The organism is Pseudomonas sp. PVC-3-1 (assembly GCF_057444315.1).
On the sequence record NZ_CM172023.1, the window covers coordinates 5,708,276 to 5,763,676 of the forward strand.

53 protein-coding genes, 1 tRNA gene and 1 riboswitch (2 of these 55 only partly in view) are annotated in these 55,401 nt (G+C 65.2%); of the genes, 26 read left to right on the forward strand and 28 right to left on the reverse strand.

Going from position 1 to position 55,401, the window contains the following annotated elements:
* From AC2T4A_RS26245 to AC2T4A_RS26255, 3 genes are all read left to right on the forward strand, one after another.
* On the forward strand, positions 1-222 hold the 3' end of the coding sequence (locus AC2T4A_RS26245) for a DeoR/GlpR family transcriptional regulator (RefSeq protein ID WP_416747929.1). The gene continues 534 nt to the left of window position 1, outside the view; the window shows 222 of its 756 coding nt (coding positions 535-756); the start codon falls outside the window, past its left edge; the stop codon is at positions 220-222.
* 144 nt (positions 223-366) lie between these two features.
* Entirely contained in the window at positions 367-1,908 is a 1,542-nt protein-coding gene (gene glpD / locus AC2T4A_RS26250; protein WP_478377064.1) for a glycerol-3-phosphate dehydrogenase, read from the forward strand.
* A gap of 105 nt (positions 1,909-2,013) precedes the next feature.
* Positions 2,014-2,340 carry a GlpM family protein gene (locus tag AC2T4A_RS26255; protein WP_171039360.1) on the forward strand — a complete coding sequence of 109 codons (327 nt, stop codon included), beginning with the start codon at positions 2,014-2,016 and terminating at the stop codon, positions 2,338-2,340.
* Between the two features lies 1 nt (position 2,341).
* Here AC2T4A_RS26255 and AC2T4A_RS26260 read toward each other — a convergent pair whose 3' ends face one another.
* From AC2T4A_RS26260 to AC2T4A_RS26280, 5 genes are all read right to left on the reverse strand, one after another.
* Entirely contained in the window at positions 2,342-3,427 is a 1,086-nt protein-coding gene (locus AC2T4A_RS26260; RefSeq protein ID WP_416747925.1) for a helix-turn-helix domain-containing protein, read from the reverse strand.
* 159 nt (positions 3,428-3,586) lie between these two features.
* Positions 3,587-4,546: a PDR/VanB family oxidoreductase gene (locus AC2T4A_RS26265; RefSeq protein ID WP_486742154.1), complete on the reverse strand. Its 960-nt coding sequence runs from the start codon at positions 4,544-4,546 to the stop codon at positions 3,587-3,589.
* A gap of 147 nt (positions 4,547-4,693) precedes the next feature.
* Entirely contained in the window at positions 4,694-5,815 is a 1,122-nt protein-coding gene (locus AC2T4A_RS26270) for an aromatic ring-hydroxylating oxygenase subunit alpha (protein ID WP_416747921.1), read from the reverse strand.
* A 139-nt stretch (positions 5,816-5,954) separates the two neighbouring features.
* Complete coding sequence (locus AC2T4A_RS26275; protein WP_416747919.1) at positions 5,955-7,589, reverse strand: BCCT family transporter; 1,635 nt, start codon at positions 7,587-7,589, stop codon at positions 5,955-5,957.
* 242 nt (positions 7,590-7,831) lie between these two features.
* Positions 7,832-8,917 carry a tartrate dehydrogenase gene (locus AC2T4A_RS26280; protein WP_486742155.1) on the reverse strand — a complete coding sequence of 362 codons (1,086 nt, stop codon included), beginning with the start codon at positions 8,915-8,917 and terminating at the stop codon, positions 7,832-7,834.
* A 101-nt stretch (positions 8,918-9,018) separates the two neighbouring features.
* Between AC2T4A_RS26280 and AC2T4A_RS26285 the strand changes: the two genes are divergently transcribed.
* Positions 9,019-9,951, forward strand: a complete 933-nt coding sequence (locus AC2T4A_RS26285) for a LysR substrate-binding domain-containing protein (protein ID WP_486742156.1) — start codon at positions 9,019-9,021, stop codon at positions 9,949-9,951.
* An 85-nt stretch (positions 9,952-10,036) separates the two neighbouring features.
* On the opposite strand, the gene AC2T4A_RS26290 is transcribed toward AC2T4A_RS26285, so the two are convergent.
* Complete coding sequence (locus tag AC2T4A_RS26290) at positions 10,037-11,047, reverse strand: alpha/beta fold hydrolase (protein ID WP_416747913.1); 1,011 nt, start codon at positions 11,045-11,047, stop codon at positions 10,037-10,039.
* A gap of 213 nt (positions 11,048-11,260) precedes the next feature.
* Here AC2T4A_RS26290 and AC2T4A_RS26295 point away from each other — a divergent pair, with 213 nt between their 5' ends.
* Both AC2T4A_RS26295 and metR read left to right on the forward strand, forming a co-directional pair.
* Positions 11,261-11,704: a CopD family copper resistance protein gene (locus tag AC2T4A_RS26295; protein WP_486742157.1), complete on the forward strand. Its 444-nt coding sequence runs from the start codon at positions 11,261-11,263 to the stop codon at positions 11,702-11,704.
* A gap of 101 nt (positions 11,705-11,805) precedes the next feature.
* Positions 11,806-12,726, forward strand: coding sequence for a transcriptional regulator MetR (gene metR, locus AC2T4A_RS26300; RefSeq protein WP_486742158.1), 921 nt, complete (start codon positions 11,806-11,808; stop codon positions 12,724-12,726).
* 547 nt (positions 12,727-13,273) lie between these two features.
* On the opposite strand, the gene AC2T4A_RS26305 is transcribed toward metR, so the two are convergent.
* From AC2T4A_RS26305 to AC2T4A_RS26315, 3 genes are all read right to left on the reverse strand, one after another.
* Positions 13,274-13,918: a glutathione S-transferase family protein gene (locus AC2T4A_RS26305; protein WP_416747907.1), complete on the reverse strand. Its 645-nt coding sequence runs from the start codon at positions 13,916-13,918 to the stop codon at positions 13,274-13,276.
* A 57-nt stretch (positions 13,919-13,975) separates the two neighbouring features.
* Entirely contained in the window at positions 13,976-15,298 is a 1,323-nt protein-coding gene (locus tag AC2T4A_RS26310; protein ID WP_416747905.1) for an APC family permease, read from the reverse strand.
* A 162-nt stretch (positions 15,299-15,460) separates the two neighbouring features.
* Positions 15,461-16,282, reverse strand: a complete 822-nt coding sequence (locus AC2T4A_RS26315; RefSeq protein ID WP_416747903.1) for a carbon-nitrogen hydrolase family protein — start codon at positions 16,280-16,282, stop codon at positions 15,461-15,463.
* Between the two features lie 150 nt (positions 16,283-16,432).
* Between AC2T4A_RS26315 and AC2T4A_RS26320 the strand changes: the two genes are divergently transcribed.
* From AC2T4A_RS26320 to AC2T4A_RS26335, 4 genes are all read left to right on the forward strand, one after another.
* A complete protein-coding gene (locus tag AC2T4A_RS26320; RefSeq protein WP_416747901.1) occupies positions 16,433-17,212 on the forward strand; it encodes a helix-turn-helix transcriptional regulator in 780 nt (259 codons plus the stop codon).
* A 164-nt stretch (positions 17,213-17,376) separates the two neighbouring features.
* Positions 17,377-18,756 (forward strand): L-serine ammonia-lyase, encoded by a 1,380-nt coding sequence (locus tag AC2T4A_RS26325; protein WP_416747899.1) that lies wholly within the window; start codon positions 17,377-17,379, stop codon positions 18,754-18,756.
* 330 nt (positions 18,757-19,086) lie between these two features.
* Complete coding sequence (locus AC2T4A_RS26330; protein ID WP_416747897.1) at positions 19,087-20,697, forward strand: FMN-binding glutamate synthase family protein; 1,611 nt, start codon at positions 19,087-19,089, stop codon at positions 20,695-20,697.
* Positions 20,698-20,894: 197 nt separating this feature from the next.
* The gene (locus AC2T4A_RS26335; RefSeq protein WP_416748088.1) at positions 20,895-21,947 is read left to right on the forward strand and encodes an acyltransferase family protein; all 1,053 of its coding nucleotides are present in this window, start codon (positions 20,895-20,897) and stop codon (positions 21,945-21,947) included.
* Here the strand turns inward: AC2T4A_RS26335 and AC2T4A_RS26340 are convergent.
* Entirely contained in the window at positions 21,868-22,302 is a 435-nt protein-coding gene (locus AC2T4A_RS26340) for a hypothetical protein (RefSeq protein ID WP_416747895.1), read from the reverse strand. The two genes, AC2T4A_RS26335 and AC2T4A_RS26340, sit on opposite strands and share 80 nt — an antisense overlap.
* A 159-nt stretch (positions 22,303-22,461) precedes the next feature.
* Between AC2T4A_RS26340 and AC2T4A_RS26345 the strand changes: the two genes are divergently transcribed.
* Entirely contained in the window at positions 22,462-23,298 is an 837-nt protein-coding gene (locus AC2T4A_RS26345) for an AraC family transcriptional regulator (RefSeq protein ID WP_416747893.1), read from the forward strand.
* Between the two features lie 52 nt (positions 23,299-23,350).
* Entirely contained in the window at positions 23,351-23,959 is a 609-nt protein-coding gene (locus AC2T4A_RS26350; protein WP_416747891.1) for a LysE family translocator, read from the forward strand.
* Positions 23,960-23,963: 4 nt separating this feature from the next.
* On the opposite strand, the gene AC2T4A_RS26355 is transcribed toward AC2T4A_RS26350, so the two are convergent.
* Entirely contained in the window at positions 23,964-24,872 is a 909-nt protein-coding gene (locus tag AC2T4A_RS26355) for a LysR family transcriptional regulator (RefSeq protein ID WP_416748086.1), read from the reverse strand.
* Between the two features lie 118 nt (positions 24,873-24,990).
* Here AC2T4A_RS26355 and AC2T4A_RS26360 point away from each other — a divergent pair, with 118 nt between their 5' ends.
* Together AC2T4A_RS26360 and AC2T4A_RS26365 are read left to right on the forward strand one after the other, a co-directional pair.
* A complete protein-coding gene (locus AC2T4A_RS26360; RefSeq protein WP_486742159.1) occupies positions 24,991-26,748 on the forward strand; it encodes an amidohydrolase in 1,758 nt (585 codons plus the stop codon).
* 150 nt (positions 26,749-26,898) lie between these two features.
* Positions 26,899-27,642 carry a TorF family putative porin gene (locus AC2T4A_RS26365; protein WP_416747887.1) on the forward strand — a complete coding sequence of 248 codons (744 nt, stop codon included), beginning with the start codon at positions 26,899-26,901 and terminating at the stop codon, positions 27,640-27,642.
* 7 nt (positions 27,643-27,649) lie between these two features.
* Here AC2T4A_RS26365 and AC2T4A_RS26370 read toward each other — a convergent pair whose 3' ends face one another.
* The 12 genes from AC2T4A_RS26370 to AC2T4A_RS26425 form a co-directional block, all read right to left on the reverse strand.
* Positions 27,650-28,042, reverse strand: coding sequence for a DoxX-like family protein (locus AC2T4A_RS26370; RefSeq protein WP_486742160.1), 393 nt, complete (start codon positions 28,040-28,042; stop codon positions 27,650-27,652).
* Positions 28,035-28,463 (reverse strand): thiol-disulfide oxidoreductase DCC family protein, encoded by a 429-nt coding sequence (locus AC2T4A_RS26375; protein WP_416747883.1) that lies wholly within the window; start codon positions 28,461-28,463, stop codon positions 28,035-28,037. Before AC2T4A_RS26375 ends, AC2T4A_RS26370 begins: the two co-directional genes overlap by 8 nt.
* 69 nt (positions 28,464-28,532) lie before the next feature.
* Positions 28,533-28,988 (reverse strand): DUF3237 domain-containing protein, encoded by a 456-nt coding sequence (locus AC2T4A_RS26380; protein WP_017517433.1) that lies wholly within the window; start codon positions 28,986-28,988, stop codon positions 28,533-28,535.
* Between the two features lie 66 nt (positions 28,989-29,054).
* Positions 29,055-29,867: a class I SAM-dependent methyltransferase gene (locus tag AC2T4A_RS26385; RefSeq protein ID WP_486742161.1), complete on the reverse strand. Its 813-nt coding sequence runs from the start codon at positions 29,865-29,867 to the stop codon at positions 29,055-29,057.
* Between the two features lies 1 nt (position 29,868).
* Positions 29,869-30,240 carry a nuclear transport factor 2 family protein gene (locus AC2T4A_RS26390; protein WP_416747879.1) on the reverse strand — a complete coding sequence of 124 codons (372 nt, stop codon included), beginning with the start codon at positions 30,238-30,240 and terminating at the stop codon, positions 29,869-29,871.
* A gap of 95 nt (positions 30,241-30,335) precedes the next feature.
* Positions 30,336-31,160 (reverse strand): aldo/keto reductase, encoded by an 825-nt coding sequence (locus tag AC2T4A_RS26395; RefSeq protein WP_486742162.1) that lies wholly within the window; start codon positions 31,158-31,160, stop codon positions 30,336-30,338.
* Between the two features lie 102 nt (positions 31,161-31,262).
* On the reverse strand, positions 31,263-32,357 hold the full coding sequence (gene ddlA, locus AC2T4A_RS26400) for a D-alanine--D-alanine ligase (RefSeq protein WP_478377077.1): 1,095 nt from the start codon (positions 32,355-32,357) through the stop codon (positions 31,263-31,265).
* A 92-nt stretch (positions 32,358-32,449) separates the two neighbouring features.
* Positions 32,450-33,328 (reverse strand): ABC transporter substrate-binding protein, encoded by an 879-nt coding sequence (locus tag AC2T4A_RS26405; protein WP_486743734.1) that lies wholly within the window; start codon positions 33,326-33,328, stop codon positions 32,450-32,452.
* A 122-nt stretch (positions 33,329-33,450) separates the two neighbouring features.
* Entirely contained in the window at positions 33,451-34,155 is a 705-nt protein-coding gene (locus AC2T4A_RS26410; RefSeq protein WP_486742163.1) for a (2Fe-2S) ferredoxin domain-containing protein, read from the reverse strand.
* Positions 34,155-36,110 (reverse strand): TonB-dependent receptor plug domain-containing protein, encoded by a 1,956-nt coding sequence (locus AC2T4A_RS26415; protein ID WP_416747871.1) that lies wholly within the window; start codon positions 36,108-36,110, stop codon positions 34,155-34,157. The genes AC2T4A_RS26410 and AC2T4A_RS26415 overlap by 1 nt, the downstream gene beginning before the upstream one ends.
* 94 nt (positions 36,111-36,204) lie before the next feature.
* Positions 36,205-36,411: riboswitch (cobalamin riboswitch) on the reverse strand.
* 61 nt (positions 36,412-36,472) lie between these two features.
* Positions 36,473-36,901 carry a VOC family protein gene (locus AC2T4A_RS26420; RefSeq protein ID WP_416747869.1) on the reverse strand — a complete coding sequence of 143 codons (429 nt, stop codon included), beginning with the start codon at positions 36,899-36,901 and terminating at the stop codon, positions 36,473-36,475.
* 60 nt (positions 36,902-36,961) lie between these two features.
* Complete coding sequence (locus tag AC2T4A_RS26425; protein ID WP_486742164.1) at positions 36,962-37,690, reverse strand: class I SAM-dependent methyltransferase; 729 nt, start codon at positions 37,688-37,690, stop codon at positions 36,962-36,964.
* A gap of 165 nt (positions 37,691-37,855) precedes the next feature.
* Between AC2T4A_RS26425 and AC2T4A_RS26430 the strand changes: the two genes are divergently transcribed.
* Together AC2T4A_RS26430 and AC2T4A_RS26435 are read left to right on the forward strand one after the other, a co-directional pair.
* Positions 37,856-38,224: a cupin domain-containing protein gene (locus AC2T4A_RS26430; RefSeq protein ID WP_478377081.1), complete on the forward strand. Its 369-nt coding sequence runs from the start codon at positions 37,856-37,858 to the stop codon at positions 38,222-38,224.
* A 191-nt stretch (positions 38,225-38,415) separates the two neighbouring features.
* Positions 38,416-38,721: a DUF3303 domain-containing protein gene (locus tag AC2T4A_RS26435; RefSeq protein WP_416747863.1), complete on the forward strand. Its 306-nt coding sequence runs from the start codon at positions 38,416-38,418 to the stop codon at positions 38,719-38,721.
* On the opposite strand, the gene AC2T4A_RS26440 is transcribed toward AC2T4A_RS26435, so the two are convergent.
* Positions 38,711-39,709, reverse strand: coding sequence for a GlxA family transcriptional regulator (locus AC2T4A_RS26440; RefSeq protein ID WP_416747861.1), 999 nt, complete (start codon positions 39,707-39,709; stop codon positions 38,711-38,713). The two genes, AC2T4A_RS26435 and AC2T4A_RS26440, sit on opposite strands and share 11 nt — an antisense overlap.
* A gap of 102 nt (positions 39,710-39,811) precedes the next feature.
* On the opposite strand from AC2T4A_RS26440, the gene AC2T4A_RS26445 reads away from it, so the two are divergent.
* From AC2T4A_RS26445 to AC2T4A_RS26455, 3 genes are all read left to right on the forward strand, one after another.
* Positions 39,812-40,360: a cysteine hydrolase family protein gene (locus AC2T4A_RS26445; protein ID WP_486742165.1), complete on the forward strand. Its 549-nt coding sequence runs from the start codon at positions 39,812-39,814 to the stop codon at positions 40,358-40,360.
* Between the two features lie 185 nt (positions 40,361-40,545).
* The gene (locus AC2T4A_RS26450; RefSeq protein ID WP_478377084.1) at positions 40,546-41,142 is read left to right on the forward strand and encodes a LemA family protein; all 597 of its coding nucleotides are present in this window, start codon (positions 40,546-40,548) and stop codon (positions 41,140-41,142) included.
* 21 nt (positions 41,143-41,163) lie between these two features.
* Positions 41,164-43,074, forward strand: a complete 1,911-nt coding sequence (locus tag AC2T4A_RS26455; RefSeq protein WP_486742166.1) for a M48 family metallopeptidase — start codon at positions 41,164-41,166, stop codon at positions 43,072-43,074.
* A gap of 147 nt (positions 43,075-43,221) precedes the next feature.
* Here AC2T4A_RS26455 and AC2T4A_RS26460 read toward each other — a convergent pair whose 3' ends face one another.
* Positions 43,222-44,073, reverse strand: coding sequence for a LysR family transcriptional regulator (locus tag AC2T4A_RS26460; RefSeq protein ID WP_486742167.1), 852 nt, complete (start codon positions 44,071-44,073; stop codon positions 43,222-43,224).
* A gap of 255 nt (positions 44,074-44,328) precedes the next feature.
* Here AC2T4A_RS26460 and wecB point away from each other — a divergent pair, with 255 nt between their 5' ends.
* The 5 genes from wecB (at position 44,329) to AC2T4A_RS26485 (ending at position 52,875) form a co-directional block, all read left to right on the forward strand.
* The gene (gene wecB, locus AC2T4A_RS26465; protein ID WP_416747851.1) at positions 44,329-45,483 is read left to right on the forward strand and encodes a non-hydrolyzing UDP-N-acetylglucosamine 2-epimerase; all 1,155 of its coding nucleotides are present in this window, start codon (positions 44,329-44,331) and stop codon (positions 45,481-45,483) included.
* On the forward strand, positions 45,480-47,654 hold the full coding sequence (nfrB, locus tag AC2T4A_RS26470; protein WP_486742168.1) for a cyclic di-3',5'-guanylate-activated glycosyltransferase NfrB: 2,175 nt from the start codon (positions 45,480-45,482) through the stop codon (positions 47,652-47,654). Before wecB ends, nfrB begins: the two co-directional genes overlap by 4 nt.
* Complete coding sequence (locus tag AC2T4A_RS26475; protein WP_486742169.1) at positions 47,651-50,836, forward strand: NfrA family protein; 3,186 nt, start codon at positions 47,651-47,653, stop codon at positions 50,834-50,836. Before nfrB ends, AC2T4A_RS26475 begins: the two co-directional genes overlap by 4 nt.
* On the forward strand, positions 50,836-51,711 hold the full coding sequence (locus tag AC2T4A_RS26480) for a DUF4434 family protein (protein WP_486742170.1): 876 nt from the start codon (positions 50,836-50,838) through the stop codon (positions 51,709-51,711). The genes AC2T4A_RS26475 and AC2T4A_RS26480 overlap by 1 nt, the downstream gene beginning before the upstream one ends.
* Before the next feature lie 96 nt (positions 51,712-51,807).
* Entirely contained in the window at positions 51,808-52,875 is a 1,068-nt protein-coding gene (locus tag AC2T4A_RS26485; protein ID WP_416747843.1) for a GGDEF domain-containing protein, read from the forward strand.
* A 40-nt stretch (positions 52,876-52,915) separates the two neighbouring features.
* Here the strand turns inward: AC2T4A_RS26485 and AC2T4A_RS26490 are convergent.
* A tRNA-Arg gene (locus AC2T4A_RS26490) sits at positions 52,916-52,992 on the reverse strand.
* 92 nt (positions 52,993-53,084) lie between these two features.
* Here AC2T4A_RS26490 and AC2T4A_RS26495 point away from each other — a divergent pair.
* The gene (locus AC2T4A_RS26495) at positions 53,085-53,561 is read left to right on the forward strand and encodes a GNAT family N-acetyltransferase (protein WP_416747841.1); all 477 of its coding nucleotides are present in this window, start codon (positions 53,085-53,087) and stop codon (positions 53,559-53,561) included.
* Positions 53,562-53,563: 2 nt separating this feature from the next.
* Here AC2T4A_RS26495 and phnN read toward each other — a convergent pair whose 3' ends face one another.
* Complete coding sequence (gene phnN, locus AC2T4A_RS26500; protein WP_416747839.1) at positions 53,564-54,127, reverse strand: phosphonate metabolism protein/1,5-bisphosphokinase (PRPP-forming) PhnN; 564 nt, start codon at positions 54,125-54,127, stop codon at positions 53,564-53,566.
* Positions 54,128-54,613: 486 nt separating this feature from the next.
* Here phnN and amrZ point away from each other — a divergent pair, with 486 nt between their 5' ends.
* Positions 54,614-54,946, forward strand: coding sequence for a transcriptional regulator AmrZ (gene amrZ / locus AC2T4A_RS26505; RefSeq protein ID WP_017517196.1), 333 nt, complete (start codon positions 54,614-54,616; stop codon positions 54,944-54,946).
* Positions 54,947-55,070: 124 nt separating this feature from the next.
* On the opposite strand, the gene mgtE is transcribed toward amrZ, so the two are convergent.
* Positions 55,071-55,401, reverse strand: the 3' end of a protein-coding gene (gene mgtE, locus AC2T4A_RS26510; RefSeq protein WP_416747836.1) for a magnesium transporter. Its footprint extends 1,112 nt past the window's final position; only the last 331 of its 1,443 coding nucleotides appear in the window; its start codon lies off the right edge, out of view; the stop codon is at positions 55,071-55,073.

Below are 55,401 nucleotides of genomic sequence, written 5' to 3' on the forward strand. Positions count from 1 at the left end.
AGCCTGCTGGACTTCGACTACCAGGAAGTGCGCGTCTCCCGCGCCATCATCGACAACGCGCGGCAGGTGTTCCTTGCCGCCGACTCCAGCAAGTTCGGGCGCAACGCCATGGTGCGCCTGGGGCCGATCTCCCTGGTCAGCCGGGTGTTCACCGACAGCCCGCCGCCCGCCGCCGTGGCGCGCCTGCTGCACCAGCACAAGGTCCAGCTCGACCTGGTCTGAGCCCCTCACCCATTCATTTTCGAACATTCAGACGAATGCCTGCGCGAGTTCGCGCCGAAGGCTGGTCACATTCCGTTCATTGAACTAGGATATTTTCGAAAACGAACATCAAAAGATTCACTTTCAATCCCCAAGGCGGTCTCCATGCACCCAACCAGCAAGCGCCACGCGCCCCTGGCCGAAGTCTATGACCTGGCCGTCGTCGGTGGCGGCATCAATGGTGCTGGGATCGCGGCGGATGCCGCCGGGCGCGGGCTGTCGGTGTTCCTTTGCGAACAGCACGACCTCGCCAGCCACACCTCCTCCGCCAGCAGCAAACTGATCCACGGCGGCCTGCGCTACCTCGAGCATTACGAATTCCGCCTGGTCCGCGAAGCCCTCGCCGAACGCGAGGTGCTGCTGGCCAAGGCCCCGCACATCGTCCATCCACTGCGCTTCGTGCTGCCGCACCGCCCGCACCTGCGCCCGGCCTGGATGATCCGCGCCGGCCTGTTCCTCTACGATCACCTGGGCAAACGCGAAAAACTGCCGGCCTCCCGTGGCCTGCGCTTCGGTATCGACAGCCCGCTGAAGACCGAGATCACCCGTGGTTTCGAGTATTCCGACTGCTCCGTGGACGACGCACGCCTGGTAGTGCTCAACGCCATGGCCGCCCGCGAGAACGGCGCCCATATTCACCCGCGCACCCGTTGCGTCAGCGCCCGGCGCAGCAAGGGCCTGTGGCACCTGCACCTGGAACGCCACGACGGCAGCCTCTACTCGATCCGCGCCCGCGCGCTGGTGAACGCCGCCGGTCCCTGGGTCGACCGTTTCCTGCGTGAGGAGCTGCGGCAGAAACCGCCCTACGGCATCCGCCTGATCCAGGGCAGCCACCTGATCGTGCCGCGCCTGTACGACGGCGAGCACGCTTACATTCTGCAGAACGAGGATCGGCGCATCGTCTTCGCCATTCCGTACCTGCGTCAGTTCACCCTGATCGGCACCACCGACCGCGAATATAAGGGCGATCCGGCGCAGATCAGCATCAGCGAAGAAGAGACTGACTACCTGCTCAATGTGGTCAACGCCCACTTCAAGCGTCAGTTGAGCCGCCAGGACATCCTGCGCAGCTTCTCCGGGGTGCGCCCGCTGTGCGACGACGAGTCCGACGACCCATCCGCCGTCACCCGCGACTACACCCTGGCGCTGGACAACACCCCTGGCGAGGCGCCGCTGCTTTCGGTGTTCGGCGGCAAGTTGACGACCTACCGCAAGCTCGCCGAAGCCGCACTGGATCAACTGGCGCGGCACTTTGCCGGCGTGATGAAAGCGAGCTGGACCGCCAATGCCCCGCTGCCCGGCGGCGAAGCCATGACCACTGTGGAAGACCTGGCCATCCAGCTCATGGAACGCCTGCGCCAGCTCGACCCCGCCCTCGCCCGGCGCTGGGCCAGCACCTACGGCAGCCGCATCTGGAAACTGCTGGACGGCGCACACAACCTCAGCGAACTGGGCGAACACCTGGGCGCCGGCCTCTATGCGCGGGAAGTGGAATACCTGGTGCGCGAGGAATGGGCGCGCGACGCCGACGACATTCTCTGGCGCCGCACCAAGCTCGGCCTGTTCCTCAATGCCCGGCAGCGGGAGCGCCTGGAGCAGTTCCTGCGCAGCGAAAGCCCGCTGGAACCGAGTACACAGGTCGCCTGAACGTCGAATTGGAGTGGGCAGCCAGTCTCGCGGATAATCCACCGAGTAATCCCCCCGACGCCAACGCCCCGGTGGCGTCGCCAGCTAGAGAACGACGTGGACCTGATCCTCAAGGCAACCATCGGCGCCGGCGTGGTGCTGATCCTCGCCGCGCTGTCGAAGACGCGCAATTACTACATCGCCGGCCTGGTGCCGCTGTTCCCCACCTTCGCCCTGATCGCCCACTACATCGTCGGCAAGAGCCGTTCGCTGGACGACTTGAAGACCACCATCCTGTTCGGTATGTGGTCGATCATTCCCTACTTCGTCTACCTCGCCGCGCTCTACCTGATGGTGGACCGCATGCGCCTGGAACTGTCGCTGGCGATGGCCGCGCTGGCCTGGCTGGTGGCAGCTTCGCTGCTGGTATTCGTCTGGGTGCGCCTGCACTGAGTCAGCCGCGCGCCGCCAGCTGAACCTCCAGCTCGGCAATGCGCGCCTGCAGGCGCTCGCGCTCGGCGCGTTCGGCGCGGATGTCCTCGAAGACGCTGATCAGGTGATCAGGCAGGCCGTCCTGGCGATGGCGCTGCAGCGAGGTGCGCACCCGCACCCAGACGTACTCGCCGTCGCGGCGGCGCAGGCGCTTCTCCACCACGTAGCGGTCAAAGTGCCCGGCCAGCAGTTGACGCAGCAGTTCGAGGTTGGTCGCCAGGTCGTCGGGATGGGTGATCGCCTGGAAGGTCATGGCGTAGAGCTCTTCGGCGCGGTATCCCAGCAGTTCGCAGAGGCTGCCGTTGACGCGCTGCCAGCTGCCGTCCAGGCCGATGTAGGCCAGCGCGCCCCAGGTCAGCTCGAAGATGGCGCGGAAGCGCTCCTCGCTGTTGCGCAGTTGCTCCTCCGTGGCCATGCGCTCGGTGTTGTCCATGCTGATGCCCACCATTTTCAGCGGTCGGCCAACGGCATCGTTGACCACCGTGGCGCGCGAGGCGATCCAGCGCAGGCTGCCGTCGGGCTGGACGATGCGGAAGTCGCACTCGCAGCCTTTGCCCTCGGCCGCGGCGCGGTCGTACATCGCCTGCACCGCTGTCACGTCCTCGGCCGGCAGGTGACTCCAGAACTCGTGATTCGAGCTGACGTGCCAGCCGTAGACTGCCTCGACGTTGGGTGAGTAGGTCACCTCGTCGCTGATCAGGTTCCATTCCCAGGTGACGATCCGCGCGCCCTCCTGGGCCAGTTTCATGCGCGTCTCGCTCTCCATGATCTCGGCGGTGTAGCGCCGGCGCAGGTCGGTCATCGGCAGCTCGACGGGTTCGGCGTCCTGCACGCTGCGCAGGGCTTCCTCACCGTAACGCAGCCACAGCCAGTTGACCTTGAGGAAGTCCGCCAGCTTGCGCAGATTGTCGTAGTCGATCTCGCCGCCCTTGGTCCACTTGTGCACCGCCGTGCGCGAGATCCCCAGCGCCGTGCCCACTGTCTGCAGCGTCAGCTTGTGGAGTTCGAGCAGTTCCTTGAGACGGAAGGCGAAGCTGTTTTCCATCATCGGTGGCGCGGTCCCTGGAGGTGATCAAGGGCCGCAGTATACACAGCTGTAAACCGATGGATGACAGCACTAGACCTGTAGGAGCGAGCTTGCTCGCGAACAAACCCGACTACGCAGTGGGTTCGCGAGCAAGCTCGCTCCTACATCAAGGCCAGGAAGTTACAGGTCGATCACCAGCCGCTCCCCGCGGGCGCGGGAGACGCAGAGCATCAGGGTTTGCTGCGACGCTTTTTCCTCGTCGGAGAGGTACTGGTCGAAATGCTCGACCTCACCTTCAAGGATGCGCGTCTCGCAGGTGCCGCAGACACCTTCGCGGCACAGGCAATCCACCTGGGCGGCCTTCACGTTCTCGATGGCCTGGATGATGGTCATGCCCTCCTCTACACGCAGTTCGCGACCGGAACGGCCCAGTACCAGGGTGAAGGCGCCGCCGCTGGCGGGAGCGGCGGCGAACTGTTCGAAGTGCACACGGGCGTCGGCAATGCCGGCTTTCTTCGCGCCCTCGATCACCGCATCGATGAGCGGTTTCGGCCCGCAGACATACACGTGATCATTCGCCGCCAGCGACCCGAGCAACACGGAGAGATCGAGCCGGCGCTCTTCGCTGTCCACGTAGAAACGCACATTGGCGGCATGCGGGCTGCCCGCCAGCTCGCTCCGGAACGCACCGTGCTCCGGGCTGCGGAAGGCATAGTGCAGTTCGTACGGAACGGTGCCACCTTCCAGCTCATGCAACTGGGAAAGAAACGGCGTGATGCCGATGCCGCCAGCGATCAGTACGTGGCGCCCGGCCGTGGGGTCGAGCTCGAACAGGTTGTTCGGGGTGGAGATGGTCAGCTCGCTGCCGACTTCCACCTGCTGGTGCATGAAGGCCGAACCGCCCTTGGACTGTTCTTCCAGGCGCACGCCGATCTGGTAGTGGTCAAGGTCGCGCGGATCGCTCATCAGCGAGTAGGCATTGCTCAGGCCGCCGGCCATCTTCACGATCACATGGCTGCCGCCGGTGAAGGCCGGCATTGGCTGGCCATCGGTGCGCGCCAGGGTGAAGCGCTTGATCTGCGGGGTCGCCTGCTCCACGGCAGTCACGCGCACGCTGAACATCTCGTAGGAATTGGCCATGGTTCACCTCAACTGCAATCTCGCGGGCGCTTTCGCCACCCGCCTCCGCCGCCCCCTCAGGCGCGGCAGCTCTGTTCTTATGGGTTGCCGCCCCGCGACAGCGCGGGGCGGGCTTTACGCAAGGTCCGGCCCGCGGGCCGGGAAGCCTCAGTCCAGGTGCGACACTGCGATCAGGTTGTGGAAGTGGGCAATGCCGTGCTCGCTGATGCCGGTGCGCTGCTTGTCCACCATGATCCGGCCCTGGCCGCGGTAGCCGCGGGATTTGAGACCCTTCTGCACGCTCTCCACCAGGCGCAGGTCTTCGGGGCGGAACACGTCGCGGTACCAGTCGATGAGCTTCTGCTGCTCTTCGGTGATGTCCTTGTTGAGGAAGTAGATGTCGTAGTGCTGCAGGGTGGTCTCGGCGTCGACCGGGAACTCGTAGATCACGGTCATGAAGTTGGCGCCCGGCGGCACGTTGAACATGGTGCAGGGCCAGGCCCAGAAGCCGGCGAAGGACGGGTCGGTCACCGACTCGTCGACCTTGAAGGACTGCTCCGAGGACTTGGCGATGCCGTACTGCAGCGTCCAGTTGCCGTGCAGGGTGTGGCCGTACTGGCCGACGTCCACCGAGTCGGCGAAGCTGGGGTGCGCCGGGCCGCAGTGGTAGCACTCCATGTAGTTGTCGACGATGGATTTCCAGTTGGCCGGGGTCCTGCTGACGAAACGCGCGGCCAGGTGCAGGTCATCGATCACCGCGCAGGCGTCGCGCATGCGTGCCTGCAGGCCGGGCAACTGGTCTTCGACGCTGCCGGAGTTCGGGTCCATGTTGACGAAGATGAAGCCGGCGTACTCCTCGACCTTGAGCTGCACCAGGCTGAAGTCGCCCTTGTCGAAGGCTTCGACCTGGTCGCAGTTACGCACGTGGGTCAGCTCGCCATCGAGCTTGAAGGTCCAGGCGTGGTACGGACAGGCGATGACGTTCTTGGCAATGCCGCCGGTGCCCTCCAGCAATTGGTGGCCGCGGTGTGGGCAGACGTTGTAGAAGGCGCGCAGCACGTCGTCGCGGCCACGGACAACGATGATGCTCTCGCCGATCACCTCGCGGACGATGTAGGCATTCTTCTCGGCCACTTCACTGCGGTGACCCAGGCAGATCCAGCTGTGGGCGAAGATCTTTTCCTTCTCGTGCTGGAACACGGCGTCACTGGTGTAGAAGTTCGCCGGAATGGTGAAGGCGCGCTCATGGTCACGGCAGAAGTCGGCGGGCAGGCGTTCGAAGTCGGTCATCAGATATCTCCAGGCTTTCATCGACTCGCGCAACGCGCGGTCTTTACTTGTTAGTTAACTGCAACCCGATGGTTAACAGCGCAGGCAAAAAAAAGCCTGCCGGTGGCACCGCCCTCGGGCTGGCGGCGCCACGCAGGATTCATTGGGCGAGCGCCACCTTGTCGGCGACGGACTCGTCCTGCGGAGCCGGTGCCAGCGGAGGCTGTCCCTCCAGCGCCATGGCGGCGGCTTCCTCTTCGATGCGATAGGCCGGCATCGAGCCGTAGTCGTGGAGCATCCACTTGAAGAAGCCATAGACCTTCACCAGCAGGATCAAGGTGAAGGGAATCGCGGTCAGCACCACGGCGGTCTTCATGGTCGACAGCGAGGCCTTGGCAAACAGCATGGCCAGCGGCACCAGGGTCAGGGTGATGGCCCAGAACAGCCGGTGTGTCGGAGTCGGATCGTCGCCTTCCTGCAGGTTGCGAGTGCTGGTGGCAGCCACGGCATAGGCAGCGGCGTCCATGTGCGAGGCGCAGAATACAGCCATGATGAACAGGTACACGGCGAGGAACAGCTTGCCCCACGGCAGCCCCAGCAGCAGCGCTTCCACGGCGCTTTCGCCGCCCTGCTCGCTGAGGATCTTCGGCACGTCGATGGCGCCAGTGATGAACTGGTGCATGCTGTAGCTCTCCAGCGCACCGAAGAAGAACCAGCAACCGAAGCTGCCGCCCAGCAGCAGGGCGAACACCACTTCACGGATCTGCCGGCCGCGGGAAACACGGGTCACGAACATCGCCACGCCGGGCGCGTAGGACACCCACCAGAGCCAGTAGAACACCGTCCAGTTGCGGGTGAAGGCGCCATCGCCGGCCGGGTCGGTGAACAGACTCATGTGCACGTAGTTCTGGATCATCAGGCCCAAACCATTGGCGGTGTTGTTGATGGTGAACTGGGTCGGGCCGACCAGCAGCACCACCGCGGCGAACACCAGCGCGCCGTAGCAGACGATCTTGCTCAGCTTCTGCAGGCCGCCGTCGATGCCGATGTAGGAGCTCAGGGAGAACAGTACGGCGATCACGCCGATCACCATGACCTGAACGAAGAAGGTGTCCGGTGTCCCCACCAACCCGGACAGGCCGCGGGTCAGGGTCGAGGCGGTAAGCGCGAGGGACACGGTGAGCGCGCCCATCATGGTCAGCAGGAAGATCAGGTCGACCACACGCCCCACCGGGCCGGTGGCCTTGAAGCCGGTGACGGCCTCGACGATGGAGGCCAGGTTCAGGCCGCTCTTCTTGCGCACATGGAAGTGGTAGGCCATGGCCAGCGAGGCCAGCGCGTAGATCGACCAGGCGCTGATGCCCCAATGGAAGAAGGAGTAACCGACGCTGTACTCCAGCGCTTCACGGGACTGCGGCGCGATGTTCAGGCCTGGCGTCTGGTAGTAGTACGCCCACTCCATCACGCCCCAGTAGAGCGTGGAAGACCCCATGCCGGCGCAGATGAACATGAACACCCAGGTAGCCGTTGAGTATTCCGGCTTGCCGCTGCCGAAGCGGATGTGGCCGTACTTGCTGCAGGCGATGTAGAGCACAGCCAGGGAGCTGCCGAAGATCAGCAGCTGCACGGCTGTGCCGAAGGTACGGGTGGCAATTTCGAACAGTTGGTTCGCGGCTTGCTCGGCCTGGGTCGGAAACGCAGCCAGCCCGATCACGGTCAGCAGCACTGCGACCAGGCTCATGGAAATCAGGAAAACATCGACCTTCTTCTTGTTGCGGGACATCAAGGGGGACATCAGGCGTCTCCTGGGACGTTTTTTGTTGTTGTTTCGCATCCGACGCAGGCAGCGGATGAAGGATCAGCGAGCCGTTTGACTCTCTTTTAATTAACCATCAGTTAACAACTATCCATTGGTTAACAGTCTGCGATGAATCGACGCAGGGCGCAAGAGCTCTCCATCGCCTCGTGCTCTCCCCCTTGATGCCCGCAGCCATACAGCCACGGGCATTTCATGCGTGATCGCCACAGAGTCAGGATTTATCTGCTAACGATCTCGGCAATTGCCGTCCCCACCGCCTGGGTCGACAACTGCCCCCCCATGTCACGAGTGACCGCCCCCTGGGCGATGACCTGCTCGATGGCCGCCAGAATCTCGTCATGGGCGGCGCGGTAGCGCGCATCACCCTGACCAACGAAGTCGAGCATCAGAGCGCCGGACCAGATCATGGCGATAGGGTTGGCGATGTTCTGACCGAAGATGTCCGGCGCCGAGCCATGCACCGGTTCGAACAGCGAAGGGAATTTGCGTTCGGGGTTGAGGTTGGCCGAGGGGGCGATACCGATGGTGCCCGCGCAGGCCGGGCCGAGGTCGGAGAGGATGTCGCCAAACAGGTTGGAGGCCACCACCACATCGAAGCGTTCCGGCTGGAGAACGAAGCGGGCGCAGAGGATATCGATGTGCTGCTTGTCCCAGGTGATATCCGGATAGCTGGCGGCCATGGCGGCGGTGCGCTCGTCCCAGTACGGCATGCTCACCGCCATGCCGTTGGACTTGGTGGCAGAAGTCAGGCGCTTGCGCTCCCGGGTCTGCGCCAGGTCGAACGCGTACTTCAGAATGCGATCGACGCCGCGGCGGGTGAACACCGATTCCTGCAGGACGAACTCGTTCTCGGTACCCTCGAACATGCGGCCGCCCAGGGACGAATACTCGCCCTCGGTGTTCTCGCGAATCACCACGAAATCGATGTCGCCGGGCTTCTTCCCGGCCAACGGGCAGGGCACGCCGGGGAACAGGCGCACCGGGCGAATGTTCACGTACTGGTCGAAGTCGCGGCGGAACTTGAGCAGCGAACCCCAGAGGGAAATGTGGTCCGGCACCTTGTCCGGCCAACCGACCGCGCCAAAGAACAGCGCATCGAAGCCCTTGAGTTGCTCGAACCAGTCGTCCGGCATCATCTTGCCGTGCTCCAGGTAATAGTCGCAGCTGGCCCATTCGAAATGCTCGAACTCCAGCGCCAGGCCATGTTTGCGCGCGGCCGCCTGGACGACGCGCAAACCTTCGGGGAGGACTTCCTGGCCGATACCGTCTCCGGCAATGGCGGCGATTCTGTAGGTCTTGCTCATGGGGCACCTCGCAGGTCAGAAGAAAGAAGCAGCGCGGGCCATGCTATAAGTCGACGAAACAAACATAATCAGATCGACCGTTGATTCTTGAAACACGAAATGTGAACAATCTGCCGAACTTGGAAGACCTGCGGGTCTTCATCCATGTCACCCGCCGCTCCAGCTTCGCCGCCGCGGCCAGCGAGCTGGGCATGTCCGCCGCCTTCGTCAGCAAGCGCATCCGCCTGCTGGAAGAGGACCTCGGCGTGCGCCTGCTGCACCGCACCACCCGCCGGGTCTCGGTCAGCGAGGATGGCGAGCGGGTCTACCAGTGGGCGCTGCGCATCCTCGACTCGGTGCAGCGCATGGGCGATGACGTGTCAGCATTGCACCGAGAGCCCAGCGGCCAGCTGCGCATCGCCAGCAGCCTGGGACTGGGCCGCCGCTTCGTCGCCCCCGCCCTGTCGGAGCTCGCCACGCGCCACCCGCAACTGGATATCCGGCTGGATGTGCAGGACAGGCTGGTGGACCTGATCGGCGAAGGATTCGACCTGGACGTCAGGGTCGGCAACGAGATCGATCCGAACCTCATCGCCCGCCCCCTGGCGCGCAATCGCCGCGTACTCTGCGCCGCTCCCGCCTATCTGGAACGTCGCGGCACACCGCGCGCACTGGCGGAACTGGCAGGACACGATTGCCTGGTGATCAAGGAGCGCGACCACCCCTTCGGCATCTGGCACCTGCAAGGGCCGGACGGCGAGGAAAGCGTGAAGGTGACCGGGCCACTGTCATCCAACCATGGCGAAGTGGTTCATCAGTGGTGCATCGACGGGCGCGGCATCCTGCTGCGCTCCTGGTGGGATGTGCATGACAGCCTGGAGGACGGGCGCCTGGTGCAAGTGCTGCCGGAGTACCAGCAGCAGGCGGACATCTGGGCGGTGTACGCCGCGCCCCTGGCCAGCTCGGCCAAGGTGCGGGTGGCGGTGGAGTTCCTGCGACAGTATTTCGCTGAACGCTACAGCCTGCCGGAAGGCTTAATCTCACAGGGAGCGTAGGAGCGGACTCTGTCCGCGATCGATTTCGGACAGCTCCGAACTGGCGGGTTGCACATCGCGGACAGAGTCCGCTCCTACAAAAACATCAGAGCTGAGCGACGTGCCCACCACCCTGATGCTCACGCAGATAAGGCAGCACCGCCCCCAGCAGTGGCTCCTTGAAATCCTCCTGGAAGCGATGCGCCATCCCCGGAATCAGCTTGAGCACCGAACCACGGATATGCGCGGCCACGTGCACGCCGTGCATCACCGGCAGCAGCGGGTCCGCGGTGCCGTGGACGACCAGCGTTGGCACATTCAGGCGATTGAGCAACTCCACGCGGCTCGGTTCGGCGAGGATCGCCAGCATCTGCCGCTGTACGCCTTCGGGGTTGAAGGCGCGGTCGTAGGAGCGCGCCGCCTGTTCCAGCAATTGCTGGCGGTCGTCACGCACTTCCGGGCTGCCGAGGGCGGCCAACAGGTCAGCCTGCTGCTCGATGGCCTGCTCACGGCTGGCCGCTTCACGCCGCGCGAGCAGTCGCAGCAAGGATTCACTGGGCGCCGGCAGGCCTTCGGCGCCGGAACTGGTCATGACCAGGGTGAGGCTGATGACGCGATCCGGAGCGAGATCGGCCACGTGCTGGGCGATCATCCCCCCCATGCTTGCACCCAGCACATGGGCGCGCTCCACATGCAGGGCGTCCAGCAGATGCAGCGCGTCGCCGGCCATGTCGGTCAGGCTGTAGGGCGCGCTGACGGGCAGACCGAGCCGATAGCGAATCACTTCGTAGGTCAGGTTGCCGCTGGGTGCAGGTACGCGCCAGGAAGACAGGCCGACATCGCGGTTGTCGTAGCGGATCACCCGAAAACCCTGTTGGCAGAGCGCTTCGACTACTTCATCCGGCCAGTGGATGAGTTGACCGCCCAGGCCCATGACCAGTAGCAGCGTCGGGTCCTGGGGACGGCCGATGCTCTGGTAGGCCAGACGCACGTCGCCCAGATCGACCATTTCGGTCGGCACCCGCGCATCGCAACGATCCGCGGCAACGGCCCGATCGGCAATAGAGATGGAGGACAGGCCGCAGAACAGAGCGGCTGCCAGTAGAAAAGCACGCATGAGTGAAAATCCGGAACGCAAAACCCCAGTGGATAGCGATTCTGATGAATTTCCGACGTTCGCTCTGCCACAGCTCCGTGACAGTTTGATGAAAGGCGCCGAGCGGTCGCCAACGGCACTTCCCCACGCTTCCGGGGTTTCCCATGACAGGGATCAAGGGAGGCTGGCCCTGACAGTCGCGAAGATAGGAACCCCTCGCGCGGAAGTTTCGTCATGGCCTATCCCGCCCTGCTGGTGCTGCACCTGTTCGCTGCGATCATGTTCGTCGGCACGGTGTTCTTCGAGGTGCTTATCCTGGAGAGCGTGCACCAGCATGTGCCGGCGCGGGCGATGAGGATGGTGGAGGGCGCGCTGGGGCGTCGCCTGCGCCGGGTCATGCCTTGGGTGATCCTGACGCTCTTCGGCAGCGGCCTGGGCATGCTGCACCTGCGTTATGCGCCGCTGCTGGTCGATCCGCTGGCAACGTCCTTCGCCACTTTGCTCAGCCTCAAACTGTTGCTGGCCGCCAGCGTCCTAGGCCATTTCATCTTCGCCATGTACTCGTTTCGGGCAGGACGCATGAGCGGCCAGCGCTCGCGGCGTATTCACTACAGCGTGTTTGCCCATGTGGTACTGATCGTCCTGTTGGCCAAAGGCATGTTCTACCTGAGTTGGTGAGAGCCGGACTGGTGAAGCGCCAGCCGCCGACTTATCATGAGAGCAGCTCAATTGATCCGCCGTTTAATCAAGATTCCCTCATATTGAGGCGAGGCCGCGCCATGCTTGAACTCCGTCACCTGAAAACCCTGCATGCCCTGCGCGAAGCCGACAGCCTGGTGGAAGCCGCCGAACGCCTGCATCTCACGCAGTCCGCCCTGTCCCACCAGTTCAAGGAACTGGAGGAGCGCCTCGGCCTGTCCCTGTTCATCCGCAAGACCAAACCGGTGCGCTTCACCAGCGCCGGGCTGCGCCTGCTGCAACTGGCCGACGCCGTGCTGCCGCAACTGCGCGGCGCCGAACGCGACCTCGCGCGCCTGGCCGGCGGAACCGCCGGCCGCCTGCACATGGCCATCGAATGCCACAGCTGCTTCCAATGGCTGATGCCGACCATCGACCAGTTCCGCGACGCTTGGCCGGAAGTGGAACTGGACCTCGCTTCCGGTTTCTCCTTCGCCCCGCTGCCGGCCCTGGCCCGCGGCGACCTGGACCTGGTGGTGACTTCCGACCCGGTGGAAATCGCCGGCATTACCTACGTGCCGCTGTTCACCTACGAGGCACTGCTGGCGGTGGATAACCACCACGCGCTGGCCGGCAAGTCCTACATCGTCCCGGAAGAGTTGGCCAACCTGACACTGATCACCTACCCCATCGAACGTGATCGACTGGACATCTTCACCCGCTTCCTCGAGCCGGCCGACGTGGAGCCTGCGCAAGTACGCACCTCGGAACTGACGGTGATGATGATGCAGTTGGTGGCTTCCGGCCGCGGCGTCTGCAGCCTGCCCAACTGGGCGCTGCACGAATACAGCTCGCGGGGCTACGTGACTGCCAAGCGCCTGGGCGAGAAAGGCCTGTACTGCACCCTGTTCGCCGCTATCCGCGCGGACATGCTGGACGCGCCGTTCATGCGGGATTTCCTGCTGACAGCGAAGGACACCTCCTTTGCCACCTTGGAAGGTGTCAGCGCGGCCAAGAGCTGACAGTCGGTGCCTACGTTTCAGATAAATCACAGAATCTGACGTAAGCCTCACTGGCACCCGATGAACAAAGGCCGCAAGAGAAACACCCGTCCATAAAAAAGGCCCGCCATTGCTGGCGGGCCAAACGATAACGATTGACTAGTCGATCAATCATTAGGAGCACCCTGTAGGAACAGGGTGCGGGAAGCATGATCGGTAAGTTGACGGATTTATCCAAGCCCGCTCATCCGCGTAGGAATCGCCCTATGCACTTCTGAGACATCCGCCACATCCCGGTTTTGTTTTCCGACGCAAAGGGGAAGGGATAAAAAAGGCCCTTCCAGGTGGAAGGGCCTTGGGGGACATAACGCTCGTAGCGGCTTGTAGTAGTTATGGTTGCCGACGCCGCGCGATGGGGTGCGCTGCGTTGAATGGATCATTGACCAGCTCGGCCACATGGGAAATATGCCCACGCCGAAAAAGGAATTTTCCCAAGCATCTTGAGACTGTTTCCTCAAATTCTTCGCTTGGTCTCTCCTTTCGCAAACCTTCCGATACATCCCTCTGTTCAGGGCGCCTTCGCTTCAGCGGCCTTCAGATGCTCCTCCGCCCACTGCACGTCCCGCGCCCATACCCGCTGGAAGGACGGGCGAGAGGTGACCAGTTCCACGTAGCGTTCGAACACCGGCAGCTTGGGCACCACGCCGAAACCAATGGTCCAGCGCAGGGCCGCGCCCCACAGCACGTCGGCGGCGGTCATGCGGTTGCCCAGCAGGTAAGGCCCGGTTTCCAGCTGCTCGGCGAGGGCGCGCATCACACTGTCGTAATCGCCGTAGGGGCTCATGGCCGCTGGCGCGGGCTCGCGTTTCAGGGCGCGGTCGACGATGGCCGGCTCAAAGCTGGAGCCATAGAACACCAGCCAGCGCAGATAGGGGCCACGCAGCGGGTCGTCGAGAGCGGGAGCAAGGTTCGCTCGGGGGAAGAGGTCGGCAAGATAAATGAAGATGGCGCCCTGCTCGGTGACCAGCGATTCGCCGAGGCGGATCGCCGGGACCTTGCCCAGCGGGTTGAGCGCCAGATAGCCCGGCTTGCGCTGCTCGCCGGCCTTCATGTTGATCAGTTCGAGGTCGTACTCGGCGCCCAGTTCTTCCAGCAGCACCAGGGTGCCGCTGGAGCGAGTCTGGGGCGAATGGTAGAGAGTGAGGCGGGGCATGGCGGGATCTCCTCGGGCATCACGGCTCGGAGTCCCCAGCATAGCCCCGCGCGGGGCTCACGCCTCCTCGAAATGCATCTCCGGTGGTTGCTGGCGGAAGCCGCCGGTGATCACCGCCAGGTAGATCACGCCGAGCACCAGCCAGGTGGCGCCGAGCCAGATCGCCAGGTGGTCGAGGCTGACCATCAACCACAGGTCGGCAAGCAGGCCGATCAGCGGGAACAGCAGGAACAGCACCAGCTCGCGCAGGCCGCGACGCTCGGCGTTGAGGTAGTAGTGGAAGATCACCGAGAGGTTCACCAGGCTGAACGCCAGGAAGGCGCCGAAGTTGATGAACGAGGTGGAAGTGGTGACGTCCATGTGCAGCGCCAGCAGGGCCACCACGCCGCACAGGACGATGCTGTTCACCGGGGTTTCGAAACGTTTGCTGATGCGCCCGAAGAACGGGCGCGGCAGCACGCCGTCGCGGCCCATGGCGAACAGCAGGCGCGACGCGCTGGCCTGGGCCGACAGCCCGGAGGTGAACTGGCCGACGATCAGACCGATCAGGAAGAAGCTGACGAACAGGTCGCCACCGATGTTGCGGGCGATTTCATACGCGGCGGAATCGGCGTTCTGGAACTCCACCGACGGGTGTGCGAGCTGTACGAAGTAGCTGGCAGCGATGAAGATGCCGCCACCAATCAGGGTGATCAGCAGGATGGCGCGCGGAATGGTCTTGCGTGGCTCGTGGGTTTCTTCCGTCAGGGTACTGACCGCGTCGAAGCCCAGGAAGGAGTAACAGGCGATGGCCGCTCCGCCCATGATCAGCGGCAGCTGAGTGCCTTCCTTGAGGAAGGGTTCCAGGGTCCACAGCGGACGGCTGCCATCACCCATGACGTAGTGAATGGCCAGGCCGACGAAGGCGATCAGGACGAGGAACTGCACCAGCATCAGCACGCCGTTGATGTTCTTCGCCAGGCGCAGGCCGACCACGTTGATCGCGGTGGTCACGCCGATGAACGCCAGCACCCAGAGCGCCTGGGGCACCGCCGGAAACGCGGAGTGCAGGTAGGCCGCGCCGATCAGCCAGATGGCCATGGGCAGGAACAGGTAGTCCAGCAGCACGGCCCAGCCGGCGAGGAAGCCCAGTTTCGGGCTGATCGACTTGCGCACGTAGGTGTAGGCCGAGCCCGCCACCGGGAAGGCGGCAGCCATGCGCCCGTAGCTGAGCGCAGTGAACAGCATGGCCACGGAGGCGACGAGGTAGGCCGAGGGCACTACGCCGCGGGTGACGTCGGCGAGGATGCCGAAGGTACCGAGGACGATGATCGGGGTCATGTAGGCGATGCCGAACAGCACCACCGAACCCAGCGACAGGGTTCGTTTGAGTCGAGCCATTACTGCTTACTCCGCGTTGTGTTTGTTATGGCAGTACTAAGTTGCTGGCCTGCGCTCACCCGCAGGCCTCGCGGGCGCTCAGGTCGCCCGTCGAATGTGGAATAACGCTGTATCGGCGCAGCCCTGCGCCCCGGCATCCTTGCAGCGGTGCCGGAAGGGAACTCAGGCGGGAATGATCAGCTCGCGCAGGCCATCGTCGTGCTCGCGCATCTCGCCCGGCAGCACAAAGCGGCGCTCGGCCAGGTAGCTGTAGTCGCGACGCGATTGCGCCAGGCGCTCGAAATCCAGCTCGACGATCTGCCGGCACTCTTCGCGGCCGGCTTCGACGATCAGTTGGCCGTAGGGGTCGACCACCGCACTGCCGCCAGCGAACACCAGGCCGTCGTCACCTTCGCCGACGCGGTTGACCATCACGGCGTAGGCCTGGTTTTCCATGGCGCGGCCCATGATTGCGGTGCGGTGGGTCGGGCCGTACGGGTCCATGTTGCCGTTGGTCACGATGATCAGCTCGGCACCCAGTTGGCCCAGGGCTCGGGCAGACTCGGGGAACTCGATGTCAAAGCAGATCACAATGCCCACGCGGATGCCGTTCCACAGGCAAGTGGCGTAACGGTCGCCCGGGGTGAAGATGCCGCGGTCCGACGCCCACAGGTGCGTCTTGCGGTACTTCATGGCGATGCCTTCGGGGGTGATCAGCAGCGTGGTGTTGTAGAAGCGACCGTCCTCGGCGGCTTCGGCGAAGCCCACGGCGACGCTGATGTTCTTCTCCCGCACGGCGCGCTGTACTGCCTGGACGCTGGGGCCGTCCACCGGTTCGGCGATGGCGGCGATATTCTGCTCGGTGGGGAAGCCGGTCAGCTGGGTCTCGGGGAACACCACCAGTTGGGTGTCGTCGGCGCAGGCGTGGATGGCCTCCAGGGTGCGGGCCAGGTTCCAGGCCACGTCGCCATCACGGCCGGCGAGTTGGACGAGTTCTACTTTCATGGGGCTTCCTCGGATTCTTGTATTCCAGTGACCGCGCAACGCAAAAGGGTCAAAATGCGCACCGCGCCGGCTCAAGGCATCCACCGAGTATGCCGGGCGTGCCATCACCGGGTAATTACGCCCGCGTGGTAACCCATCGGGGGTAGAGTCATGAGCCTTTCCCTTCAGGATATCGCCTGGCATCGTTCGGTCGGGCAGCTGATCGAGGCACTGGACAAGCCAACTTTCTGGACCTCGCTGGTGCGTCTGCTGGGCCAGTATGTGCCCTTCGACAGCTGGGTCGTGCTGCTTTTCAGCGATGGCCGGCCACAAGTGTTCGCCGAATGTCCCGGCGAGGACGGTGGCCCGGATTCGCTGTTCCAGGACTACCTCAAGGGCCTCTACCTGCTTGACCCGTTCTACATCGCCAGCCGCGAGGCGCCCGGCAGCGGGCTGTTCCGGCTCGATGACGTGGCGCCGGAGATGTTCGAGCAGACCGACTACTACCAGCGCTACTTCAGCCTCAACGTGGTGGCCGATGAGGTGCAGATCAACGTGCAGCTCGACGGCGAGCGGACCCTTTGCTGCTCAGTGGGCAGCAAGGGCCGCTTCACCCCGGAGCAGATCGCCCTGCTCGCGCTGGTGCAACCCTGGGTTGCCGGACTGATGCGCCAACGCATGGCCTTCGAGCGCGAAGTGCAGGAAGCGCCCCCGCCGCCGCGCTGGCAGAACCGCCTGGAGTCCACCGCGCAGCAGATGGAAACCCCGCTCACCGCCCGCGAGCTGGAAGTCGGCCGGTTGATGCTCAGCGGCTGCTCCAGCAAGGAAATCGCCCGCAAACTGGCGATCTCCGCAGAGACGGTGAAGGTCCACCGCAAGCACATGTACGCCAAGCTTGGGATCAAGTCGCAGTCGGAGCTGTTCTCGCTGTTCCTGCAGGCGCAGGGCTAGAGCCGCTTTTGTAGGAGCGAGCTTGCTCGCGAACCGTGCAGCACTGGAGCCGCCGGCGAACTCGTTCGCGAGCAAGCTCGCTCCTACAGTGAATGTCCAGCCGCCGAGCGGTCGGTGAGCATTCGAGGCTTCATGGGTCCATGCTGAAGGTAGGAGGAATCCCCATGAGCCTCAGCGTCTTCGACATGTTCAAGCCCGGTGTCGGGCCATCCAGTTCCCATACGGTGGGGCCCATGCGCGCCACCCGCGAGTTCGTCGACCGCTTGCGCGACGCCGATCTGCTGCCGCACACCGCCGCCGTGGAAGTGCACCTCTACGGCTCCCTCAGCGCCACCGGCAAGGGCCACGCCACCGACCGCGCCTGCCTGATCGGCCTGCTCGGCATCGACCCGGCCGAAGCCGATCCCGCCACCCTCGCCCCGCAGGTGGACGACATCCTGCTGCGCCATCGCCTGCGCCTGGGTGGCGTGCAGGAGATCGACTTCGACCCGGCGCGCCAGTTGGTCTTTCACGATGACAGCCTGCCCGCCCATCCCAATGGCCTGCACCTGCGCGCGCTGGATGAACAGGGCGAGTTGCTGGCCGAGCGCGTCTGCTACTCGGTCGGCGGCGGCTTCGTAGTGGACCAGGCGGACTTCAACACCGACCGCGCCCTGCCCGACAGCCCCATGCCCTACCCCTTCCACAGTGCCGAGGAATTGCTGCGCCTGTGCCACGAGCACGGCTTCAAGCGCATCAGCGATCTGATGTGGGCGAACGAGCTGGCGGTGCGCAGCGAGGCGGAAATCCACGCCGGCCTGGCGCATATCTGGGAGGAAATGCAGGCCTGCGTGAACCGCGGCCTGGAAACCGAAGGCACACTGCCAGGTGGCCTCAAGGTGCGCCGTCGTGCGCCCATGCTCTATCGCCGGCTGAACGAGGCGGACAGCGGCAACCTGATCGCCACCACCCTCGGGGCCATGGACTGGGTGGACCTCTGGGCACTGGCAGTCAATGAGGAAAACGCCGCCGGCGGACGCGTGGTGACCGCACCCACCAACGGCGCGGCCGGCATAGTCCCGGCGGTGCTGCACTACTACGCGCGCTATGACAGCAACGCCAACGCGCAAAGCATCGAGCGCTACCTGCTGACCGCCGCCGCCATCGGCATCCTGTGCAAGCTCAACGCCTCCATCTCCGGTGCCGAAGTCGGTTGCCAGGGCGAAGTGGGTTCGGCCTGCGCCATGGCCGCCGGTGGACTGGCGGAAGTCCTGGGAGGCAGCCTCGAGCAGGTGGAAAACGCCGCCGAGATCGGCCTGGAGCACAACCTCGGGCTGACCTGCGACCCGGTCGCCGGACTGGTGCAGGTGCCTTGCATCGAGCGCAACGCCATGGCCTCGCTCAAGGCCATCAACGCCGCCCAACTCGCCCTGCGCGGTGATGGCCAGCACCTGGTCAGCCTCGACAAGGCCATCGACACCCTGCGCGATACCGGGCGCGACATGATGGACAAGTACAAGGAGACGGCGAAGGGCGGGTTGGCGGTGAATGTGATTGCCTGTTAGCCCGAGTGAATGGTGGTTCGCGAGCAAGCTCGCTCCTACGAAGAGCGCACCGGCTTCAGTCCTGTAGGAGCGAGCTTGCTCGCGAACAGCCCGGACACATGACTCCTTGCACCGCCCGAAACAAGCTTTCTCAGCCCCCGAGAAAATCGTTAGCTAGCTTTCTTTTTCCATCGCTTCGGGCTACCGTCGATGCCCGCCAGAACTAGAACGACTTCCGAAAGTCCGCCGCATTGACCTTTGCCCAGGCACGTTCGCGTGATGCCTGCCATGCTCTGTGGCGGCCCTTTCGGCCAACCTGACCGTGATCAAAGCCTGACGACTGGAGATTCCATGAACCTGTCGCTCCTAAGCCGCTATGCCTTTTTTGCCGCTTGCGTCCTGTTCACCGTGCTCAGCCTGCCCTTCCTCGGGCATGACTGGGTGTGGCCCTTCACCCTCACCACCCTTGCCCTGAGCGTGCTCGGGGTCTTCGACCTGCTGCAGGAGCGCCATGCGGTACGGCGCAATTACCCGGTCCTGGGCAACATCCGCTACCTGGTGGAAGCCATCCGCCCGGAGATCCGCCAGTACCTGCTCGAAGGCGACCAGGAGGCCCTGCCCTTCTCCCGCGCCCAGCGCGCCCTGGTGTACTCGCGGGCAAAGAACGAGACCGCCGACAAGCCCTTCGGCACCCTGATCGACGTCTATCAGTCGGGCTTCGAGTTCATCGCCCACTCCATCCGCCCCGCGCCGGTGGCGGACCCGTGCACCTTCCGCGTCACCGTCGGCGGCCCGGAGTGCAAGCAGCCCTACTCCATCTCGGTGTTCAACATCTCGGCGATGAGCTTCGGCTCGCTCAGCGCCAACGCCATCCGCGCGCTGAACAAGGGCGCCAAGCTCGGCGGCTTCATCCATGACACCGGCGAAGGCAGCATCAGCCCCTACCACCGCGAATACGGCGGCGACCTGACCTGGGAACTGGGCAGCGGCTACTTCGGCTGCCGCAACGACGACGGTAGCTTCAGCCCCGAGCGCTTCGCCAAGCAGGCAGTCGACCCGCAGGTGAAGATGATCGAGATCAAGCTCAGCCAGGGCGCCAAGCCCGGCCATGGCGGCATCCTGCCCAAGCACAAGGTGACCCCGGAAATCGCCGCCACCCGTGGCGTGCCCATGGGCCAGGATTGCATCTCGCCCTCCTCCCACAGCGCCTTCGACTCGCCCCACGGACTGCTCGACTTCATTGTCCAGTTGCGCGCGCTTTCCGGTGGCAAGCCAGTGGGCTTCAAGCTGTGCATCGGCCATCCGTGGGAGTTCATGAGCATTGCCAAGGCCATGCACGAAACCGGCATCCTCCCCGACTTCATCGTCGTCGACGGCAAGGAAGGCGGCACCGGTGCGGCACCGCTGGAGTTCACCGACCACATGGGCCTGCCGATGCGCGAGGGCCTGCTGTTCGTGCACAACACCCTGGTCGGCCTGAACCTGCGCGACAAGATCCGCATCGGCGCCAGCGGCAAGATCGTCAGCGCCTTCGACATCGCCAGCGTGCTGGCCATGGGCGCCGACTGGGCCAACTCGGCGCGCGGCTTCATGTTCGCCATCGGCTGCATCCAGTCGCAGTCCTGCCACACCAACAAATGCCCCACCGGCGTCGCCACCCAGGACCCGCTGCGCCAGCGCGCCCTGGTGGTGCCGGACAAGGCCGAGCGCGTCTACCACTTCCACCGCAACACGCTCAAGGGCCTGGCGGAGATGATCGCCGCCGCCGGCATCCAGCACCCGTCGCAGCTGGAAGCCAAGCACCTGGTACGTCGTGTCTCCGCCACGGAGATCCGCCTGTTCTCGCACCTGCACTACTTCCTCAAACCCGGCGAACTGCTCTCGGGCAACATCGAAGGCGAGTTCTACGAGCGCATCTGGCGCATGGCGCGCAGCGACAGCTTCGAGGCCGCAGCGGGCTGATTCCACGCGATACATCCTTGGTGACTGTCCCTGCCGGCCAACCGGCCAGGGGCAGTTCCACCTCCCGTGACGTATTCGTCGGCGCTGAATGAGGCGTCGTCATCGCGCCCACTGTACGGCGGTATAGGGGAGCCTGTTCTTCGACGGTAAAGCGTCGTAATTTAGCTGCAAAAATTACAGGGATGCTGGGGGCTTGGGTGGGGGCGTATCGTCTGTTGTTGGCCGTTCTGGTGGCCGTTTCCCATTTGGGAAAAACCTTTGCCGGCTTGAACCCGGGCGTGGTCGCGGTGATTTCGTTCCTTCTGATCAGCGGCTTCGTAATGACCTCGCTGATCGAGCGTAACTACGCCTCCTTGGATAAAGTCGGCCTGTTCTACCTGGACCGGGCGATGCGGCTATATCCCCAGTTCATTCTCTACTTCGCAAGTGCTTGCCTGGCCATCCACTTCCTCCTTCCCGACACACCCCAGGCAGCCGAGCTGACGCTCGGAAACATGGCCGCAAGCATCGCCATGGTGCCGCTGGGTTTCTACATGTTCGGAGCTGCAAGCCCAGACATCCTGCCGCCGGCATGGTCACTGGGATTGGAGGCGTGTTTTTACCTGGCCATCCCTTTCCTGATCATTTACAGGCTACGCGGTGTTGCGTTTTCGCTATCGGTCGGCGTCTTCCTCGTCGCGTGCCTGGGTTACGTCAACACGGACAATTACGGATACCGGCTTCTGCCCGGCGTACTGTTCATATTCCTCTGCGGCAGCTACCTGTACAAAGCACGGGCCAAGGGTCTGATCATTGCAGCTTGCACCGCCGTCGCGGCAGCGCTGATGTTCGCGGCGATCATGACTGGAATTATCGAGCGTCGGCCATTCAATGCCGAAGTGAGCGCCGGCATCGCACTGGGCATCCCGGCCGTCTATCTGCTGACGAAATTCCCATTCCATTCGATCGACGAGTTCCTCGGAAACATCAGTTACGGCGTATTCCTCAACCACTTCGTGGTCATTTACATCCTGCGGGCGTTCTGGCCAATCAGCTATTCGGACTACATCGTTCCAGCGGTGCTGGTGTTTTCCTTCCTGCTCAGTGGCGTGTCGTACTACTACGTCGAACGCCCCGCGCTGACGCTCCGCCATGCACTGCGCAGGGGCACAACTCGCAAGCAGCAGCCCCTCAGTTCTCCAGCCGCCCCCACACCTGCGCCAGCCCTAGCAGATGCATCAGCGCAAACCCCAGGCAAATTGCCGAGCTGACGTAGATGAAGCGCTGGCTGCGCCCGGTGCCCTTGAGAATGAGCGGGCCGGCCACGCCGCGCAGCAGGTAGATCAGCGAGATCGCCGCCAGCGCCGGGCGCAGCAATGGCAGCGGCCTCAACACTCCGGCTGCGGAGAGCGCATAGGCGGACCAGATGAACAGCACGAAGGCGATGCCGAAGGTGATCAGGGCCGGATAAAGCCGCCCGGCTTCGGCGGCCCGGGCGAGCCTTTCGCCAGCGCCGAACAGCCGGTACCAGCGCGGCCCGACCAGCACCACGCCGACATGCAGCGCCCCTGCGATGGCGCTGAGCGCCGCGGCGATGATCAATGCCAGGTTGTAGTCCTGCCCCATGAACGGCTCCCTCCTGGAGTGTGGCGATGTGCGCAAGAAGCAATCATATCGTCAGCGTCGACGAAGCATGCGAGTCGACCATCGGCTGCACGAATCTTCCAGACAGCCACTCCACGCGCGGTATGCTGGCCGACCGGGCAAGCGGTGCGGAGGCGGCCCATGCACAAAGACAACTGGATCGACCTGCTACAGGATGCCGACACCGGCATCCAGAGCCTGCGCGCGCACTTCAAGGGCCACGCCTACGACCCGCACTGGCACGACAGCTACCTGATCGGCTACACCGAGTCCGGTGTGCAGCAGTTCCGCAGCCGCAACCAGCGCTACGTCAGCACCACCGGCAAGGTGTTCTTCCTCGAGCCCGGCGACATCCACGACGGCGATGCCCCCACCGAGGGCGGCTTCACCTACCGCACCCTCTATCTCGACGCCCCCTGGCTGGAGCGGGAGATCGCCACGCTGTTCGAAGAGGCGCCGGGCAACTGCCAGCTGGCCGTGCCTGAGTTGCTGATCGACGACCCGCAACTGGCGCGGCGCATCGACAATGCCTTCCAGGCGGTGCACGGCAACGACCTGAAGATCGTCCGGCAGAGCGCCCTCGATGACCTGCTCGACGGCATGACCTGCCACCTGCACTGGCGCAAGCGCGGCGCCACGCAAGCGCACCTGCCGCTGGTGGCGCAGCGTGCGCGGGATTATCTGCACGCCAACCTGACCACCGATATCGGCCTCGATGACGTGGCGCGCGCCAGCGGCTGCGACCGTTTCCGCCTGACCCGCGCGTTCAAGCAGGCCTTCGGCCTGCCGCCCTACGCTTACCTGATCCAGCTGCGCCTGGCCCGTGCGCGGCAGTTGCTTGGCCGCGGCCTGGCGCCCGCCGACATCGCCGCCGACCTCGGCTTCGCCGACCAGAGCCATCTCGGCCGCTGGTTCCGACGCGCCTATGGCGTCACCCCCGCTTACTACCGCAAGCGCTGCTCAAAGCTTCCAGACTGAACCCGCCGTGCTGGCGAAGATGAACTCCCACGGATTCACCGGAGTTCCCGCCATGCACTTCTCGCAGCTCGGCCAATGGCTGCCCTTCATCCTCTTCGCCTTCGTCGCTTCGATCACACCAGGGCCGACCAACCTGCTGATCTTCAGCAACAGCGCGCGCTTCGGCTGGGGCGCCGCATTGCCGATCATGTTCGGCGGTTGCGCGGCCGCCGCCGCACTGGTGCTGGCGGTGGGCAGCGGCCTGGGCGAAGTGCTGGCCAGCCGGCCGCACGTGCAGCAGGCGATGAGCGTCGTCGGCGTGCTCTGGCTGAGCTGGCTGGCGTGGCAGATTTTCCGCAGCCCGCCAGCGGACCTGGAACGCGACGGCGATGCCGCGCGCCTGGGAGCGGTCGGCGCCGCTGCGCTGCAACTGGTCAACCCGAAGACCTGGATGATGGCGCTGGCGGTGATCAGCGTTTACGCCGGCCACGGTGTCGATCGGCTGGACCGCGTGCAGTTGCTGTCGCTGCTGTTCTTCCTCGTGTCGATTCCCTGCACGGCCGTCTGGGCCGGCCTGGGCATCGGCAGCCAGCGCCTGCTTTCGCCCACGCAGATGCAGCGGCTCAACCAGCTGATGGCAGCCCTGTTGCTGGTGTCGGCCTGGGCCGGGGCGCTGCTCTAGGAACTCAAAGGATGCCGTCGCGTCGCAAGTATTCGCGCAGGTGCTCGATGAACGCGTGGATCTTGCGCGTCGCCCGCCGGTTGCTCGGGTAGACCGCCAGGATCTGCGCACCGAAGGTATCGGGCTCAAAGAAGTAGTCGTCCAGGACCGTCACCAGCCGCCCGCTGCGCAAGTGCTCCAGCACGCTCCAGCGCGGGCAAGGCAGCAGGCCGTGACCGGCGAGGCAGGCGGTCAGCAGCACCGCCTGGTTATCGCTGTTCAGGCGGCCGGTGCGCGGAGTGGAAAAGCGCTCGCCCTCCACATCGAACCACCAGCGGTCATCCAGCGCCGGATGGCGATAGACTAGGCAGTCGTGCTCTGGAATCTCGCTGGGGTGACGGGGCGTACCGCGCCGCTCCAGATAGGCCGGGCTGGCGCACATGGCCAGGCGACTCTCGGCCAGCGGCTGGGCGATCAGCCCCGGCAGGTCACTGTTGCCCATGCGCAGGGCGAGGTCGTAGCGGCCGTCGAGCAGGTCGACGTAGCTGTCGGAGAGGTCCACCTGCAGGCGCACGTCCGGATGCAGGTCGAGGAACTCCGCGCAGGCCTGGTCGAGAAACACCGGGCCGACGATCAGCGGCCCGGTTATGCGCAGCACGCCACGCAGGCTGTGCTGCAACTGGGCGATCTCCTCGGTGGTTTCACGCATCCGCGCCAGCACCTCGCGGGCGCCGTCCAGATAGAGCTGGCCGGCTTCGGTCAGCGACATGCTGCGCGTGGTGCGCTCGAACAGGCGCGCGCCGACTTCGATCTCCAACTGGCCGACCGCCTTGGTCACCGCCGAGGGTGTCTTGCCCAGTTGCTCGGCGGCGCGGCTGAAACTGCCGGTCTCGGCGCTGGCCACGAACATTGCCAGGCTGCTGAATCTGTCCATCGTCATTCGTGCCAATCCTTCACAAGTGTTATGCCCATTGGCGACTTCCGCGCGACTCCGTCCGCCAGTAGCCTGCGCCGCAGACCAACAATAATCCAACGAAAAGCAAGGGGAAGTCATGCACGGCATGCTCAAGGGCGCGCTGGCGCTCGCCATCGCACTCGGCACTTTTGAAGCACAGGCACAGAACGCAGACCTGATCCTGTACAACGCCAAGGTCTTCACCGCCGAGCCTGGCCAACCGCTGCAGCAGGCCGTGGCGGTCGCTGGCGGCAAGGTGCTGCAGGTGGGCTCCAACGAAGACATCCGCAAGCTCGCCGGCACCGGCAGCAAGCAGGTCGACCTGGGCGGCAAGGTACTGATGCCCGGTTTCATCGACAGCCACTCCCACTCGATCTTCGGCGGCCTCGAGCTGATCTCCGCGAGCCTGCTGGACGAACAGATGGACCTGGACGCCTTCGAGAAGCGCCTCAAGCAGGATCGCGACAGCGGCAAGGCCAAGGTGCACGACACCATTGTCATGAACGGCATGAACTCCACCTACTGGTCCCAGGCCGATGGCCTGGCCAAGCGCTTCAACCAGGGCGAGTGGAAGGACACGCCGGTGGTGCTGATCGGCAGTGACCACCATACCGCCTGGGCCAACGCCGCCATGCTCAAGCGCGCCGGGCTGGATGCGAAACGCCTGCGCGGCCTGAGCCCGCTGGAGCAGCAGAACGTCGCCCACGACAAGGACTTCAACCCCACCGGCTTCCTGGTCGACTCCGGTTTCGACCTGGTGGCCGCCGCCATGCCGGTTCCCGACACCGCCACCATGGATCGCGCTGGCGTGGCTGCCGTGAAGTACAACAACAGCCTCGGCATCACCGCCTGGATGGACCCGGCCGCCAACGGCACGCCTGGCGAGGCGCTGTTCGCCATCAAGCCCACCGAGAAGACCGTCGGCGTGCTGCCGGTCTACCGCGACCTGGCGCGTGACGGCCAGCTCACCGCCCACGTCGCCGCGCTGCAAGTGGTCAACCCGAAAAGCACGCCGGCCGACCTGGACGTGATCGAGAAGGTCCGCCAGCAGTTCCAGGGCATCCCCAACCTGACGATGCCGGGGATCAAGGTCTTCGCCGATGGCGTGATTGAGTTCCCCGCGCAGTCCGCCGCGCTGCTCGAGGACTACAAGAACAGCCACAAGCCGGGTGAATTGCTGATCGATCCGAAGCACTTCGGCGAGCTGGTCAGCGCCGCCGATGCCCGCGGCTGGCTGGTGCACGTGCATGCCATCGGTGACCGCGCGGTGCGCGAATCGCTCAATGGCTTCGCCCAGGCGCGCAAGGACCGGCAGAGCGCCGTGACCCACTCGATCACCCACCTGCAACTGGTCAACCCCAAGGACTTCCCGCGCTTCAAGCAGTTGAACGTGATCGCCTCGATGCAGCTGGACTGGGCCACCGCCGAGCCCTACACCGTGGAGCTGGTGAAGCCCTACATCGCCGACGAAGCCTACCGCTACATGTACCCGGCCAAGTCGCTACTGGACAACGGCGCCACCATCGCCGGCGCCAGCGACTGGCCGGTTTCCACGCCTGATCCGCTCAAGGCCATCTACCAGGCCGTGACCCGCCAGGGTGAGGAAGGCGTACTCAACGCCGCCGAGCGCGTGGATCGGCAGACCATGTTCTACGCCTACACCCGCAACGCCGCGCAGACCATCGGCCTGGCCGACAAGATCGGCACCCTCGCTCCCGGCAAGCAGGCCGACATGGTGGTGATCGACCGCGACGTGTTCAGCGTGCCCGACCAGCAACTGGACGAAGCCCGCGTGCTGCGCACCCTGTTCGAAGGCCGCGAAGTCTACCGCGCCGACGATCAACCGGCTCTCTGAGCCGGGCTCCTGCGCCGGGGTCTGAACAGCCCCGGCGCCTTGCCCGCCAGCCCTGCACTCCCTTCACGCTCCTCGGCATAGCCGGGAGGGCGGGTGCTGCGCGGGATTTTTCATCTGCCCACAGACAATCACAACAAAGGGACTCCCCGCATGAATCGCCCCCATTGGCTGGCCGGCGCGCTGCTCGCCTGCGCGCCGCTCACCTCCGCCCTGGCCGTCGAGCTGGGCCATGACTTCAACCTGCAGATCGACACCGCGCTGGTCAGCGACTACCGCACCCGCGGCATCTCGCAGACCCAGGGCGACCCGGCCCTGCAGGTCGGCGCCACCCTGCAGCACGCCTCCGGCGCCTACCTGGGCGTATGGAGTTCCAACGTCGACTTCGGCGGTGGCCTGAAGACCCGCCAGGAAATCGACTACTACGGCGGCTGGTACTGGCAGGCCAACGAGGATGTCGCCCTGGACCTGGGCTACATCAAGTACGCCTACCCCAAGGAAAGCCAGTTCAACCAGAGCGACACCTACGCCATCCTCCACGCCTACGGCTTCGAAGTGGCGGCGTACTACGGCAACGACTACCCGACCTACTTCGGCGAAGACCAGGCCAACCTCTACACCTACCTGGCCTACAACGCCGAGCTGCCGGCCGAGTTCAAGCTGCGCGTGCGCTACGGCCGCAACGATGCCAAGGACCCGCTCTACCTTTCCGGCGACGGCAGCACCCGCGATACCTACCACGAGTGGGAGGCGAAGCTGAGCCACGAATGGGTGGGCTTCGACTGGGCAGTGAGCTACATCGACACCGACCTGTCGCAGAACGAATGCCGGACCCAATTCGGTTTCGGCGACGTGTGCACGGCCACCGTGGTGGCCAGCGTCTCCCGCAGCTTCTGACGGTGGTCTAGCGCAACGGTGCGGGGCGCGACGCGTGCGCGCCCCGTTCGCCGAGCAGGGCGATGGCGCACAACGCCAGAGCGGCGATATTGGTGGACACCGGATTGAAGGCTCCCAGCAGCAATTCCGGGGCGAACAGTGCGACGTCCACCAGCAGTCCGACCAGCGCAACCACCGCCAGCCACAGCGGCCAGCGGCTCCGACGCAGCAACAGGATGGCCAGCGCCAGGACGATCTCGGCGACGCCTGCGACCTCGGCAATGCGCTGGGTGGACAGCGGCCAGCCGTGGGCCTCGATCATCCGCACTTCATCGGCGCTGAGAAACAGCAGCTTGGGCACCAGCCCGTGATAAAGGAATACCACCCCCAGCGCCAGCCGGGCGATGGCCGCGCTAGTCATTGCCAAGGAAACGCCCGCGGAACTGTGGCGACGGCATCAGGCAGATATCTTCGCGGCCGAACAGGCGATAACGGTTGAGCGCAATGCGGTCGTAGCACCAGTCGCGCAGCGGCCTGGGGATCAGCCAGAGCACGCGCAACCAGTTCCACGGCGCCGGCAACTGGCCGACCACCCGCAGGAAGGCGTCGCTGCGCTCGAAACCTTCACGGCCATCGACATAGAGCATGGTGTCGAAATACTCGGTGGGCAGGCCGAACCAGTCGAGGATTGCCTGGCCCTCGGCGGACTGCACGCTGCACAGCTTCACCCGGCGCTCGCGGTCGTGCTGCAGGAGGAAGCGGCTCCATCCGTTGCACAGGCGGCAGGTGCCGTCGAACAGCACCACCTTGTCGTCGGGCTGCATGTGGGGGGGCAGAGCCATGGCGTCGCCTCCAGTTCCTTGATGCACCAACTGTGCCCGCCGTGTGTGACAAGTCTTGCTCTTCATCGCTCATCCATTGGCGAGTGAGTACAAACGGTATTCGACCCAGCCTGGCCCCAGCCGGCCCTCCCCCACCGCCAACTGGTGATTGAGCCAGCGGTAGCGGTCGTCGCCCACCTCGAAACGTGGCTGGATCATGAAATAGGTGTCGCCGAACTCGGTGCTGTCTCCCCGCGAGACCGCATGGATGATCTTCGGGTTGGCCACCAGCAGCCCGTTGTGCTGCATCAGGATACGCGCGCCATCGTCGGTGCGCAGCACCAGGCGCACCTCCAGATGCCAGCCGCCGTCGCCATCCACCAGAATCCAGTCACCACCGCCGGGCAGCACTTCGCCGCTCAGGCGCTGGCCCTTGAAGGTCCCCCCGCCGGCTGCCGAGATCAGCCGCTGGCCCTGCGGCACGCGGCCGATTTCCACGGGCACGCTGGCCTTCACGTTCATTTCCATCAACGGCTCGAGCTTCATCGCCGGCTCCTGCGCACTGTCGTCGTAGAGGGATGAGTAAAGCAGCCAGCGGCCGAATCGGCCTGTCTAGCCGAAGCGATAGCGCAGCAGGCGCCCCATGCGGCGCATCGCCGGAATGGCCAGGGTGATCTCGTAAAGCAGGCGCATGCCCAGCGACAGACGGGCGATCTGCGCGCGGTCGTAGGCGGCGATGGCCTCGACGAAGCGCAGGCCCGGCACTTGCTGCTCCAGTTCCTGCGGCTCGTCGATGCCCCAGTGCAGCACGGCGCCGGTGCGGCGGATCATCGGGTTCCACTGCAGCAGGCGGATACCCAGGCGGCTGTAGCCGTCCAGCGCCAGCTCACCCTGGCCACAGTGCATCACCAGCGCGCGCAGCAACTCGGGCACCTTGTCTGCCTCGACGTAGGGCAGCACGCCTTCGGAAAGGATCAGGACCGGCCGCCCGGTCGGCACCGCGCGCCACCAGTCCGGAGCCGTCAGCGAGGTGGCCAGCAGATGGCAGTCTTGCCGCGGCGGATACAGGCGCTCGCGTAGTGCGATCACCTCGGGGAAGTCCACCTCGAACCATTGCACGGTGGACGGCGGGTCGATGCGAAAGACGCGACTGTCCAGCCCGCAGCCCAGTTGCAATACCACACAGGCCGGATACTGCGCGAGGAAGTCGCGCACCCAGTCGTCGAACAGCTTGGCCCGCAGGGCGATGCCCACCTGCTCGGCAGGGCCGATGTGCAGGCGCGCGAAGTCATAGTCGATCTGCTCCACGGCTTGCCGCGAGAACCGGTCACGCAGCAGGCTGTCGGGCAGCTCGCTCTCCTTCGCCTTGGCGTAGAGGGTGATCAGCAGGGTTTCCGGTGTACCGCGCAGGCCGATGCGTTCCACGTCACTCGTGCAGGTAGTAGAGCTTGTTGATGATCTGCCAGCCGTTGCCGACCTGCAGCAATGACAGGTAGTCGGTGAAGTGCATGCCGAGAAACTCGTCGGTGACCTTGGCCACCGCGCTGTCGCCGGTGATGTCCAGAGATTTGAGCTCCCACGCTGGCGGCGCGCCTTCCGAAGGCGGCGACTCGGCCTTGATGGCGCCGATGAACTCGTCCAGCGACGACCACTCCAGCGCGCCATGGTAGTTGCCGATGATCTTGCAGGAAGGATGGAAGGCCTGGCGCAGCCTGGCCTCGTCGCCGAAGGTCATGCCCTCGACATAGTCCGTGAGTACCCGGTTGATGGCGGCGCTATCCGCCGTGTAGTTGCTCATCGCCTCTTCCCTCCAGGCCGTCTTGGCCATTGGGCAAGGCTAGCATCGCCCCCCGGTCGCGCCGGGATGGGCGACGACCGGGCGGCGGGCCGCGCTCAGACCACGGCGAGGTGGCGCTTGCGGGTCGGCGGCGGGAAGGCCGCGTCCAGGGCTTCGAGGTCCTCTGCTGTCAGTCGCAGTTGCAGCGCAGCGGCATTGTCGCGCACGTGCAGCGGCTCTACTGCCTTGGGAATGGCGATCACGCCCGGCTGGTGGATCAGCCAGGCCAGCGCCACACGGGCCGGCGTGGCGTCGTGACGGCCGGCGATTTCCGCCAGGGTGCGGTGGCGCAGCAGGCTGCCGCCCTGGCCGACCGGACAGTAGGCCATCAGCGGCATGCGTTGTTCCTGGCACCAGGGCAGCAGGTCCCATTCGATGCCGCGCTCCTCCAGGCTGTACTGCACCTGGTTGGTGGCGCAGGCCGGCTCGTTCAGCTCCTGCATGTCGTCGAGGTCGAAGTTGGAGACGCCCCAGCGCTTGATCTTGCCGGCCTCGCGCAGCCGCTCGAAAGCTTCGACGGTTTCCTCCAGCGCATACTGGCCACGCCAGTGCAGCAGGTAGAGGTCCAGGCAGTCGGTGCGCAGGCGCTTGAGGCTGCGCTCGCAGGCCTCGGGCACGCCGCGCCGGCTGGCGTTGTGCGGATAGACCTTGCTGACCAGGAAGACCTGCTCGCGCAGCCCGGCCAGCGCTTCGCCGACCACCTCTTCCGAGCCGCCCTCGCCGTACATCTCGGCGGTGTCGATCAGGGTCAGGCCGCGCTCGATACCTTCGCGCAGGGCGGCGACTTCGCGCTTGCGCTGCGAGCGATCCTCCCCCATGCGCCAGGTGCCCTGGCCGATGGCGGGAACGGCGGTGCCGTCGGCGAATACTACGGTGTTCATCTCGTGCTCCTTCTTGCGCGGGTAATGGGGACACGGGGCCGGCCGCCCGAAACCGGGCGACGGGCACTCAGGGTAGCGCAGAAGCAGGAGCCGGGCTGTGGATCAGCGATTGGTCTGCAGGTTCCGACGCGCGGCGTGGCGCTCGATGGCCAGGTCGATCAGGCGGCTGACCAGCTCGCTGTAGGTCATCCCGGCAGCCTGCCAGAGCTTGGGGTACATGCTGATGCGGGTGAAACCGGGCAGCGAGTTGAGCTCGTTGACCAGCACCTCGCCACTGTCGGTGAGGAACACGTCGACCCGTGCCAGGCCGGAACACTCCAGAGCCAGGAAGGCATCCACGGCGAGCTGACGGATACGCTCGCTGGCCTCGGCCGGGATATCCGCCGGCACCACGACCTTGGCCGCGTCTTCGTCGATGTACTTGCTGTCGTAGGAGTAGAAGCCGCTGCCCACCACGATCTCGCCACAACCGCTGGCAATCGGTTGTTCGTTACCCAGCACCGCGCACTCGATCTCGCGGCCCTTCACGGCGGACTCCACCAGCACCTTGTCGTCGAAGGCCAGTGCCAGGCGCACGGCTTCGTCGTAGGCAGCCTCGTCCTCGACCTTGCTGACGCCCACCGAGGAGCCCATGTTCGCCGGCTTGATGAACAGGGGCAGGCCGAGCTTGCGCTGCGCCTCGGCAAATGGCGTGCGCCCGGCGCTGGTGCGGGTCAGGGTGACGAAAGGCGTGATGGCGATGCCAGCATCACGCAGCAGGCGTTTGCTCACGTCCTTGTCCATGCAGATGGCCGAGCCCAGCACGTCGGAGCCGACGAAGGGGATGTCGGCCATGCGCAGCAGGCCCTGCAGGCAACCGTCCTCGCCCTGGGTGCCGTGGACAATGGGGAAGATTACGTCGACATGGTCGAGCAACTGGCGGCTGCCGGTTTCCACCAACTGCTGCTCGGCCTTGCCGGGCACCACCGCCAGTTCGCGGTTGGAGCGGTTGAGGGCGATCAGCGCGGGGTTTTCCTGGTTGAGCAGGTAGTCGGAGGCATCGTTGAGGTGCCAGCGGCCTTCCTTGTCGATACCGATCAGCACCGGCTCGAAGCGCTCGCGGTCCAGTGCGTCGACGATGTTCTTCGCCGATTGCAGGGACACCTCGTGCTCCGCCGAACGCCCACCGAAAATCACCCCAACGCGCAACTTGCCCATGACAACCTCCGAATGATCGATGGGCGCTTTCTAACACGCGCTCCAGCGCTTGGGTAGGAACAGTGGACGACGAACAGACCGGACGTCCCCGCTCAAAACCGGCTCAGCGCCTGCGCCAGTTCTCGAGCGGCCTGGCCACTGTGCACGCCGGGGAACAGGTGGGTAAAAGGCAGCGCCACGAAGCGCCCTTCGCGCACGGCACGCAGGCGTGAGAGGACCGGGTCGGCGCGCAACGCTCGCCTCTTCTGCTCGGCCGTGGACCACAGCGCGTCAGCCAGCAGGATCACATCCGGGTCGCGCGCCAGCAGTTGTTCTGTGTTGGCGGTAAAGCCGCCCAGATCGACATCCTCGAACAGGTTGTGCGCGCCGGCAGCGTGCAGCAACTGGGTGACCACGCCGCGCCGGCCCTGGCTCTCCAGGCCATTGCTGGCACTGTCGAGGTAGAAGACTTCCAGCGGCGCGCTCCCGACGAAGTGGCGGCGCGCGTTGGCCAGCTCGGCGCGTTGCTGGCGAATCAGTTCCTGCGCTCGCTCCTGCTCATCCATCAGATTGCCCAGCGTTTTCAGATCCAGTTCGATACCCGCGAACAGATCGTCCTGCCGCGCAGCGCAACCGGCATCCAGCAGGTAGCTGGCGACGCCATGACCGGCCAGTTCCTCGCGGGACAGGTTGCCCAGCCGGAAGGCCGAGGCAAAGCCGGCCACTACCAGGTCCGGACGCTGCGCGTAGACCGCTTCCGCCGATGGATACTGGCGGGATAGAAGCGGCACGCCGCGATAACTTTCCTTCGTCAGGTCGAGATCGTCATCGATGTAGGCCACGCCAATCAGCCGCGTCCCCGCGCCGAGCGCCAGCAGCAGGTCAGCGGCATGCTGGTTGAGGGCGAGGATACGCTGCGGTGGGTGATCGATGTGCCAGTCCTGCGCGCAGTTGCGGTAGTCCTGGGCAGTGGCCGTCGACATGCCCAGCATCGCCGCCAGCCCGAGCACCAATGCCAATGTGTAGGAGCGAGCTTGCTCGCGAGCCAAACCGGGCACCGATGGCATCAAGCGCTTCGCGAGCAAGCTCGCTCCTACAAAGAGCCATGCCGGCCTCATGCTTCGTCATCCACGCGCAAATCCGCCACCGGCGCGCCATCAAGCAGGTGTTCCTGCACCACCCGACACACCTGCTCGTCACTGTGCAGGCCATACCAGACGCGCTCGGGATAGACCGTCAGCACCGGCCCGCGATTGCAGGGAAATTGGCAACCGGTACGGGTCAGCAAGGCACCCTCGCCGTTCTCGTAGAGATCGAGACGGATCAGCTCGCGGCGCAAGGTCTTCCACAGCGGCAGCGCACCGCGCCGCACGCAGCGCGGCCCGGTACAGAGGAACAGGTGATGCCGGTGCGGCGGCGGCGCGGACCAGTCCGGCTGTGACGGCACCTCGCCGATGCCCTGGCAATCCAACTGCTGCGCTGGATCGTCAATCGCCGCCAGTACCGCCGTCGCATCCAGCCCGCGCCGGCCAAGCGCCGATGCGGTGATCCTGGGCGGCGGCGCCTGGGGATAGCCTGCCGACAGCACGGCCAGCTCGGCACGCAACCAGTCCAGGTAGGCACCGTCAGCGCTCGGCTCCAGGTCCACCAGCAACAGCTGACGATTCTCGGCGAACAGCTCGCGCATCCGCCTCCAGAGCGAATCGAAACCCTCGCCGGTGTCGATGATCTCGACACCGGCAAGACGCGCCGATACCGCGCGCTGCAGGTGCTCGCCCTGGACGCCGGCCAATGGGCCGACCAGCAGGATGGCCTTCATCAGAAGCTGAAGGTGTAACGAAGTTCGGCGGTGCGTGGGCGGCCGAGGTTGTCCACCTGACGCATGCCGTTACTGGTGCGGCCGGTGGCGTAGTCGCGGTCCAGCAGGTTCTCCAGCAGCAGGCTCAGGCGGTGTGCGCGGGCCACATCGAGGTAGCGGTAAGCGTCGCCGTCGAGCACGCTGTAATGGCCGTAGTCGTCGTCCTGGGCGCTGACGATTGAGCCTACGTAGCGCGTGGCGAGGCCGGCGCCCCAGAAGTTGTCGTCGTAGCCGGCACGCACGCGGGCGAAGAAGTGCGGGATGTTGTTGACCGTCACGCCGTCACGGCTGTCCACCAGGTTGCGCGTGGCGTCGGCCGAGACCTGCCAGTGCCGGCCAAACTGCCACTGGCCGTTGGCTTCCACGCCGCGTACCTCGATCTCACCGTTGCCGTTCACCCACTGGTCGCCGGCGAGAGTGATGAGGTCGGTGATCTCGCGGCGGAACAGGGTGACGCTGCCGCTCCACGGCTGGTCGAACAGCTCGCCGGTGTAATCCAGGCCCAACTCGGCGTTGCGGCTGCGCTCGGGCTTGAGGTCACGGTTACCGACTTCATCGCCCGGTTCGTTGACGAACAACTGCTCGGCGGTGGGCAGCTTGAAGGCGGTGCCGAACTGGCCGCGCAGCTTGAGCTGCTGGGTCAGGTCGTAGAGCGAGGTGAGCATCCATACCGTGGCGCCCTCGCCGCCGGAGATTTCCTCGCGGCGCACGCCCAGGCTCGGGTGCCAGTCGGGCAGCGCCTCGATGTTCGGCCGCAGCTGGGCATACAGCGCGTGGGACTCGGCCTTGTCGTTGTCGATGATCAGCACGTCGTCCTGGCCCTTGTACCACTGGTTGTCGCTGCCGAAGACCAGCTCGTGGCCGCCGGCCAACCTGGCCTTGCCCTCAAGCTGCGCGCCCCAGTCGGTAAAGCCCCAGTAGTCGTTGTGATTGAGCACCTGGGTGCCGCCGCCCTGCAGGTTGTAGACGCGGTCGTAGCGGGTGTCCCAGTCATTGATATGGGTCTTGGCGAACCAGCTGAAGTCGTCGCTGACGCTCTGCTGGAAGGTCGCCGTGGCGATCTGCTGGATACGGTTGTTGCTGGTGTGGTGGTTGGATGTCGGGCGGGCGAAGTCCAGTTCGGCGTCGGCGTACTGGTAGAACAGCTCCAACCGCGAGGCCTCGCCGATGGCCTGGATGGCCTTGGCGCCGAACACGTTGACGTCATAGGAGCGGCGCTTGTCGCTGACCGTGCTGGTCATGTCCTGGTCGCGGTAAGGCTGGTAGCCGTCGGAGCGGTTGTGGCTGACGTAGGCCATCAGGCCGAGATCGCCCAGGCCGTTCTGCACGATTCGCTCCGCGCGGGCATCACCGCTGCGACCCTTGAACGTATCCAGGCCGAGGTTCACCTCACCGGCCGCCTCGCGCGAACGCGCACTGCGGGTGACGATGTTGATCACCCCGCTCACCGCCTGGGTGCCGAACAACAGGCCCTGGCCGCCCTTGAGCACTTCGATGCGCTCCACGGCGGTGGTCGGCAGGGTGTCGATGTAGATGCCGCCGTAGAGGCGGTTGTTCAGGCGCACGCCGTCCAGCAGGATCAGCGTGTCGTCGTTGCGCCCGCCCAGCAGCGAGTAGGTCCCGTAGTCGAACGGGCCGTTCTTCGGCGCAACGAACAGGCCGGGTACGTACATCTGCAGCACGCGGGTGATGTCGGCGCTGGGGCCGGCACGCTCGATCTGCTGGCGGTCGATGACCTCCAGCTTGCTGCCGTAGCGCGCCATGTCGGCCACGGTGGTGGACTCCACCGAAGGCGCGCTGACGATCTCGTCGGCCAGGTCGAGTGGCGCCGCAACGAGCTGCGAGCTGAGGGCACAGAGGGAGAGAACGGGAGTCCAGCGCGGGGCGCGCCGGTTCAGGAACGAAGAATGTTGCAAGGTGATCGCCTCGAAATAGAAATTTCGCAGGCGGCGCAGCGACACCCGGAACGAGCGCGCCCCGGGAACCGGCTCACGCCCGCCCACCGCGGGTTTGCCAAACAGGTTCCAGGCCGGTCTCCGGGCTTGCGAGGGTCGTGGGGCATCCGCCTTCCCATGCTTGCGCACAGTGGCCTAGTGGATGCTCCGCTCGCTTACCGTTGCGGGGGCAGCGCCGGACTGATCGCACGAAGGCGACGCACCGGCTTCCCGTTTCACCCCACGCACGGCGGCGGGGGGCACCTGAAACGGGGCGCATATCAACATTGCGGGTGGGAAAGCGTCAAGCACGGGGGTTGGGCAGGATGTTGCGAACGTCGCCGTCAGTGCCACGGATCGTAGGTGCCGAAGCTCCAGATATGCCCTTCCGGATCACGGCAGGTGAAGCCCTGGCCGCCGTAGTCCTCGTCCTTGATGTCGATGACGATCTGCGCGCCGCCGTTCACCGCCGCGCGATACAGCACCTCGGCGTCCCTGACCACCACGTAGATGCTCTGGGTGCAACCGCCGATCTCGTCGGGCTGGCGCATCAGCCGGCCGTACTCGTTGTCGTGCAGCGAGCCGAGCATCACCAGCCCACTGCCGTCGGCCAGCGCCAGCTGCGCATGGGCGATGCCGCCATGGTCATCGGCGACCACCAGTTGGCGCTGGAAACCGAAGGTGGCGCACAGCCAGTCGATGGCCTGCGGCGCATCGCGGTAGCGCAGGCAGGGAATCACGCTGGGGCGAACGGCGGGCAAGGGCTGCGACATGGCAATCTCCGGCAAGAAACGGGTGCAATGTTCTGAGCATAGTCGCCGGTTTTTCGCTCCTCAGCGCTGCGCGGCGACCAGCAGCAACATCGGCCGCTCACGCTCTTGCGCCAATGCCGGGTTGGCCAGCACCTGTTCTGCACTCGGCCCCCAGTCCTCGACGTGGCGCAGCGTCAGCCCCGCGCCGATCATGGCATTGAGGATGCTGCCAAGGGTGCGGTGATGCTTGAGCACACTCTTGGCCAGCCAGTCGGTGCGGCGCTCGCCTTCGTCCTGGTAATGGTCCACCGGCCAGCAGCGGCGGCCGTCTTTTTCGACGATCCAGCCGGGATTGCGCGACGCCATGTAGATCGGGTGCTCGATGGAGAACACCAGGCTGCCGCCAGGGCGCAACGCGTCGTGCACGTTGCGGAAGAAATGCGGCAGATCCTCGAGGTAATGCAGGGTCAGCGAGCTGTAGGCCAGATCGAAGGCCGCGGTGGGCAGCTCAAGCTGCTCGAGGTCGGCGCGGAAGTAGCTCACTTGCGCCGCCTCGGTCGTCTCCCGTGCGCGGTCGAGCATCTTCTGTGACACGTCCAGCCCGCTCACCGTGCGCGCGCCCTGCTCCGCCGCATATCGGCAGAACCAGCCGTAGCCGCAGCCAAGGTCGACCACATCGAGCCCCTCCAGCGGCGGCAGCAACGCGCGCAGCGAGGCCCACTCCGGCGCGCCGTCCAGGCCGTGCTGCGAGCGCGGCAGCTGGGCGTAGCCGGCGAAGAATTCGGGGTTGTCGTAGATGTTCTGCGCCATGGGATGGCACCTCCTTTCTGACGGACCAAGGTCCGATTGTCTGCACCAAGGACGGGGGTGGCAACCCGATGAAGTCAATGCCTGGGCGATCGAAGCGCAAGTTCCTGCAAGACCGCTTGCCGGGGCGGCCTTAGTGTCAGCCCAATCAAAAAAGGAGAATCAACCGTGACCCAACGCCAACCGATCAACCTGCAGAACAAGCTCGCGCTTATCCACGAAACCTGGCAGCCGCGAGTGATTGCCGAGATGAACGACTACCAGTTCAAGGTGGTGAAGCTGCACGGCGATTTCGTCTGGCACAGCCACGCCGACACCGACGAGACCTTCATCGTGCTCGACGGCGAACTGCGCATCGACTTCCGCGACGGGCCGCTGACTCTGCGAGCCGGGGAGCTGTACGTCGTACCGCGCGGTGTCGAGCACAAGCCCTACGCCGAGCACGAAGTACAGGTGATGCTGATCGAACCGCGCGGCGTGCCGAACACCGGCGATGCGGGCGGTGAGCGCACGGCGGAGAATGATCGCTGGGTGTGACCGTCGATCACCTGCCTTGGCGGCCGCCGATCAGTGGCCGCGCCCGCTTCGCTGGGTGCTGCTATGCCTGTCGGAAGAACGCCGCTCCCAGCCGGAGACTGTCACGCCTGGGATACACAGGCGCGGCTCTGGCGGCGTCGCCGGTTCGGGTCCGCGTCCATCGAAGCCCGGAGTCGGGCCGGAGGTGCGACATGCTTTATCTGGTGAACTGGACCATCCCCATCGAAAACCGCGACAGGATCATCCAGCGCTTCCTCAAGACCGGCGGCCAGCCACCGTCCGGGGTGAAGCTGGTCGGCCGCTGGCACGCCATGGGCCACATGCTCGGCTTCGGCCTGGCGGAGGCCGAGAACCCGCTCGATGTACAGCGCTGGATGTTGCAGTGGACCGACCTGATGCACCTGCAGGTGCACCCGGCGATGACCGACGCCGAATATGCACCGCTGCTCGCGCAGATGCTGCAGCAGGCGGCGGACACGCCATCGGTCAGTCCCTGAGCGCGACCTCGGCTGGCTTGGCGCCGAAGCGCTTGCGGTAATCGCTCGGCGCCATCCCGGTGATCTTGCGGAAGGTGCTGCGGAACGAACCCGGATCAAGGTAGCCAACCGTGTAGGCGATGTGGTCGACCGTGCCGTTGGTGAACTCCAGCAGCTCTCGCGCCTTGCCCACTCGCAGGTGCTGGCAGTACTCGGTCGGCTTGAGTCCGGTGGCGGCACGGAAACGGCGCAGGAAGGTGCGCTCCTCCAGCCCGGCCTGGGCGGCCATGGCGGCGAGGCTGACGTCCACCGCGCCGTTGCCCTGCAGCCAATGCTGCACCCTGAGGATGGCAGCGTCGCCGTGGCCCAGCAGTGGCGCGAAGTTGCTGCCGCATTGCTGCGCGCTGTCGCTGTGCTCGACCACCAGGAAGCGCGCGGTGCGGTTGGCGATGCTCGGGCCGAGCAGGCGGTCGACGATGCGCAGGCCAAGGTCGGACCAGGCCATCAGCCCGGCCGAGGTGATCAGGTCGCCGTCATCCACCATCGGCTTGTGCGGTTCCAGGCGCACAAGCGGGAAGCGTTGGGCGAAGGCCTCCGCTCCGCTCCAGTGGGCGGTGGCGCTGCGCCCGTCGAGCAGCCCGGCCTCGGCCACCAGCAGCCCGCCGATACACACCGAGCCCACGATGGCGCCCTCGCCGTGGCGCGCAGCGAGCCAGTCGGTGAGGTTGCGCAGCGGCGTGGCGTCGGGCAGGCCGAACAGTGAGGGCGGTACAAGCACGGCGACCAGGCGGCTCAGGGCGCCTGGATGTGTGTCGAACACACGCCGGGGTTCGCCGCCGTCCTCACCGGACCAATGGCTGACGCGCAGTGCCGGCAACTGCTGCGCGGCCTCTTCGCCAGCGATGCGCTCAGCCACCGCGAACAGGTCGGTCAACCCATGCAGCGCCGCCGTCTGCACACCGGGATAGAGCAGCAACCCGATCTCGACGACGCTTCGTTGCACACCCATTGTCAGTTTTCCCCCGGTTGTTGTCGTTCCGCCTGATCCCCGCCGGACGCGCGGCGAACCATACTGGCTCCACTTCCTCACCACTCGCAAAGGAATTTGGACATGGCAAAGCAAGCGCTCATCCTAGTGGATATCCAGAACGACTACTTCCCTTCCGGCAAGTGGCCGCTGGTCGGCATCGAAGCCGCCGCCGACCAGGCCGCCAAGGTACTGTCCGCCTTCCGCGAGCGCGGTGACCTGGTAGTACATGTGCGCCACGAATTCGAAAGCGCCGACGCCCCGTTCTTCGCGCCCGGCAGTGACGGCGCAAAGATCCACGGCAAGGTGGCCAATCTGTCCGGCGAGCCGGTGGTGCTCAAGCACTTCGTCAACTCCTTCCGCGACACCGACCTGAAGGCCATCCTCGACCAGCACGGCGTAGAGTCGCTGGTGGTGGTCGGCCACATGAGCCACATGTGCGTGGATGGCGCGGTGCGCGCCGCTGCTGACTTCGGCTACCCGGTGACCGTGCTGCACGACGCCTGCGCTACCCTGGACCTGGAGTTCAACGGCGTGAAGGTTCCGGCAGCCCAGGTGCATGCGGCCTACATGGCCTCCCTGGCGTTCGCCTACGCCGAGGTGGTGTCTACTGCCGAGTACCTGAACCGCTGATCCGGAGCAAAACCTATAGGCGCGAGCTTGCTCGCGAACCGCTTGATGCCGTAGTGCCAGGTGGGTTCGCGAGCAAGCTCGCTCCTACCGCTGCGGCCAGTCTCCCGCCCCCTGCAACGAGGCGCCCCGTTTAACTGGCTTTCCGCTATGATCGACGCTCGATCGCCTGCCGATAAGGACATCCCATGAGCGTTTCTTCGATCATCACCCTCGCCATCATCGCTGGCGTGATCTTCCTGCTGATCAGCGTATTCAACCGCCTGGTCGCCCTGCGCAACCGCTACCAGAACGCCTTCGCGCAGATCGAGGTGCAGCTCAAGCGCCGCTACGACCTGATCCCCAACCTGGTGGAAACCGCCAAGGCCTACCTCAAGCACGAGCGCGAGACCCTGGAAGCAGTGATCGCCGCCCGCAACGCTGCGGTGGCCGGTCTGAAGGCCGCTTCCGAACAACCCGGCGACGCCGGCCGCATGGCCCAACTGGCCGCCGCCGAGAATGCCCTGGGCGGTGCCATGGGCCGCTTGAACGTGACCCTGGAAGCCTACCCGGACCTCAAGGCCTCGCAGAACCTGCAACAAGTCAGCGAGGAGCTGTCGAGCACCGAGAACAAGGTCGCCTTCGCCCGCCAGGCATACAACGACTCGGCGATGGAGTACAACACCTATCGCCAGTCCTTCCCCGCCAACTTCCTCGCCGCCACCTACGGCCACAGCAAAGATGCCAGCCTGCTGGAGTTCGAGGACAGCAAGGAAATCCAGGCCGCGCCGAAAGTCGCTTTCTGATACGCCGGCGCAGGACGCGCGATGAACTTCTTCGAACACCAGGACCGCGCCCGCAAGCAGACCGGGCGCCTGGTCCTGCTGCTGACCGTGGCAGTGGTCTGCCTCGTGACCATCACCAGCTTCGCCCTGGGCTGGCTCTGGCGTCACCTGGGTGAGCCGGCGCTGCACCTGACCTCGCGCGCCTCCCTGCCCGATCCGGAGCTGTACCTGTCTGTGGCCGCCGTGATCATCGGCGTGGTCGTCCTCGGCGCGCTGTACAAGCAGGTGCAATTGAGCGCCGGCGGCAAGGTGGTGGCCGAGAGCCTGGGCGGTCGCCTGCTCAATCTCAGCGCCGGCAACGCCGACGAGCGCCGTCTGCTCAACGTGGTCGAAGAAATGGCCCTGGCCTCCGGCTCGCCGGTGCCGCCGGTGTACGTGCTGGAAGACGGCTCGATCAACGCCTTCGCCGCCGGCCTGACCCCGCGCGACGCGGTGATCGGCATCACCCGCGGCGCTATCGAACAGCTCGACCGTAACGAGCTGCAAGGCGTGATCGCCCACGAATTCAGCCATATCCACCACGGCGACATGCTGCTCAATACGCGGCTGACCGCCCTGCTCCACGGCATGCTCCTGCTCGGCTTGATCGGCGGCATGCTGTTGCGCGGCTGGAGCGAAACCAGCAGCGGCATCCGCATCAGCAGTCGGAGCAGCAGCAACGACAAGAACGGTGGCGGCAGCGTAGTGCTGCTGGTGATCGGCGCCGGCGTGGTGCTCTACGTGCTGGGCTATGTCGGGACCTTCTTCGGCCAACTGATCAAGGCCTCCGTCAGCCGCCAGCGCGAATACCTGGCCGACGCCTCGGCGGTGCAGTTCACCCGCGATCCCTCGACCATCGCCGGCGCCCTCAAGAAGATCGGCGGCAACCCGCTGGGCGCCCTGCTCAGCGCACCGCGTGCCGCCGAGTTCAGCCACCTGTACTTCGGCGACGGTGTGGGCAGCAGCTGGTTCGACACCCACCCGCCGCTCAAGGACCGCATCCGCCGCGTCGATCCGGGTTGGGACGGTCGCTACCCGAAGTTCGAGCCGCGCCTGGACGTGGCGCTGATGAACAAGGACGCCTGGACCGCCGCCGTCACTGGCCAGCCCTATCAGTCCAGCGCCGTGGAAGTGGCCGTGGCCGCTGTCGGTGCTCCCACCGTTGCGCACCTGCAGGAAGCCCGCAGCACCCTGCAGCGCCTGGATGAACGCCTGCAACGCGCCGCCCATGACAGCGAAGGCGCCCAAGCATTGGTCTACGGCCTGCTGCTGGACAGCGAGCCCGGCCTGCGCGCGCGCCAGCTGGAAGCGATCAAGCAGCGCCTGAACCTGAGCCTGGCGCTGCAACTGGACCTGCTGGAAGAATCGCTGCTGCGGCTCGACCCCGGTCAGCGCCTGCCGCTGCTGGACCTGGCCATGCCGGCGCTCAAGCAGCTGGACACCAAGGCATTCCTCGCCGTGCGCGAGAACATGGCGCTGCTGATCAAGATGGACGGCAAGGTCAACCTGCTGGAATGGACCCTGCTTCGCATCATCGAGCGCAACCTGCTGCCGGGCAGCGGGAAAATCGGCAATGTGGCACTGGCGGACCTGTCCGACGCCTGCGCGACGCTGCTGTCCTTCCTCGCCCGTGTCGGAGAAACCAGCGACCTGCAGACCGAGCAGGCCTTCGCCGATGCCTGGAATAGCCTGCCCTTCGCGCCCCGCCCGCTGCCGGCCGCCGCGACCCTGCGCGATCTGGAAACCGCGCTGAAACAGCTGGAGCAACTGCGCCCGCTGCAGAAACCGCAACTGCTCAAGGCTATGGCCCGTTGCGTGGAACACGACGGCCAGATCACCGCCGGTGAGGCGGAATTGATGCGGGCGGTGGCGGATATCCTGGATTGCCCGATGCCGCCGCTGCTGGCGAGCTGATCGGCCAAGCACGGGCAAAGTCCGCCCCCGCGAGAAACCCCGGCGCCAGGGAGTCCTGTAGGAGCGCGTTTGCTCGCGAACGGAATTTCCGACGGCTCCGGCGTTGGACGGGTTCGCGAGCAAGCTCGCTCCTACAAAAAACCGCTTCTACGACTGGGCAAGGGCCAGAAACGCACTCGGCAGACGCGCCTGCCGGCGATCCTTCAGGCAGTACAGGTATTCGTCGATCAGGCTCGCGCCCTTGATCTCCAGCACGCAAAGCTGCGGGTTATCCGGCACTTCCTGGCGGGCGATGATGCTCACGCCCAGGTTGCGGATCACCGCCTCGCGGATTGATTCGCGGCTGCCGATCTCCAGCATCGAGGCCGGCACCACGCCGGCCTGCCGCAACATTGCCTCAGTCAGCTGGCGGGTGGTGGAACCGGCCTCGCGCATCAGCAGGCAATGGCTGCGCAGGTCGCCCAGGTTGACCGACTGCAGGGCCGCCAGCGGGTGGCTCCGGTGCACCGCCAGCACCAGCGGGTCGCTGCCCAGCACCACGCGGGTCAGGCGCGCGTCGTCCACCTGCTGCGAGGAGGCCGCGAGGTCGACCCGGCATTCGATCAGCGATTCGAGTACCTGTTGGGAGTTGCCGATCTCCACCGAGACCTCGATCTGCGGGAAGCGCTCGCGGAAGCTCTTGATCAGCCCGAGCACATAATAAGGAGAGGTGGCGCCGATACGCAGGGCACCCTGCATCTGCCCGCAGTTGCGCAGGTAGAACTCGATGTCGGCTTCCTGCTGAAGCAGCGCTTCGACCATCGGCAACAGGCGTGCGCCCTCGTCGCTCAGGGTCAGACGGCGGCCGCCGCGATAGAACAGCTCCACCGCGTACTGGCTTTCCAGGTTGCGGATCTGGGTGGTCACGGTCGGCTGGCTGAGGCCGAGTTTCTTCGCCGCCTGGGTGATGCTGCCCAGCTTCGCCACCCGGTAGAACGCCTTCAGTTCCGCGCTCAGCATCGACCGATCCGCCTTCTCGAAAAATTCATCAACAGTTTTTCTCGCCGCTGCCGGCAAACCGGCGCCAGCCCACTGGCGACGCGGCTTGCAGCCAAGCGACAAAACACCCAAAAAGGTCAATGTATCTGACCTGTATCACTGGCATCACCAGTTGTCGCTGGACAGCCCGGACTTGAGCGACTTTCATTGCCCTTGGAAAAATCCCACACGGAAAACCGAAGGCGGCCTCACAAGGGTGCGCCCAAGGAGCAATTGATGAAGTACAAAGTCACCATGGTTTTCGGAACCCGTCCGGAAGCCATCAAGATGGCCCCCCTCGCCCGCGTCCTCCGCCGTACTCCGGAAATCGAGCTGCGTATCTGCTCCACCGGCCAGCATCGCGAGATGCTACAGCAAGTACTGGACTCCTTCGAACTGGAGGTCGATGAAGACCTCGATGTGATGACCCAGGGTCAGACACTCAACAGCCTGTCGCTGCAGATGATGGGCAAGCTGGACGATAGCTACGACCGCCATCGTCCGGACATCGTGCTGGTCCACGGTGATACCACTACCAGTTTCATCGCTGCCCTCACCGCCTTCCACCGGCAGATTCCGGTGGGTCATGTCGAGGCCGGACTGCGCACCGGCAATATCCACCAGCCATGGCCGGAGGAAGCCAACCGTCGCCTCACCGCAGTGATCGCCGACCTGCACTTCCCGCCAACCAAGGCCTCACGCGACAACCTGCTGCGCGAGGGGGTGAACATCGATCAGATCGAGGTCACTGGTAACACGGTGATCGATGCCCTGCTGTGGATGCGCGAGCACCTGCACGAAACCAACTGGAAACCCGCGGCTGATTCCCCCCTGGCCAAATTCACCGGTGACCGCCGCCTGGTGCTGATCACCGGCCACCGCCGGGAGAACTTCGGCAAGGGTTTCGAGCGCATCTGCCTGGCCCTGGCGGAACTTGGCCAGCGCTTCCCCGACGTGGACTTCGTCTACCCGGTGCACCTCAACCCGCAGGTGCAGAACGCCGTCTACGGCCTGCTCTCTGACAAGCCGAACATCCACCTGATCGCCCCACAGGATTACCAGCACTTCGTCTGGCTGATGGACCGTGCCTATTTCATCCTCACCGATTCGGGCGGCATCCAGGAAGAAGCCCCGGCGCTGGGCAAACCGCTGCTGGTGCTGCGCCGCGTCACCGAACGCCCCGCCGTGCTGGAAGGCGGCACCGTGGTGCTGGTAGGCACCAACACTGGCCGCATCGTCAGCGAAGCCAGCCACCTGCTGCGCGACGAGGAAGTCTACGAACAGATGAGCCGGGTATTCAGCCCTTATGGTGACGGCCACGCCAGCGAGAAGATCGTCGCCCGGCTGCTGTCCTGGTTCGGTGAATCACGCACGCCAAGCGAGTTCGAATGAGCCTCGAACTGGTCGATATCCTCACTTACGTTCTCTATGCCCTGAAGTACCTGGCGATCATCCTGGCCGCGCTGATGTTCCTGCTCGGCCTGGATGACCTGTTCATCGACCTGGTGTACTGGGGTCGGGTGCTGGTACGGCGCTTCCGCATCTACAACCGCTTCGACCGGGCCGACGAGGAGCGCCTCTTCGCCGCCCCGGAAAAGCCGCTGGCGATCATGGTACCGGCCTGGAACGAGGTCGGCGTGGTGGGCGAGATGGCCCGCCTGGCGGCTTCCACCCTGGACTACGAGAACTACCAGATATTCGTCGGCACCTACCCCAACGACCCGCAGACCCAGGCGGACGTGGACGCGGTGTGCCTGCACTACCCCAACGTGCACAAGGTGGTCTGCGCGCGGCCCGGCCCCACCAGCAAGGCCGACTGCCTGAACAACATTATCGATGCCATCCTGCGCTTCGAGGCCGACGCCCGCATCGAGTTTTCCGGCTTCATCCTGCATGACGCCGAAGACGTCATCTCGCCGCTCGAACTGCGCCTGTTCAACTACCTGCTGCCGGCCAAGGACCTGATCCAGATTCCGGTCTACCCCTATGCCCCGGAATGGACCGGTTTCACCGCCGGCCACTATGTCGACGAGTTCGCCGAGAACCACGGCAAGGACGTGCCAGTGCGCGAGGCCCTGACCGGCCAGGTGCCCAGCGCCGGCGTCGGCACCTGCTTCAGCCGTCGCGCCATCGCCGCGCTGCTGGAAGACGGCGACGGCATCGCCTTCGATGTGCAGAGTCTCACCGAGGACTACGACATCGGCTTCCGCCTCAAGCAGAAGGGCATGAAGTGCATCTTCGCCCGCTACTCCATCACCGACCCGCAGCTGGCATTGAAGAACGAATGGGTGCCGGGCATGGACCGGCGCTTCTCCCAGGTCATCTGCGTGCGCGAACACTTCCCGCGCACCTGGCAGCACGCCATCCGGCAGAAGTCCCGGTGGATCACCGGGATCGTCTTCCAGGGCACGCGCAACCTGGGCTGGAGCAGCAAGACCATGCTCAACTACTTCCTCTGGCGCGACCGCCGGGGGCTGATCGCCTACCTGCTGAGCTTCCTGGTCAACCTGCTGTTCCTGGTGCTGATCACCATGTGGCTGATCACCAGCCTGTCGCCCAACGCCTGGCGCTTCCCGTCGATCCTCGAAGGCAGCCAGCTGCTGGTGGTGCTGCTGTTCCTCAATGGCCTGATGCTGCTCAACCGGCTGTTCCAGCGCTTCTGGTTCGTCACCCGCTTCTACGGCATCTTCGAGGGGCTGCTGTCGGCGCCGCGGATGATGTGGAGCAACTTCGTCAACTTCTTCGCCAACCTGCGCGCGCTCAAGCAGGTGATGGAGATGGGCGACTCGCGCCGCGTAGCCTGGGACAAGACTACCCACGAGTTCCCCGCCCTCGCCGGCCCGCAGCGCACGCCGCTGGGCCAGCGCCTGAAAGAAAAGGGCCTGATCACCGAGGAGCAGCTGCAAGCGGCGCTGACCAACCCGGTTCGCCGCCGGCTCGGCCGCGAGCTGCTGTTGCGTGAGCTGATCACCAGCACCCAACTGGTGGAAACCCTGGCCGAGGAACTGGGTGAGGAATGGGCGCCGCTCAACCCCTTCACGCTCGATCCGAAGCTGATCGAAGCGTTTCCGCGCAAACTGGCGCTGCGCTATGCCGTGTTGCCGGTGGCCGAGGAAGGCAACACGCTGGTCCTGGCCTGTGAGCAGCAGATCAGCCAGGTCTCCCTCGGGGCCATCAGCCGGTACCTCAAGCGCCCGGTGCGCGGCCGCCTGGCACCGCAGGGCCGTGTCACCCTGGGCCTGCGCCACTGGTACGGCAGCCGCCACCAGTCCGACGAAACTCGCGCCATCGTCGACGCGCTCCGACAACACCAGGGCGACGAGGCCCTGATGGAGCGGATCTGCAGCCATCTGGTGTTGTTCGGCACCCTGCTGCAGGTACGCGGGATGGTGCCGCCGAGCCTCTTCAACCAGGCCCTGATCGACTTCGACCCCGAGCAGGATTCCCTCGGTGAACACCTGATCAAGCGCGGCATGATCACCCAGCAGGTGCTGGAGGAAGCGCTCAAGGAACAGGCCAGCGAACAGCACGAGGCCTATCGCATCGCCCGGGAGGCCGTGTGAAACCGCAACAAACCCTGCTTTACGGCCTGATCCTGGCGAGCATCGCAGCGCCACTGGCGCAGGCCGCCGATGACCAGCTCACGGAGTTCCAGCGCTTCCGCAGCTTCCCCTACCTCGACAAGGGCTACAAGGAAGCGAAGAAGAACAACTGGGCGGAAGTCGAACGCCTGATGCGCCACCTGCTCGACCGCGTGCCCAACAACACCGAGGCGCGTGCCCTGCTTATCCAGGCCCTGGCCAAGCAGCAGCGCTTCGCCGATGCCGAGAAGGAAGCACAGGCCCTGGCCGGCACTGATGAAGGTGCACAAGCACTGGCCGAACTGCGCCTGGACCTGATCGAGAACGGCCCACCACCCGAAGCCCAGGTCAACCGGTGGCTGGCCCACACCAGCAACGCCAACGAGCACGTGCGGCTGTGGCAGGCCTACAGCCTCAAGCTCGGCCAAACCCAAGGCGCCGCCAAGGCGTTGGACTGGCTCGGCACCCTGCCGCCGGGCAGCGATGAACGCGTTCTGCGCGAGGCCCGGGCCAACTGGGCCGAACAGTTGCGCGACTGGGACACCACTATCGCCCAGTTGGCGCCGCTGGCAGCTGCCCACCAGCTCTCCGCCGTGGACTGGAATCGGCTCGCCAACGCCTATGCCCAGCGCCTGGACGAGAAGCAGCTGGAGCAACTGATCCAGCAGGCCCCGGATGCCGATGCGGCGCGCAAGGCGCGGCTGGCGATCATCGACCGCGCCATCGCCGTCGAGCAGACCGAAGTGGCCAAGCGCTGGCTGCTCACCCTGCCGGAGCAGGACCGCAACGATCCGACGCGCCAGGCGCAACTGCTGGAAGTCGCCCGAGACAGCAGCGACACCTCGCTGGTGGAGAAGCTCAGCGACGCCCAGAACCGTCCCTGCCTGGAAACCACCGAATGGCTGTCGCGCCACGACCAGGCCGCAGCGTTGCAGAAACTTCAGCAGTGCAAACCTGCTGACGACCCGAAGACCTGGCTGGTATTGGCCCAGCGCCTGGACGCCACCGACCTGCTGGAAAACACCCGGCTGCCCGAACCCTGGGATACCGCCCGGCGTGACCAATTGGTGGACTCCTGGCGCCGCCAGGGCCGCAGCGACCTGGCGCTGGCCTGGCTGTCGCGCCAGCCGCAGACACCCGACACCGTGCGCCAGCGCGCCGAACTGCTGCAGGCCCGTGGCCGCACCGGTGAGGCGGCGGCGCTGTGGGAGCAGCGCTACCGCCAGACCGGCGACCTCAAGGCGCTGGACCAGGCCAGCTACCTCGCCCTCAATGCCGGGCGCACCGAGCGCGCCAAGCAGTTGCTGGAGAGTGCCTACGACCGCCGCGGCGGCAATCTGCCGCCTGCCCTGCTGCAGCGCCTCGCCAGCATCCACGCGCGCAGCGACACGCCGCTGGATGTCGCGCGCATCGAAGCCCTGCTGCCCAAAGCCGACCCGGTCTCGCGCGGCTACCTGCTTGGCCGCCTGGCCGAGGCCGGGCGCTGCGACGCCCTGCAGCGCTACCTCAGCCCGGACTCCAACACCCCCGGCGAACTGCGCGCCCTCGGGCGTTGCGCCATGCCCGCGCGCCCCGGCGAAGCAGTGGTCTACTACCAGGCCGCCATCGCCCACGGCGACAAGGACAGCCAGTTGCCGCTGGCCTATGCCCTGGAAGCTGCTGGCGATCCTGCCGGCGCGCTGCGCATCTTCAACGCCCTACCCGCCGGTGAACTCAACGACAACGCCCGCCTCACCGCCAGCCGCGCCGCGCTGCTCACCGGCGACAACGCCGCTGCCGAGCGCTACTGGCAGCAGGCGAAGAAAGGCAGCGCGGACGACTGGGCACTGGGCGCCAACATCGCCGATGCCCGTGGCGACTATCCTCTTGCCCTTACCCGGCACCGCGAGGCCCTCCAGCACGAACCCAACGGCCAGCACTTCTACAACGCCGCCGGCAGCGCACAAAAGGCCGGCGACAAACAGCAGAGCAAGCTCTGGCTGGCCGAGGCAGTCCGGCGCGAACCCAACAACCCGCGCGTCCGTGCCGACTACGGCATGCGCCTGGCCGGCACCGACACGCCGCAAGAGCGCCGCACCGCGATCCCCTATCTGGAACGCGCCACCCGCGACTACCCCGAGGACTTCCGCCTGGGCGAAACCCTGGCCTGGCGCTACGACGAAGCCGAGGACAGCTTCGCCGCCCGCCGCGAACTGCGCCGGGTGATCGACCTGGAACAGGACCCGGTGGCAGCCGATGACGAGTACGGCAGCCTCGAAGCCCGCCGCTACCGTCAGCGCCGCGCGCACCAGGTGCTGTCCCAGCGCGACAACCTGACCATCGCCAGCACCTGGTCCCCCGCGGGCGTGACCACCGTGCCGATACTCAATGGTGACAACCACACCGGCGACCGCCGCCGCGCCCAATCGCAGAACCTGCAGACCTTCATCTGGGACCACGCCCTGGGCGAGGAACCGACCCGCAACGGCAGCACCCTCTCGGTCTATGGCCGGGCAATCGCCGGCAACGAAGGGCGCAAGCAGTACACCCAGACCCTCGCCGCCGGTTTCGGCCTGCGCTACAAGCCCTTTGGCGACTACAACCTCAATCTCTACAGCGAGCTGTACAAACAGAACACCGTGAACGACGACGGCGACTCCGACTACGCCTTCGACGGCATTCGCCTGCACGAGATCGGCACACCCGAGAAGTTCGAACGCTACGTGCGCCAGCGCGACAAGTACGGCCAGACCTCCACCGACTTCCTGCTGCGCGCCACCGCGTCCTTCCTCGACCAGGGCGAATACCGCAACGACTGGCGCGTGGACGAGAGCGACTGGGACGAGCGCTTCCTCTACACCGACTTCGCCTGGTGGACCCACGCTGGCGATCACCAGTGGGTCTCGCGTTACCAGCAGGGCCACACCTGGAAGCTGCCGGTGGACTCGCCGCAGACGATCATGCCGTACGGCTTCGCCGAGTTCTCCGCGCAGGACCCGAGCAACGACTGGCGCCAGGACCTGCGCAGCGGCGTCGGCCTGCGCTGGCAGTACTGGTACGGCGAGGACCGCTACAACGCCTACCGCGCCCACGTCACCGTGCGCACCGAGTACCAACTGGGCATGGCGGGCAATCTCTATGAACAGGCCAACGGCTGGCTGGTGGGACTCGAGGTGAACTTCTGATGCGCCGTCTGATGCTCGCCCTCGCCCTGCTCTTCTCTGCTGTCGTGGCGCACGCCGACGACCGCCTGTTCTACCAGCCGCTGAATGTCGACGCCTCGCTGAGCGACGCGCAGTGGCAACAGCTCTGGCGCGCCAGTGCGGCCCAGGGCGCGAAAACCCTGATCGTGCAATGGACTGCCTACGGCGACTCAGACTTCGGCGGCGCCAGCGGCTGGCTCGCGCGCTCCCTGAAAAGCGCCCACGACAGCGGCCTGCAACTGGTGCTCGGTCTGTATATGGACCCGGCCTACTACCAGCGCCAGAGCGAGCTGGACACGCCCGGCCTGGAAGCCTACTGGCAGCACCAGCTGGGCCGCTCCCTGGCGCAGCAGCGGCAGGTGAGCGAGCAGTGGAAACTGCCGGTCGCCGCCTGGTATCTGCCGATGGAGTTGGACGACTGGAATTTCCAGGCCGTCGAACGCCGTCAGGCCCTGCAACATCAGCTCAGGGACTTTGCCGGGCAACTGAAGGCGCCGCTGCAACTGAGCGCCTTCTCTGGCGGCAAGCTTTCGCCCCAGGTGTATGGCAACTGGCTGGGACAGCTCGCCGGGCTGGGCGTGCAGGTCTGGTGGCAGGACGGCGCGGGTACCGGCGCGCTGCCTGAGCGCGTGCGCCAGGCTTACGCCGCCGCCCTGCCCTGCTCGGTCGGCATCGTCCGCGAAGCCTTCCGCCAGACCAGCGCCGCCGGCCAGCCCTTCCATGCCGAGCCTGCCGCGCCTTCCAGCGCGTCCACCGGCTGCCACCCCAGTGCCGTCTTCGAGGTGCGCTACCGGCCCTGGGGAAAGCCCTTGCTGGATAACCAGCAGGTACGGGCCGGCATCTCCCTCCACCCTTGATACCACCCCCCGCGCGCAACCTGCCGATGGCCGCGCGAGGGTATGAGAGTTCGTCTATGCTCGCGCGAGCGATCCCGCCCCCGTACAGGACCGTTCATGTTCAAGACCATCGAATCGGAAGTCGTGAAACAGCACGTTTCACCTGAACTGCGCGCCGAGTTTCTGCAACATGATTTCGAGCGGCTAAAAGGCTTCAGCCTGCTGGTATTCGGCATCAGCATCGGTATCTGGCTTCTCTTCGACCTGATCGTCAGCTTCCAGACCGGCCAGGGTTTCAGCTACATCTCGCTGCTGTTCCTCGCCGCCTTCCTCGTCCTCTTCGCCCTCGCCGCAGTAGCCCGCCGCGCCCTGCACTTCTACCTGATCAACTTTGCCTTCGTCGTGACTTTCGCCTGGGGAGCTCGCCTGCTGATCGAGGGCATACCCAGCGACGTTCGCCAGGCCTGGCTGGTGATCTGCGCCTCCACCGTGCTTTACAGCGCGACGGTACTGCCGCTGAACCGCCCGGCCTTCTTCGCGGTATTGCTCGTCACCTGGGTACTGCTCAACCCGTTCCTGGGAAACGTGCCCGAGTTCAACGTGCGCCACAGCATGCTGATCTGCTACCCGGTCTTCATCAGCGCGCTCACGGTGTACATCTTCCACCACCTCAGCCAGGCCAAGCTGCATAACTACGCCATGGCCCGCCTGCTGCTGGACCAGGCCTACATCGATACCCTCACCGGAATTCCCAACCGCCGCTCCTTCATGGCCCGCGTGGGCAAGCGTCTGGAGGAAGACGGCGAGCAACGCTACCTGGCGATGATCGACATCGACCATTTCAAGCGGGTCAACGACACCTACGGCCACGATATCGGCGACGAAGTGCTGACCCGCGTCGCGCTGGCGATCAAGCATCAGATGGGTGACTTCGAATTCGCCCGCCTGGGAGGCGAGGAGTTCGGCCTGTACCTCTGGGGCCTGAACGCCGACCAGGCGCAGGCGCGGGTCGAGCAATTGCGCCAGGCCACCGCGGACCTGCCCGGCCACCCCAACGTCACCATCAGCCTCGGTCTCGCCCACCTGAGCCTGGAGGGCAGTCTCAGCGATGCGCTGATCAAGGCTGACAAGGCGCTCTACAGCTCCAAGCACAATGGCCGCAATCAAACGACCTATTCGCCCTGAGTGAAACGAAAAAGGCCCGCGAATGCGGGCCTCTTCATGCTGGTGTCCCGGAGAGGGGTCGAACCTCCAACCTTCCCCTTAGGAGGGGGACGCTCTATCCAATTGAGCTACCGGGACAATCGGGTCGGCATGTTAACCACCGACGGGCGTTTTGTCATGCCGCCGCCACCAGCCCGGTCCATAATTTCGTCGTCAGCCGGAGAAACACCATGACCACAGACGACGGTGCCCTGCCCGATTCCCCGTTCGCCACCTTCGATGTGCGCGTCGCCACGGCCGATGATGCGGCGGCCCTCGCTCCGCTGCTGCAGCAGTTGGGCACGCACGATCCGTTGCCCGATATCGCACTGCTCGCGCTTGCTCTAGACAACCAGCAGCCATCGCGGGTGACACTGATCGCCGAGCGCGATGGCGTATTGCTGGGTACTTGCACCCTGCACCTGATCGAGCACATCGCCCACGGCTTTGCGCGCTCGGCGATTCTCGAAGACATGGTGGTGGACAGCCGTGCACGCGGTCAGGGCATTGGCCAGGCGTTGATCGGCCGGGCCGTGGAATGGGCGCGGGACTGGAAGTGCTACAAGCTGGCGCTCTCCAGCCACCAGGACCGGGAAATGGCCCACCGTTTCTATGCGGCGATGGGCTTCGCGCCCCACGGCGTCAGCCTCTCGCTGAGCCTGGACTGACCTCAGCTGGCCTGGGCGTCCGGCGGGGCAAGCAGATCCAGCAGGTGGCCCACAGTGACATCCAGCGACACCGAGTTGTCCAGCTCCACCAGCGGCCCAGGCAGGCCATCGGCGAAGTGCGCATTGCGCGCCAGGCGCTCCTCGATTTCCGCCGGCGTCTCGCGACCGCGCTTGAGCAGGCGCTGGCGCAGTACCTCGGTTTCGACCTTAAGCAACACAGCAATCAGCTGCGGATAACGACGGCGCGCCTCGGGCAGGTACTTGCGTGAGCCATTGACCAGCACGTCATGGCCTGCGGCGAGCCAGTCATCGATCTCTCGCCCAATGCCGTAATGCAGACCATTGGCGCGCCAGCTCATGGCGAAGGCGCCGGCGTGTTCCAGGCGAATAAACTCCTCGACGCTCACCGAATGGGCTTCTTCCCCGCGCGCTTCGGCGGAACGGGTGATCACGCGCCGGACTATCCGGCAATCCATCGCGGCCAGGGGAGCGCTGGCGGCCTGCAACACGCTGTCCTTGCCAGAACCCGAAGGGCCCATCAGGAAAATCAGTCTGCCTGGGGTCATAAGACTCTCGGTGCACCCGCGGCTCGGCGCTACTTCAATTTTGATCCGCGGGGCGGATAATACCCTTTGGCTTGTGCGATATCAGTGAAATCGCAGGGCGACACACCCCGCACGCACCCGTCGCTGCCTCGCTGCCAGACGCTGTGCCATCATGGATATCCGCGACGAAGTGCCTGCATCAGGCTGCTCAACGGCAGGCAGGAGCCCAGCACATATCGACTACGCTGAGGGAAACCGGCAAATCGCCAGCTTTCTCTGCAGATCCAATCCAAAGAAGGGTCTGCCTAGACGGTCTCATTTCGGACGATTGGTGCTGGCATTTAGCCTTCACCCGAGACACAATATGCCGAAGGTTTGACGTCAAGTTATTGGATATTTTTTCAAAAGCTTTGACGACGCGCTGAACGGCCATTGGAAATCGCTGTCAAAGGGCCTGAACGAACGCTGACCCATGGCATCGGCCTCCCTGACTTACAGGTTTAAAGTATGCGCCCATTGAAACAGGCAACCCCCACCTACTCCAGCCGTACTGCTGACAAATTCGTCGTACGTCTGCCCGAAGGCATGCGTGAGCGTATCGCCGACGTCGCCCGCAGCCACCACCGCAGCATGAACTCCGAGATCATTGCGCGTCTCGAACAGAGCCTGCTGCAGGAAGGCGCCCTGCAGGACAACCTGGGCATCCGCCTGGACAGCCCGGAGCTCAGCTTGCACGAGCGCGAACTGCTGCAGCGTTTCCGTCAGCTGACCCATCGTCAGCAGAACGCCCTGATCGCCCTGATCGCGCACGATGCCGAGATGGCTCAGAACGACGCCTGACTCATTCGCGATACCCGAAACAGCCGGCCCCGAGCCGGCTTTTTCATACCTGCGATTTGCCCAAGCACATGATCACGGCCACAAAAAAGCCGCCTCATGGGCGGCTTTTTCGGCGCAGCTGGCGCTACATCAGGAACAGCGTGGCCAGTCCGAGGAAGATGAAGAAGCCGCCGCTATCGGTCATGGCGGTGATCATCACGCTGGAGCCCATGGCCGGGTCGCGCCCCAGACGCAGCAGCGTCATCGGGATCAATACCCCCATGAGCGCGGCAAGCAGCAGGTTCAGCGTCATGGCGCCGGTCATGACCGCACCCAGCTCCCAGTTGCCATACAGGTAGAAGGCGACCAGGCCGATCACCCCACCCCACACCAGGCCATTCACCAGTGCCACGCCCAGCTCCTTGCGCAGCAGGCGGTTGGCGCTGCTGGTCTGGATCTGGTCCAGGGCCATGGCA

What these genes read in the sequence shown, in the direction of transcription:
- glpD (WP_478377064.1), top strand. Translation starts at nt 367, where the DNA reads ATGCACCCAACCAGCAAGCGCCACGCGCCCCTGGCCGAAGTCTATGAC.
- AC2T4A_RS26260 (WP_416747925.1), bottom strand. Translation starts at nt 3,427, where the DNA reads ATGATGGAAAACAGCTTCGCCTTCCGTCTCAAGGAACTGCTCGAACTC.
- AC2T4A_RS26265 (WP_486742154.1), bottom strand. Translation starts at nt 4,546, where the DNA reads ATGGCCAATTCCTACGAGATGTTCAGCGTGCGCGTGACTGCCGTGGAG.
- AC2T4A_RS26270 (WP_416747921.1), bottom strand. Translation starts at nt 5,815, where the DNA reads ATGACCGACTTCGAACGCCTGCCCGCCGACTTCTGCCGTGACCATGAG.
- AC2T4A_RS26275 (WP_416747919.1), bottom strand. Translation starts at nt 7,589, where the DNA reads ATGTCCCCCTTGATGTCCCGCAACAAGAAGAAGGTCGATGTTTTCCTG.
- AC2T4A_RS26280 (WP_486742155.1), bottom strand. Translation starts at nt 8,917, where the DNA reads ATGAGCAAGACCTACAGAATCGCCGCCATTGCCGGAGACGGTATCGGC.
- AC2T4A_RS26290 (WP_416747913.1), bottom strand. Translation starts at nt 11,047, where the DNA reads ATGCGTGCTTTTCTACTGGCAGCCGCTCTGTTCTGCGGCCTGTCCTCC.
- AC2T4A_RS26295 (WP_486742157.1), top strand. Translation starts at nt 11,261, where the DNA reads ATGGCCTATCCCGCCCTGCTGGTGCTGCACCTGTTCGCTGCGATCATG.
- metR (WP_486742158.1), top strand. Translation starts at nt 11,806, where the DNA reads ATGCTTGAACTCCGTCACCTGAAAACCCTGCATGCCCTGCGCGAAGCC.
- AC2T4A_RS26305 (WP_416747907.1), bottom strand. Translation starts at nt 13,918, where the DNA reads ATGCCCCGCCTCACTCTCTACCATTCGCCCCAGACTCGCTCCAGCGGC.
- AC2T4A_RS26310 (WP_416747905.1), bottom strand. Translation starts at nt 15,298, where the DNA reads ATGGCTCGACTCAAACGAACCCTGTCGCTGGGTTCGGTGGTGCTGTTC.
- AC2T4A_RS26315 (WP_416747903.1), bottom strand. Translation starts at nt 16,282, where the DNA reads ATGAAAGTAGAACTCGTCCAACTCGCCGGCCGTGATGGCGACGTGGCC.
- AC2T4A_RS26320 (WP_416747901.1), top strand. Translation starts at nt 16,433, where the DNA reads ATGAGCCTTTCCCTTCAGGATATCGCCTGGCATCGTTCGGTCGGGCAG.
- AC2T4A_RS26325 (WP_416747899.1), top strand. Translation starts at nt 17,377, where the DNA reads ATGAGCCTCAGCGTCTTCGACATGTTCAAGCCCGGTGTCGGGCCATCC.
- AC2T4A_RS26330 (WP_416747897.1), top strand. Translation starts at nt 19,087, where the DNA reads ATGAACCTGTCGCTCCTAAGCCGCTATGCCTTTTTTGCCGCTTGCGTC.
- AC2T4A_RS26340 (WP_416747895.1), bottom strand. Translation starts at nt 22,302, where the DNA reads ATGGGGCAGGACTACAACCTGGCATTGATCATCGCCGCGGCGCTCAGC.
- AC2T4A_RS26345 (WP_416747893.1), top strand. Translation starts at nt 22,462, where the DNA reads ATGCACAAAGACAACTGGATCGACCTGCTACAGGATGCCGACACCGGC.
- AC2T4A_RS26350 (WP_416747891.1), top strand. Translation starts at nt 23,351, where the DNA reads ATGCACTTCTCGCAGCTCGGCCAATGGCTGCCCTTCATCCTCTTCGCC.
- AC2T4A_RS26355 (WP_416748086.1), bottom strand. Translation starts at nt 24,872, where the DNA reads ATGGACAGATTCAGCAGCCTGGCAATGTTCGTGGCCAGCGCCGAGACC.
- AC2T4A_RS26360 (WP_486742159.1), top strand. Translation starts at nt 24,991, where the DNA reads ATGCACGGCATGCTCAAGGGCGCGCTGGCGCTCGCCATCGCACTCGGC.
- AC2T4A_RS26365 (WP_416747887.1), top strand. Translation starts at nt 26,899, where the DNA reads ATGAATCGCCCCCATTGGCTGGCCGGCGCGCTGCTCGCCTGCGCGCCG.
- AC2T4A_RS26370 (WP_486742160.1), bottom strand. Translation starts at nt 28,042, where the DNA reads ATGACTAGCGCGGCCATCGCCCGGCTGGCGCTGGGGGTGGTATTCCTT.
- AC2T4A_RS26375 (WP_416747883.1), bottom strand. Translation starts at nt 28,463, where the DNA reads ATGGCTCTGCCCCCCCACATGCAGCCCGACGACAAGGTGGTGCTGTTC.
- AC2T4A_RS26380 (WP_017517433.1), bottom strand. Translation starts at nt 28,988, where the DNA reads ATGAAGCTCGAGCCGTTGATGGAAATGAACGTGAAGGCCAGCGTGCCC.
- AC2T4A_RS26390 (WP_416747879.1), bottom strand. Translation starts at nt 30,240, where the DNA reads ATGAGCAACTACACGGCGGATAGCGCCGCCATCAACCGGGTACTCACG.
- AC2T4A_RS26395 (WP_486742162.1), bottom strand. Translation starts at nt 31,160, where the DNA reads ATGAACACCGTAGTATTCGCCGACGGCACCGCCGTTCCCGCCATCGGC.
- ddlA (WP_478377077.1), bottom strand. Translation starts at nt 32,357, where the DNA reads ATGGGCAAGTTGCGCGTTGGGGTGATTTTCGGTGGGCGTTCGGCGGAG.
- AC2T4A_RS26405 (WP_486743734.1), bottom strand. Translation starts at nt 33,328, where the DNA reads ATGCTGGGCATGTCGACGGCCACTGCCCAGGACTACCGCAACTGCGCG.
- AC2T4A_RS26410 (WP_486742163.1), bottom strand. Translation starts at nt 34,155, where the DNA reads ATGAAGGCCATCCTGCTGGTCGGCCCATTGGCCGGCGTCCAGGGCGAG.
- AC2T4A_RS26420 (WP_416747869.1), bottom strand. Translation starts at nt 36,901, where the DNA reads ATGTCGCAGCCCTTGCCCGCCGTTCGCCCCAGCGTGATTCCCTGCCTG.
- AC2T4A_RS26425 (WP_486742164.1), bottom strand. Translation starts at nt 37,690, where the DNA reads ATGGCGCAGAACATCTACGACAACCCCGAATTCTTCGCCGGCTACGCC.
- AC2T4A_RS26435 (WP_416747863.1), top strand. Translation starts at nt 38,416, where the DNA reads ATGCTTTATCTGGTGAACTGGACCATCCCCATCGAAAACCGCGACAGG.
- AC2T4A_RS26440 (WP_416747861.1), bottom strand. Translation starts at nt 39,709, where the DNA reads ATGGGTGTGCAACGAAGCGTCGTCGAGATCGGGTTGCTGCTCTATCCC.
- AC2T4A_RS26445 (WP_486742165.1), top strand. Translation starts at nt 39,812, where the DNA reads ATGGCAAAGCAAGCGCTCATCCTAGTGGATATCCAGAACGACTACTTC.
- AC2T4A_RS26450 (WP_478377084.1), top strand. Translation starts at nt 40,546, where the DNA reads ATGAGCGTTTCTTCGATCATCACCCTCGCCATCATCGCTGGCGTGATC.
- AC2T4A_RS26455 (WP_486742166.1), top strand. Translation starts at nt 41,164, where the DNA reads ATGAACTTCTTCGAACACCAGGACCGCGCCCGCAAGCAGACCGGGCGC.
- AC2T4A_RS26460 (WP_486742167.1), bottom strand. Translation starts at nt 44,073, where the DNA reads ATGCTGAGCGCGGAACTGAAGGCGTTCTACCGGGTGGCGAAGCTGGGC.
- wecB (WP_416747851.1), top strand. Translation starts at nt 44,329, where the DNA reads ATGAAGTACAAAGTCACCATGGTTTTCGGAACCCGTCCGGAAGCCATC.
- nfrB (WP_486742168.1), top strand. Translation starts at nt 45,480, where the DNA reads ATGAGCCTCGAACTGGTCGATATCCTCACTTACGTTCTCTATGCCCTG.
- AC2T4A_RS26480 (WP_486742170.1), top strand. Translation starts at nt 50,836, where the DNA reads ATGCGCCGTCTGATGCTCGCCCTCGCCCTGCTCTTCTCTGCTGTCGTG.
- AC2T4A_RS26485 (WP_416747843.1), top strand. Translation starts at nt 51,808, where the DNA reads ATGTTCAAGACCATCGAATCGGAAGTCGTGAAACAGCACGTTTCACCT.
- AC2T4A_RS26495 (WP_416747841.1), top strand. Translation starts at nt 53,085, where the DNA reads ATGACCACAGACGACGGTGCCCTGCCCGATTCCCCGTTCGCCACCTTC.
- phnN (WP_416747839.1), bottom strand. Translation starts at nt 54,127, where the DNA reads ATGACCCCAGGCAGACTGATTTTCCTGATGGGCCCTTCGGGTTCTGGC.
- amrZ (WP_017517196.1), top strand. Translation starts at nt 54,614, where the DNA reads ATGCGCCCATTGAAACAGGCAACCCCCACCTACTCCAGCCGTACTGCT.